The 57,671-nt window shown below is 55.6% G+C and carries 54 protein-coding genes and 1 pseudogene (2 of these 55 only partly in view); 36 read left to right on the top strand and 19 right to left on the bottom strand.

Annotation, left to right across the window (positions count from 1 at the left end; all coding sequences use genetic code 11):
- From sufC to tenA, 6 genes are all read left to right on the top strand, one after another.
- Positions 1-658, top strand: the 3' portion of a protein-coding gene (sufC, locus tag RBB44_RS16025) for a Fe-S cluster assembly ATPase SufC (protein WP_133947193.1). It extends 98 nt beyond the left edge of the window; only the last 658 of its 756 coding nucleotides appear in the window; its start codon lies off the left edge, out of view; the stop codon is at positions 656-658.
- Between the two features lie 13 nt (positions 659-671).
- Positions 672-1,991, top strand: coding sequence for a Fe-S cluster assembly protein SufD (gene sufD / locus RBB44_RS16030; protein WP_306148678.1), 1,320 nt, complete (start codon positions 672-674; stop codon positions 1,989-1,991).
- A 105-nt stretch (positions 1,992-2,096) separates the two neighbouring features.
- Positions 2,097-3,353 (top strand): cysteine desulfurase, encoded by a 1,257-nt coding sequence (locus tag RBB44_RS16035; RefSeq protein ID WP_306148679.1) that lies wholly within the window; start codon positions 2,097-2,099, stop codon positions 3,351-3,353.
- A 12-nt stretch (positions 3,354-3,365) separates the two neighbouring features.
- Positions 3,366-3,761, top strand: coding sequence for an SUF system Fe-S cluster assembly protein (locus RBB44_RS16040; RefSeq protein ID WP_055670174.1), 396 nt, complete (start codon positions 3,366-3,368; stop codon positions 3,759-3,761).
- 72 nt (positions 3,762-3,833) lie between these two features.
- Complete coding sequence (sufA, locus tag RBB44_RS16045; protein ID WP_040450566.1) at positions 3,834-4,214, top strand: Fe-S cluster assembly scaffold SufA; 381 nt, start codon at positions 3,834-3,836, stop codon at positions 4,212-4,214.
- Between the two features lie 31 nt (positions 4,215-4,245).
- Positions 4,246-4,908 (top strand): thiaminase II, encoded by a 663-nt coding sequence (tenA, locus tag RBB44_RS16050; protein ID WP_306148680.1) that lies wholly within the window; start codon positions 4,246-4,248, stop codon positions 4,906-4,908.
- Positions 4,909-4,944: 36 nt separating this feature from the next.
- On the opposite strand, the gene RBB44_RS16055 is transcribed toward tenA, so the two are convergent.
- The 3 genes and pseudogenes from RBB44_RS16055 to parE all read right to left on the bottom strand — a co-directional run bounded on the left by RBB44_RS16055 (position 4,945) and on the right by parE (position 9,978).
- The gene (locus tag RBB44_RS16055; protein WP_306148681.1) at positions 4,945-6,024 is read right to left on the bottom strand and encodes a GGDEF domain-containing protein; all 1,080 of its coding nucleotides are present in this window, start codon (positions 6,022-6,024) and stop codon (positions 4,945-4,947) included.
- A gap of 464 nt (positions 6,025-6,488) precedes the next feature.
- Positions 6,489-7,575: pseudogene (locus RBB44_RS16060) on the bottom strand (DEAD/DEAH box helicase); the annotation flags it as partial.
- 327 nt (positions 7,576-7,902) lie between these two features.
- Complete coding sequence (parE, locus tag RBB44_RS16065; protein WP_306148682.1) at positions 7,903-9,978, bottom strand: DNA topoisomerase IV subunit B; 2,076 nt, start codon at positions 9,976-9,978, stop codon at positions 7,903-7,905.
- A 595-nt stretch (positions 9,979-10,573) separates the two neighbouring features.
- Between parE and RBB44_RS16070 the strand changes: the two genes are divergently transcribed.
- Both RBB44_RS16070 and RBB44_RS16075 read left to right on the top strand, forming a co-directional pair.
- Positions 10,574-11,431 carry a tetratricopeptide repeat protein gene (locus RBB44_RS16070; protein WP_286189940.1) on the top strand — a complete coding sequence of 286 codons (858 nt, stop codon included), beginning with the start codon at positions 10,574-10,576 and terminating at the stop codon, positions 11,429-11,431.
- A 152-nt stretch (positions 11,432-11,583) separates the two neighbouring features.
- On the top strand, positions 11,584-11,727 hold the full coding sequence (locus RBB44_RS16075) for a hypothetical protein (RefSeq protein WP_166672641.1): 144 nt from the start codon (positions 11,584-11,586) through the stop codon (positions 11,725-11,727).
- A 305-nt stretch (positions 11,728-12,032) separates the two neighbouring features.
- Here the strand turns inward: RBB44_RS16075 and xth are convergent, their stop codons facing one another.
- Entirely contained in the window at positions 12,033-12,815 is a 783-nt protein-coding gene (gene xth, locus RBB44_RS16080) for an exodeoxyribonuclease III (protein ID WP_306148683.1), read from the bottom strand.
- Positions 12,816-12,950: 135 nt separating this feature from the next.
- On the bottom strand, positions 12,951-13,292 hold the full coding sequence (locus RBB44_RS16085; RefSeq protein WP_133947213.1) for an iron-sulfur cluster assembly accessory protein: 342 nt from the start codon (positions 13,290-13,292) through the stop codon (positions 12,951-12,953).
- 129 nt (positions 13,293-13,421) lie between these two features.
- On the opposite strand from RBB44_RS16085, the gene RBB44_RS16090 reads away from it, so the two are divergent.
- From RBB44_RS16090 to RBB44_RS16100, 3 genes are all read left to right on the top strand, one after another.
- The gene (locus RBB44_RS16090; RefSeq protein WP_306148684.1) at positions 13,422-14,660 is read left to right on the top strand and encodes a deoxyguanosinetriphosphate triphosphohydrolase; all 1,239 of its coding nucleotides are present in this window, start codon (positions 13,422-13,424) and stop codon (positions 14,658-14,660) included.
- Between the two features lie 99 nt (positions 14,661-14,759).
- Complete coding sequence (argS, locus tag RBB44_RS16095; protein ID WP_306148685.1) at positions 14,760-16,529, top strand: arginine--tRNA ligase; 1,770 nt, start codon at positions 14,760-14,762, stop codon at positions 16,527-16,529.
- Positions 16,530-16,601: 72 nt separating this feature from the next.
- Positions 16,602-19,178 carry an SPOR domain-containing protein gene (locus RBB44_RS16100; RefSeq protein WP_306148686.1) on the top strand — a complete coding sequence of 859 codons (2,577 nt, stop codon included), beginning with the start codon at positions 16,602-16,604 and terminating at the stop codon, positions 19,176-19,178.
- 52 nt (positions 19,179-19,230) lie between these two features.
- Here the strand turns inward: RBB44_RS16100 and RBB44_RS16105 are convergent, their stop codons facing one another.
- Positions 19,231-20,154 carry a LysR family transcriptional regulator gene (locus RBB44_RS16105; RefSeq protein WP_306148687.1) on the bottom strand — a complete coding sequence of 308 codons (924 nt, stop codon included), beginning with the start codon at positions 20,152-20,154 and terminating at the stop codon, positions 19,231-19,233.
- Positions 20,155-20,287: 133 nt separating this feature from the next.
- Between RBB44_RS16105 and RBB44_RS16110 the strand changes: the two genes are divergently transcribed.
- Entirely contained in the window at positions 20,288-21,190 is a 903-nt protein-coding gene (locus RBB44_RS16110) for a DMT family transporter (RefSeq protein ID WP_306148688.1), read from the top strand.
- Positions 21,191-21,194: 4 nt separating this feature from the next.
- Here the strand turns inward: RBB44_RS16110 and RBB44_RS16115 are convergent, their stop codons facing one another.
- Positions 21,195-22,208, bottom strand: a complete 1,014-nt coding sequence (locus tag RBB44_RS16115) for an esterase family protein (RefSeq protein WP_306148689.1) — start codon at positions 22,206-22,208, stop codon at positions 21,195-21,197.
- Between the two features lie 128 nt (positions 22,209-22,336).
- Here RBB44_RS16115 and nagZ point away from each other — a divergent pair, with 128 nt between their 5' ends.
- From nagZ to RBB44_RS16180, 13 genes are all read left to right on the top strand, one after another.
- Positions 22,337-23,356, top strand: coding sequence for a beta-N-acetylhexosaminidase (gene nagZ / locus RBB44_RS16120; RefSeq protein ID WP_306148690.1), 1,020 nt, complete (start codon positions 22,337-22,339; stop codon positions 23,354-23,356).
- 11 nt (positions 23,357-23,367) lie between these two features.
- On the top strand, positions 23,368-24,207 hold the full coding sequence (locus tag RBB44_RS16125) for a ScpA family protein (RefSeq protein ID WP_306148691.1): 840 nt from the start codon (positions 23,368-23,370) through the stop codon (positions 24,205-24,207).
- A complete protein-coding gene (gene scpB / locus RBB44_RS16130; protein WP_209175418.1) occupies positions 24,200-24,910 on the top strand; it encodes an SMC-Scp complex subunit ScpB in 711 nt (236 codons plus the stop codon). The genes RBB44_RS16125 and scpB overlap by 8 nt, the downstream gene beginning before the upstream one ends.
- Positions 24,910-26,025 carry an ABC transporter ATP-binding protein gene (locus tag RBB44_RS16135; RefSeq protein ID WP_306148692.1) on the top strand — a complete coding sequence of 372 codons (1,116 nt, stop codon included), beginning with the start codon at positions 24,910-24,912 and terminating at the stop codon, positions 26,023-26,025. Before scpB ends, RBB44_RS16135 begins: the two co-directional genes overlap by 1 nt.
- A 144-nt stretch (positions 26,026-26,169) precedes the next feature.
- Positions 26,170-26,394: a twin-arginine translocase TatA/TatE family subunit gene (locus RBB44_RS16140; RefSeq protein ID WP_133947229.1), complete on the top strand. Its 225-nt coding sequence runs from the start codon at positions 26,170-26,172 to the stop codon at positions 26,392-26,394.
- Positions 26,395-26,435: 41 nt separating this feature from the next.
- A complete protein-coding gene (gene tatB / locus RBB44_RS16145) occupies positions 26,436-26,852 on the top strand; it encodes a Sec-independent protein translocase protein TatB (RefSeq protein WP_306148693.1) in 417 nt (138 codons plus the stop codon).
- Complete coding sequence (gene tatC, locus RBB44_RS16150) at positions 26,849-27,649, top strand: twin-arginine translocase subunit TatC (RefSeq protein WP_133947233.1); 801 nt, start codon at positions 26,849-26,851, stop codon at positions 27,647-27,649. Before tatB ends, tatC begins: the two co-directional genes overlap by 4 nt.
- A 68-nt stretch (positions 27,650-27,717) precedes the next feature.
- Positions 27,718-28,998: a serine--tRNA ligase gene (serS, locus tag RBB44_RS16155; RefSeq protein WP_306148694.1), complete on the top strand. Its 1,281-nt coding sequence runs from the start codon at positions 27,718-27,720 to the stop codon at positions 28,996-28,998.
- 48 nt (positions 28,999-29,046) lie between these two features.
- Entirely contained in the window at positions 29,047-29,805 is a 759-nt protein-coding gene (gene surE, locus RBB44_RS16160) for a 5'/3'-nucleotidase SurE (RefSeq protein ID WP_306148695.1), read from the top strand.
- A 228-nt stretch (positions 29,806-30,033) separates the two neighbouring features.
- On the top strand, positions 30,034-30,726 hold the full coding sequence (locus tag RBB44_RS16165) for a protein-L-isoaspartate(D-aspartate) O-methyltransferase (protein WP_306148696.1): 693 nt from the start codon (positions 30,034-30,036) through the stop codon (positions 30,724-30,726).
- Between the two features lie 59 nt (positions 30,727-30,785).
- A complete protein-coding gene (locus RBB44_RS16170) occupies positions 30,786-31,217 on the top strand; it encodes a hypothetical protein (RefSeq protein WP_306148697.1) in 432 nt (143 codons plus the stop codon).
- Between the two features lie 76 nt (positions 31,218-31,293).
- Positions 31,294-31,776: a hypothetical protein gene (locus tag RBB44_RS16175; RefSeq protein WP_306156131.1), complete on the top strand. Its 483-nt coding sequence runs from the start codon at positions 31,294-31,296 to the stop codon at positions 31,774-31,776.
- Between the two features lie 283 nt (positions 31,777-32,059).
- The gene (locus RBB44_RS16180) at positions 32,060-33,481 is read left to right on the top strand and encodes a M23 family metallopeptidase (RefSeq protein ID WP_306148699.1); all 1,422 of its coding nucleotides are present in this window, start codon (positions 32,060-32,062) and stop codon (positions 33,479-33,481) included.
- Between the two features lie 156 nt (positions 33,482-33,637).
- Here RBB44_RS16180 and RBB44_RS16185 read toward each other — a convergent pair whose 3' ends face one another.
- From RBB44_RS16185 to motA, 7 genes are all read right to left on the bottom strand, one after another.
- On the bottom strand, positions 33,638-34,084 hold the full coding sequence (locus tag RBB44_RS16185; RefSeq protein ID WP_306148700.1) for a hypothetical protein: 447 nt from the start codon (positions 34,082-34,084) through the stop codon (positions 33,638-33,640).
- A gap of 24 nt (positions 34,085-34,108) precedes the next feature.
- Complete coding sequence (gene flhB / locus RBB44_RS16190; protein WP_133947250.1) at positions 34,109-35,185, bottom strand: flagellar biosynthesis protein FlhB; 1,077 nt, start codon at positions 35,183-35,185, stop codon at positions 34,109-34,111.
- Between the two features lie 55 nt (positions 35,186-35,240).
- On the bottom strand, positions 35,241-36,302 hold the full coding sequence (locus tag RBB44_RS16195; protein ID WP_050775945.1) for a flagellar motor switch protein FliG: 1,062 nt from the start codon (positions 36,300-36,302) through the stop codon (positions 35,241-35,243).
- A 70-nt stretch (positions 36,303-36,372) separates the two neighbouring features.
- Positions 36,373-36,648 carry a flagellar motor switch protein FliN gene (gene fliN, locus RBB44_RS16200; protein WP_208981091.1) on the bottom strand — a complete coding sequence of 92 codons (276 nt, stop codon included), beginning with the start codon at positions 36,646-36,648 and terminating at the stop codon, positions 36,373-36,375.
- A 116-nt stretch (positions 36,649-36,764) separates the two neighbouring features.
- Positions 36,765-37,328 (bottom strand): hypothetical protein, encoded by a 564-nt coding sequence (locus tag RBB44_RS16205; RefSeq protein ID WP_306148701.1) that lies wholly within the window; start codon positions 37,326-37,328, stop codon positions 36,765-36,767.
- Positions 37,309-38,268 carry a flagellar motor switch protein FliM gene (locus RBB44_RS16210; protein ID WP_306148702.1) on the bottom strand — a complete coding sequence of 320 codons (960 nt, stop codon included), beginning with the start codon at positions 38,266-38,268 and terminating at the stop codon, positions 37,309-37,311. The genes RBB44_RS16205 and RBB44_RS16210 overlap by 20 nt, the downstream gene beginning before the upstream one ends.
- Positions 38,269-38,271: 3 nt before the next feature.
- On the bottom strand, positions 38,272-39,165 hold the full coding sequence (gene motA, locus RBB44_RS16215) for a flagellar motor stator protein MotA (protein ID WP_133947256.1): 894 nt from the start codon (positions 39,163-39,165) through the stop codon (positions 38,272-38,274).
- A gap of 169 nt (positions 39,166-39,334) precedes the next feature.
- Between motA and RBB44_RS16220 the strand changes: the two genes are divergently transcribed.
- The 7 genes from RBB44_RS16220 to RBB44_RS16250 all read left to right on the top strand — a co-directional run bounded on the left by RBB44_RS16220 (position 39,335) and on the right by RBB44_RS16250 (position 48,487).
- Positions 39,335-40,126: a DUF1217 domain-containing protein gene (locus tag RBB44_RS16220; protein ID WP_306148703.1), complete on the top strand. Its 792-nt coding sequence runs from the start codon at positions 39,335-39,337 to the stop codon at positions 40,124-40,126.
- 3 nt (positions 40,127-40,129) lie between these two features.
- Positions 40,130-40,861 carry a flagellar basal-body rod protein FlgF gene (flgF, locus tag RBB44_RS16225; protein ID WP_306148704.1) on the top strand — a complete coding sequence of 244 codons (732 nt, stop codon included), beginning with the start codon at positions 40,130-40,132 and terminating at the stop codon, positions 40,859-40,861.
- Positions 40,858-41,625: a hypothetical protein gene (locus RBB44_RS16230; RefSeq protein WP_306148705.1), complete on the top strand. Its 768-nt coding sequence runs from the start codon at positions 40,858-40,860 to the stop codon at positions 41,623-41,625. The genes flgF and RBB44_RS16230 overlap by 4 nt, the downstream gene beginning before the upstream one ends.
- Positions 41,603-42,949 carry a FliI/YscN family ATPase gene (locus RBB44_RS16235; RefSeq protein WP_306148706.1) on the top strand — a complete coding sequence of 449 codons (1,347 nt, stop codon included), beginning with the start codon at positions 41,603-41,605 and terminating at the stop codon, positions 42,947-42,949. The genes RBB44_RS16230 and RBB44_RS16235 overlap by 23 nt, the downstream gene beginning before the upstream one ends.
- Before the next feature lie 291 nt (positions 42,950-43,240).
- A complete protein-coding gene (locus tag RBB44_RS16240; RefSeq protein ID WP_306148707.1) occupies positions 43,241-44,026 on the top strand; it encodes a response regulator transcription factor in 786 nt (261 codons plus the stop codon).
- A 614-nt stretch (positions 44,027-44,640) separates the two neighbouring features.
- Complete coding sequence (locus RBB44_RS16245) at positions 44,641-46,242, top strand: HAMP domain-containing sensor histidine kinase (protein ID WP_209175460.1); 1,602 nt, start codon at positions 44,641-44,643, stop codon at positions 46,240-46,242.
- A 1-nt stretch (position 46,243) separates the two neighbouring features.
- Positions 46,244-48,487 (top strand): EAL domain-containing protein, encoded by a 2,244-nt coding sequence (locus tag RBB44_RS16250; RefSeq protein WP_306148708.1) that lies wholly within the window; start codon positions 46,244-46,246, stop codon positions 48,485-48,487.
- Positions 48,488-48,534: 47 nt separating this feature from the next.
- On the opposite strand, the gene glp is transcribed toward RBB44_RS16250, so the two are convergent.
- Genes glp through RBB44_RS16275 form a run of 5 tightly spaced genes read right to left on the bottom strand, consistent with a single transcriptional unit; the run spans position 48,535 to position 54,000 of the window.
- The gene (gene glp, locus RBB44_RS16255) at positions 48,535-49,740 is read right to left on the bottom strand and encodes a gephyrin-like molybdotransferase Glp (RefSeq protein ID WP_306148709.1); all 1,206 of its coding nucleotides are present in this window, start codon (positions 49,738-49,740) and stop codon (positions 48,535-48,537) included.
- Positions 49,740-50,246, bottom strand: coding sequence for a cyclic pyranopterin monophosphate synthase MoaC (gene moaC / locus RBB44_RS16260; RefSeq protein WP_008196247.1), 507 nt, complete (start codon positions 50,244-50,246; stop codon positions 49,740-49,742). Before moaC ends, glp begins: the two co-directional genes overlap by 1 nt.
- A 3-nt stretch (positions 50,247-50,249) precedes the next feature.
- Positions 50,250-51,062: an indole-3-glycerol phosphate synthase TrpC gene (gene trpC, locus RBB44_RS16265; RefSeq protein WP_306148710.1), complete on the bottom strand. Its 813-nt coding sequence runs from the start codon at positions 51,060-51,062 to the stop codon at positions 50,250-50,252.
- 3 nt (positions 51,063-51,065) lie between these two features.
- Positions 51,066-52,079: an anthranilate phosphoribosyltransferase gene (gene trpD, locus RBB44_RS16270; protein WP_306148711.1), complete on the bottom strand. Its 1,014-nt coding sequence runs from the start codon at positions 52,077-52,079 to the stop codon at positions 51,066-51,068.
- 1 nt (position 52,080) lies between these two features.
- On the bottom strand, positions 52,081-54,000 hold the full coding sequence (locus RBB44_RS16275) for a SurA N-terminal domain-containing protein (RefSeq protein ID WP_306148712.1): 1,920 nt from the start codon (positions 53,998-54,000) through the stop codon (positions 52,081-52,083).
- A 205-nt stretch (positions 54,001-54,205) separates the two neighbouring features.
- Between RBB44_RS16275 and tpiA the strand changes: the two genes are divergently transcribed.
- From tpiA to RBB44_RS16295, 4 genes are all read left to right on the top strand, one after another.
- A complete protein-coding gene (gene tpiA / locus RBB44_RS16280; RefSeq protein ID WP_306148713.1) occupies positions 54,206-54,964 on the top strand; it encodes a triose-phosphate isomerase in 759 nt (252 codons plus the stop codon).
- A gap of 110 nt (positions 54,965-55,074) precedes the next feature.
- Positions 55,075-55,464 carry a preprotein translocase subunit SecG gene (secG, locus tag RBB44_RS16285; protein ID WP_306148714.1) on the top strand — a complete coding sequence of 130 codons (390 nt, stop codon included), beginning with the start codon at positions 55,075-55,077 and terminating at the stop codon, positions 55,462-55,464.
- 132 nt (positions 55,465-55,596) lie between these two features.
- Positions 55,597-57,225: a CTP synthase gene (locus RBB44_RS16290; protein ID WP_209175481.1), complete on the top strand. Its 1,629-nt coding sequence runs from the start codon at positions 55,597-55,599 to the stop codon at positions 57,223-57,225.
- Between the two features lie 30 nt (positions 57,226-57,255).
- Positions 57,256-57,671: the 5' portion of a VOC family protein gene (locus tag RBB44_RS16295; protein ID WP_306148715.1), read on the top strand. 409 nt of this gene lie beyond the right edge of the window; the window shows 416 of its 825 coding nt (coding positions 1-416); the start codon lies at positions 57,256-57,258; its stop codon lies off the right edge, out of view.

Below are 57,671 nucleotides of genomic sequence, written 5' to 3' on the forward strand. Positions count from 1 at the left end.
CATCATGGGCCCGAACGGCTCTGGCAAGTCCACGCTGTCCTACATCCTGGCAGGCAAGGACGACTATGAAGTGACCGAGGGCGAGATCCTGTTCAACGGTGAAAACATGCTCGACATGGAGCCGGACGAGCGGGCGGCAGCCGGCATGTTCCTGGCGTTTCAGTACCCGATCGAAATTCCGGGTGTTGCGACCATGGAATTCCTGAAGACAGCGATGAATGCACAGCGCAAGGCGCGCGGTGAAGACACCCTGTCAATTCCGGACTTCATGAAGCGCGTCAAGGAAGCCGCGGCTCACCTGAACGTCTCCATGGACATGCTGAAGCGTCCGCTGAACGTTGGTTTTTCCGGCGGTGAGAAGAAGCGCGCCGAAATCCTTCAGATGTCTCTTCTGGAGCCGAAGCTTTGCGTGCTGGACGAGACCGATTCCGGCCTCGACATCGACGCTCTGCGCATCGTCTCCGAAGGCGTCAACAAGTTGCGCGGTCCGGATCGGGCCATGGTTGTGATCACACACTATCAGCGTCTGCTCGACCACATTGTCCCCGATGTTGTCCACGTGTTGTCCAAAGGCAAGATCGTGAAGACAGGCGACAAGGACCTGGCGCTTGAACTGGAGAAAAACGGTTACGCTGACATCATCAACGCAGCCGCTTGATAGGAGCCGCGACATGAACGCAAATGCACCCATCAGGAACACCCAGGCCGAAAGCGACCTGATCGACCGGTACGACGCGGCCAAGAGCGCACTCGCGGGCTCCGTTGCAGTCTCAGCCTTGCGCGATAGCGCGCTTGGCCAGATCAAGGACAAGGGCCTGCCGCACCGCCGCGTTGAGGAGTACAAATACTCCGATCTGCGCGCCTTCATGAAATCTGCCGCACCACTGGCAACCGCTGCCGACAGTTCCGCTGTCAAAGGCGTTCTGGAGGCCTCCGAGACATTTGGCGATCTGGCTCGTTTCAAGATTGTTGTCGCCAATGGCAGTTTTGTTGCAGAGCTGTCGGATGTTGACGCGCTCGCTGCAGAAGGTGTCACAGTCTCCAATCTCACGGATGCACTATCCAGTGACGAAGGCGCACAGCTTCTGAAGTCGCCCAAGACCGGACCGAATGACGGTTTGGTTGCGCTGAACACGGCTTTTGTTCAAGGCGGTGTGGTTGTCGCCGTGAAGGACGGCGCGGAAGTCTCCAAGCCGCTTGAGCTGGTTCAGCTGGCAACCGCAACCGGGGCACAGGTGGTCCGCAACAAGATCACGGTCGGCAAGGGCGCCAAGCTGCGTGTTCTGGAAAGCTTTTCAGGCGACACCGGTGCCGGTGAGATCAACACCGTGTTTGACTACGACGTTGCAGATAATGCATCCGTTGCAGCAACGCGGCTGATTGTCGGCAAGACCGATGCAGCGCGTCTTCTGACGACGATCGCAACGCTTGGAGCCGACGCCGAGTTCAAATCGCTTGGCTTCATCGCCGGGCCGCAATTCGTCCGGAACCAGCAGTTCATCAACTTCACCGGCGAAAACTCCGAGGCCAAGATCTATGGTGTTTCAATGGCCGGCGGGTCCGATCTTGCCGATCAGACACTGATCGTCGATCACGCTGTACCGCATTGTAACAGCCGGGAATTCTTCAAGACCGTGCTCGATGGTGAAGCCCGCGGTGTTTATCAGGGCCGGATCAATGTTGCTCCGCATGCCCAGAAGACTGACGGCGAAATGATGACCCAGGCGCTGCTGTTGTCCGAAACAGCGGAAATGGCGAACAAGCCGGAGCTGGAAATCTTCGCTGACGACGTTCTGTGTGCCCATGGTGCGACCAGCGGTCAGATCGATGAAGATCTTCTGTTCTATCTCCTTGCCCGCGGCATCCCGGAAGATGAGGCCAAGACGCTTCTCGTGCTGGCCTTCCTCTCCGAAGCCATTGAAGAGTATGGCGAAGATGACGTGACCGAAGGCCTGGAACAGCGGGTCCGCGACTGGCTGGCCGGTCACTGATGACGTGGTTGCGCGGATTGGGCAAATCCGCGCACACTCTTGTTTTCCGCCGGGTGATGAAGCATCTCTGCGGAAAAGGATTTTTGGAATAAGGAGCAGCGCCGCATGACGGTCGCAATCGCACAAGAGACCACGATATCGACGGCATACGATGTTGAGGCGATCCGCAAGGATTTCCCGATCCTTGCGCGCGAGGTCTATGGAAAGCCGCTAGTTTATCTCGACAATGGCGCCTCGGCGCAAAAACCTCAGGCGGTGATCGATGCGGTGACCAAGGCGTATAGCCATGAATACGCCAACGTCCACCGGGGCCTGCATTACCTGTCCAATACGGCGACTGACAACTTCGAAGAGGCGCGGGAAAAGGTTCGCCGTTTTTTAAACGCTGGTTCCGTCGACAATATCGTCTTCACCAAATCGACGACCGAAGCGATCAATCTTGTCGCCTACGGGCTTGGCGGGAAGTTCTTCGCAGAAGGCGATGAGATCGTTCTGTCGATCATGGAGCACCATTCCAACATCGTGCCTTGGCACTTCCACCGGGAGCGGCACGGGGCAAAGTTGAAGTGGGTCTATGTCCGTGAGGATGGCTCGTTTGATCTGGACGCGTTCAAGGACGCGTTGACCGACCGGACCAAGCTCGTCGCGATCACGCATATGTCCAACGTTCTTGGAACTGTTGTTCCGGTCAAGGAGATCTGCGAAATCGCGCATGAGCGCGGAATTCAGGTCCTCGTGGACGGCAGTCAGGCCGCCGTGCATATGCCAGTCGATGTTCAGGACATTGGCTGCGATTATTACGTCTTCACAGGTCATAAGGTGTACGGCCCGTCAGGCATTGGCGTGCTTTACGGCAAGCCGGAACGCCTGGAGGCGCTGCGTCCGTTTCAGGGCGGCGGCGAAATGATCCTTGATGTGACCGAGGACAACGTGACCTACAACGCACCGCCACACCGGTTCGAAGCCGGTACTCCGCCGATCGTTCAGGCGATTGGTCTTGGTGCTGCGCTGGACTACATGGATTCCATTGGTCGCGAGAACATTGCGCGCCATGAGGAAGATCTGAAAATCTACGCGCATGAAAAACTGCGCCAGATCAACTCGCTCCGGATTTTCGGCGACGCACCGGGGAAGGGGGGCATCATCTCATTTGAGATAGAGGGGGCCCACGCTCATGATGTCTCGACGATCATTGACCGGTCCGGCGTAGCGGTTCGTGCGGGCACACATTGCGCTCAGCCCCTCTTGGCAAAATATGGTGTAACCTCTACATGCCGGGCTAGCTTTGGAATGTACAATACGCGCGATGAAGTCGACGCGCTTTACGAAGCGCTCGTAAAGGCGCAGAGCTTCTTCGGGTAAGGACCGACGGACATGGATAACGCGACCACGATCGACACGAACGCAGCTGGTGAAGAGCTCCAGGCTGAGGTCAGCGCCCAAAGCGCGATCTCTCCGGCGGAACTCGACCGCCTGACGACGGACATCATCGGTGCTCTGAAAACCGTCTACGATCCGGAAATTCCGTGTGACATCTACGAGCTCGGCCTGATCTACAAGGTCGATATCGAAGATGACCGCTCGATCAACATCGATATGACCCTCACGGCGCCGGGGTGTCCCGTTGCCGGTGAAATGCCGGGTTGGGTTGAGAACGCTGTTGCCTCTGTTGCTGGTGTTGGCCCGGTGACTGTCGACATGGTCTTTGACCCGCCCTGGACGCCGGACCGCATGTCCGATGAGGCCAAGGTCGCGCTCAACTGGTATTGAGTTCTTCCCTTTGTATCCTTAAGCTGAGTTCCTATATCAGGTTAAACTCCTGAGACTGCTTGAGAGGACGTGATGGCTTCTGCCTCAAAATTCCAGGTCATGACATTGACCGATGCTGCCGCAGAACGGGTCTGCGAACTTGTCGATAACGCGGACAAGCCGGCATTGGGTTTGCGCGTCGGCATCAAAAAAGGCGGCTGCGCTGGTATGGAATACGCCATGGATCTCGTCGAAGAGGCGAGCCCCGGCGATGATGTGATTGAAGACAAGGGTGCAAAGATCTTTGTCGACCCGTCCGCCGTGCTTTTCCTTCTCGGAACGGAAATGGACTTTGAAGTGACCAAGTTCCGGTCGGGCTTCGTTTTCAAGAACCCGAACGAAGTGTCTGCCTGTGGCTGTGGCGAATCTGTGTCTCTTCAGGCAGCGGACCTCAGCGCCCATGCGCGGAACTGATTGACCAAACTCCAATTTTTCAGGTGATAGCGTGAAACTGTTTGAGCGGCTAAAGGCCGATGCGGCCCCGCAGTGGGCGTCTTATGTTGACCACGAGTTCGTTCGCAAGCTTGGCAGAGGGGATCTCCCGCTCAGCGCTTTCAAACATTATCTGGTTCAGGACTATCTTTTTCTGATTCAGTTTGCGCGGGCCTATGCGCTCGGCATTTATAAGAGCCCGACTGTTGGCGACATGCGTCAGTCACTTGAGGGCGTTAAGGCCATTCTGGATGTCGAGCTGGACCTACATCTGGAGCTTTGCGGCTCCTGGGGCATGACTCGCGAAAACATTGAAAGTGCCCCAGAAGATACGCCTACAATGGCATACACGCGCTTTGTTCTGGATGCAGGTATGTCTGGCGATCTCCTGGACCTGCAAGCAGCACTGGCACCGTGTGTAATCGGTTATGCGGAAATCGGCGCGACTCTAATCAAAGCAGGTACGGCCACCGACAGCAATCCCTACAGCCGCTGGATCCAGGAATATGGCAGCGATGCCTATCAGGACCTGGCCAAGGGGTTCGCTGAATGGATTGACGCCACCGGTGATGTCTACCTGACGGACGCGCGGTATCCGAGGCTTTTGTCCTTGTTCGAAAAGGCAAGCCGATTGGAAGCGGATTTCTGGCAGATGGGATTGGACGCGGCAGAATAAGTCCGGGAGATAGTTTCAGGAGATCGTCTTGAGTTGTTAGGCGACGTTTTCCTGGTTCTCTTTCATTTCAAGATCGTTTTCGGTTTTCACCAGGTTACGTCCAGCGTTTTTCGCCGCATACATTGCTTCATCGGCACGCGAGACAATAGTTTGCTCGTTATCGTCCGGTTTGTAGGCTGCAATACCGGCAGAAATCGTGATACGCCCAAGGTTTTCACCCGTCGAGCGCTTTACAAGTTCCTTGGCCATCACAGCAGCACGGATTTTCTCCGCAACTTCAACCGCTTCGTCCAACCCGGCATGGGGCAGGATGATCGCGAACTCCTCGCCGCCATATCGGCACGCAATGTCTTGGCTTGAAATGTTTTGTTTCACGGACAAGGCAACGAGGCGCAATACCTGATCGCCCGTCTGGTGACCGTAGGTATCGTTGAACTTCTTGAAATGATCGATGTCCGTCATCAACAAAGCAAACCCACGGCCACTCTCTATGGAGTTCCGGATTACCTTCTCGAGTGAGTTGTCGAAGTGCTTGCGATTGTTAAGGGTTGTCAGCTCATCAATCAGAGACTCATAGCGGATCGCTTCAAGCGAGGATTGCAAGTTCTCAATGTGCTTTTTTGATTCCAACAGCTGGCTTTCCAGCTTCCTGTTGGATGCAACCGCATTTTGGGTGGATTTGACCAGATGCGTTACATAAAGCTTCAGTTTGTCCGGATCGGTGATCCCGGAGATCTTAAGGCCGGCCTGCTCGAGAGCGGCACCGTAGTCGGATGTCGCATCAGCGCTTAGCTTCAGTGTTTCGACAATTTCTTCGACTTCGCGGGAAACTTTTGAACCGACATCATCGAGACGATCACCCAGCCGGGTTGGGGACAAGAAACGGCCGTACAGAGACAGCATCTCATCGGTGCTGATTCGGCCGTTTTCTTTTACAGCTTCGTTGATTGCGCGGTTGAGGCCTTGGTTGTATCCAGCAGAATAAGTGTACCAGAGTTCATAAGAGCGCGGATAAGCGGGTAAGTTGTTTTTCCTTATGTACCCGATCGCGGACTCACCGTACCCGATGGTCCTGATATGATCGTCCTTATCCGACATCAGTTTTCTCTCAGTCATGTCTTCTTCGGTGGCCACCCCACACGGCCCGAATTCTTGACATCCAAAATCTGACGTAACGTTTAAGGACGAGTTAAATATTTTGGTCGAGTCCCCGCTAGTTGGGGATTACGACGCTTTTTTAGCCCGCGGTTCGCGAAGCAGGAATGCCGGAATATGAACGCCTTCGCTAAAAGCTGGTGCGTTGTTGTCTTGCTTTTGCGGCTTGCTGCCTGATCTTTGAGAAATCTTTTGAACCCTGTTGCTTGAGCGTGTTTCTTCAACCTGCGTTTCAGCGGCCGGCTCTTCACTTTTTCGGCGTGACTGTCCACGCTTTTTCGGCGCTGGTTTGCTCTGGCTTGCGTCGTTATCGTTGCTTGAATCTGCCTTGGCCGATTTAGGCGAGCGGCGCTTGGCTTTGCGTTCCGCTGCAGCAGCTTCAAAGTCGATCGATTCGCCGATCCATTCGATCGACTGGTTTGTCAGCTCTTCAATCGCGCGCAAATACTTCTGATCGCTTTCCGTTACGAGCGTATACGCTGTACCGCTGCGGCCAGCACGTCCCGTGCGGCCGATCCGGTGAACGTAGTCTTCCGCATTGATCGGAACATCGTAGTTGAAGACGTGGCTCACTTCCGGGATGTCCAGCCCGCGAGCTGCCACATCACTGGCAACGAGAAGTTTGATCGCGCCTTTCCGGAAGTTTTCCAGCATCATCATGCGGGTGCGCTGGTCCATGTCACCATGAAGAGCACCAACGTTGTATTCGTGGCGCTCCAGCGACCGGAACAGCGTCGAGATATCGCGCTTGCGGTTGCAGAAGACAATCGCGTTCTGAAGGTCTTCAGCACCTTCCAGAAGTTCGCGCAAGGCGGCGCGTTTGTCGTAATCCTTGCCGCCAGCAGCCTTCAGCTGCTGTGTTACATTTTCGGACGTTGAAGAGGTTGGAGCCACTTCGATCCTTGCAGGGTTCTGCAGGAATGTTTCGGTCAGGCGCTGAATTTCCGGTGGCATCGTTGCTGAGAAGAACAAGGTCTGCCGCGTAAACGGGATCAGCTTGCAGATCCGCTCAATGTCCGGAATAAAGCCCATGTCGAGCATCCGGTCAGCTTCATCGATCACCAGGATTTCGACGCCCTGGAGCAGCAGCTTGCCGCGCTCGAAATGATCCAGCAGGCGGCCAGGCGTTGCGATCAGCACGTCGGTGCCGCGATCGAGTTTCTTATCCTGCTCGGCAAAGGAAACGCCGCCGATCAAAAGGGCAACGTTCAGCTTGTGGTTCGTACCGTATTTCTCGAAGTTTTCCTGGACCTGAGCGGCCAGTTCCCGGGTTGGCTCCAAAATCAGCGTGCGCGGCATGCGGGCGCGGGCACGTCCTTTTTCAAGAAGGGTCAGCATCGGTAAGGTGAAGCTGGCGGTCTTGCCGGTTCCGGTCTGTGCAATGCCGAGGACATCGCGCCGTTCCAGGACTTGAGGTATGGCACCTGCCTGAATGGCTGTTGGATCTTTATAACCTGCCGCATCAACTGCAGCGAGGACCTTCTCGCTCAGACCGAGAGTATTAAATGACATGGAGCGCTTTGCCCGAATGTTGTGATTTAATGGCAGCAGTTCGTCCTGAACTGCCCTTCGCCGATTTGGCCACACCCTACATTTGTTCGCTGGTGAGTCAATGCATTGGTGAGGTTAAATATCAGAAATGTTCAGTATTTCTCTTGTCGTTTTGCCAACTCAGTTAATGGTTGGTCCGAAATCATGCGCAATAAAACTAGGTATATGAGTGATCATACGCATAAAACTTCTACATCGCATGATTTCGTTGGCATTTAAGTTAAATGCGACTTGAATGCCTATCTTCCTATAACACTTTGAATCAATTGGGGTCTGCCCGCCTGAGCCTTAGATATCAAGGTCGTCGGCAAATTCAGCATTGTCCTGGATGAACCGGAAACGGGCTTCGGGTTTGTTGCCCATGAGCCGTTCAACTGTGTCATTGGTATCTGCAATGGCAAACTCGTCCACGCTGACTTTGAGAAGGGACCGCTTGGATGGATCCATGGTGGTTTCCTTCAGCTGAGCGGGCAGCATCTCGCCAAGACCCTTGAAGCGGCCGATTTCAACCTTCGATTTGCCCTTGAAGGCGCTCGCCAAGAGTTCGTCCTTGTGCATGTCGTCGCGTGCGTAGAGGGTCTTTCCGCCTTGGCTCAAGCGATAGAGTGGTGGCACCGCAAGATAGAGATGACCACCACGGATCAGTTCCGGCATTTCACGATAGAAGAACGTGATCAACAGAGAAGCGATGTGCGCGCCGTCCACGTCCGCATCGGTCATGATGACGATTTTTTCGTAGCGCAAATCCTTCTCAGCATAGCTGGAGCGGGTCCCGCAGCCGAGCGCTTGAATGAGGTCGGCAAGCTGCTGATTGGCGACCAGCTTGTCACGGCCTGCATTGGCGACGTTGAGGATCTTTCCGCGCAGCGGCAAGACGGCCTGGTTGGCGCGGTTTCGAGCTTGTTTTGCAGATCCGCCCGCCGAGTCTCCCTCAACGATGAAGAGTTCCGTTCCTTCCGATTGGCTGGTCGAGCAATCCGCGAGCTTTCCAGGGAGACGAAGCTTGCGCACGGCCGTCTTGCGGGCCACGTCTTTTTCCTGGCGGCGCCGAAGGCGTTCCTCGGCACGGTCGATTACCCATTCCAGAAGCTTGTTGGCTTGATTGGGCGAGGCGGTCAGCCAGTGATCAAAGGCATCGCGAACCGCCGTCTCGGCAACGCGTGTCGCTTCGTTGGTAGCGAGTTTGTCTTTGGTCTGGCCAACAAATTCGGGTTCCCGGATGAAGACCGAGAGCATCCCGCCGGCAGATGTCATGACGTCATCGCCGGTAATGATTGAGGCCTTCTTGTTGTTGACCAGTTCGCCGTAGGCTTTCAGGCCTCGCAGGAGCGCATAACGGAAACCGGCTTCGTGCGTGCCGCCCTCCGGGGTTGGGACGGTGTTACAGTAGGAATTGATGAACCCGTCGCCTGCAAACCAGCTGACGGCCCATTCGACCGATCCATGTTTGCCGGTCTTGTCGGTCCGGCCAGAAAAGACTTCCTCGACCACCCGCCGTTCCTTGCCAAGCCGTTCTTCCAGAAAGTCCCGCAGGCCGCCGGGGAAGTGGAAGACGGCCTCTGCCGGGGTTTCGTCCTTCTCTGAAATCAATTCTGGAGCGCAGTGCCAGCGGATTTCGACGCCGCCAAAGAGATAGGCTTTCGAGCGCGCCATCTTGAGCAAGCGCGCCGGCTGGAATTTCGCACCTTTTCCGAAAATCGTCTCGTCCGGCTTGAAGCGGACCATCGTGCCGCGGCGGTTTTGAGTATCGCCAATATGCTCCAGCGGTCCTTGCGGATGACCGCGACGAAAGATCTGACGATAGAGCTTGCGGCTTCGGGCCACTTCGACAACCAGTTCGTCCGACAGGGCATTAACGACGGACACGCCAACGCCATGCAAACCACCGGACGTTTCATAGACTTTGCTGTCGAATTTACCGCCGGCATGCAGGGTCGTCATGATGACTTCCAGAGCCGACTTGTCCTTGAACTTTGGATGCGGATCGACCGGGATGCCGCGGCCGTTGTCCGTAATGTTCAGGTAGCCATCTGCACCAAGGGAGACATCAATCCAGGTTGCGTGTCCCGCAACGGCTTCGTCCATGGAGTTGTCGATGACTTCAGCAAAAAGGTGGTGGAGGGCCTTTTCGTCCGTGCCGCCAATATACATACCCGGACGCCTGCGAACGGGCTCCAGTCCTTCCAAGACTTCAATATCGGCAGCTGAATAATCGCTGTTTTCGGCAGCAGCTTGTGACTTCTTTCGTGCCTCAGAAAGATCCGCAACAGGCGTCGGTGCAGGCTTGGGTGCTGGTGCCGGTTCCGACCCAACCGGATTGGAAACAGCTGCATTGCCTGCAAAAAGATCGTCTTTTCCGCTCATTGCGTATCGCCTGATGGGTACCTGGTTTTATTAAACTGCGCTGACCGCGCATCTGATCACGCCGGTCCTACACCGAATCATGATTCAGTTTGAAGTACAAACATAGAACAGCCAAGGAAATTGGCCAAAAGCCCCCGTTTTCCCCAGCGTTTAAGCTAATTGGCATCACTCGAGGCCTTTTGAAGATATGGAAACCGATCGTCAACCTGCGTGTGTTTCGATTGGGTCTTAGGAGGGGCGGCAAATTGTGCCTATTCAGCAACACTTGGCGGCAAAGTATTGCGGTGCCTTCATGGAACCGATTGATGCCCATGTTCGGCCATGATTGCAGTACACGAGTGGATCAACACGTAGCGCTCGGCACAAAAACAGATGCCAGGTTGCGCGATGGTTCAATGCGTTACGGCGGTTTTGCTGGGGCAGGGCGCGCAGCCCAACTAAGGCCTGATTGATCGCTCACATTTGGGACATCACGCAATCGTTTCAAGACGCATGGTGAGGTGTCAAACATTCAAGCATCAGCTTGGTGTAACAGATGAATGGGATATGTGCCCGTGACGATGAATATCGCTCGCGGGAGAATAGTGTGAACGGGATGTACAGCAAGAAGACACATCGTCAGCACTTAAGCGTCAGCGGGGCCGTTGTTGGCGCGCTCGCCTTGATGATGGCAACAGTGCCGTCAAAGGCGTTTGACGGCCAGCCGGCCGCGCCCGGACCGATCAATCCGTCGACCATGTCGCCCAATGAAGCTCTGCGCACTGGTGCCCGTCAGTATTACTCTGGTGATAAAACAGCAGCGATCTCGTCTTTGAAATATGCCGCAGAAAACGGGCAGACCATGGCTGCCTGGAAGCTTGGTGACATGTACGCCAAGGGCGACGGTGTGCAGGAAGATGACTACAAGGCGTTTCAATATTATAGCCAGATTGTCCGGGATCACGGCAATGACAGCCCAGATTCCCCGGATGCACCTTTTGTCTCCAGTGCCTTCGTAGCACTTGGCTCTTATTATCTGAGCGGCATCGATGGCGCCGTCATCAAAGATGAAGGACAAGCCCGCAGGATCTTTACTCACGCGGCATCTTATTACGGCGATGCAGCCGCCCAGTTTCATCTTGGGGAAATGTACCGGGAGACCAACAGCCGGATGGCGGTACGCTGGTATAATCTTGCTGCGCTCAAAGGCCATGTCGGTGCTCAGGCCAAACTCGGCGAAACGCTTTATTCTCTTGGATCTTCAGACAAGAAAAAAGCTCGGGGTTTGATGTGGTTGACTGTTGCCCGCAAACAAGCAACCGGCCAGGACACAACCTGGATCAACAACCTGCATGAGCAGTATTTTGCCGTCGCGCCGGAACCGGTTCGTGCAGAAGCACGGTCCCTGGCTGATACATGGATCGAAAACAACCGTCCGGATATGCTGACGGCTCAGCAGGTCCCAACGCAGTAATTTGCGCAACGCGGCTTTGACCGCGTGAAACCCTCCAGACACACAGCAACGACGTAGTGAAGACAACATCGCGCGCTTTCTGCAGGCGGTACCCAATGACGGTCAATCAAAGGATCGGTGTATCCGCCAATTCGTCCGGTGACGCCTGTTGAATGGGCGATACCTCCGGAATCTCGAGGGCTTGCGGGCAGGGGGCGTTGCTCATCTTCCAGGACGTATTGTTCAGAACCATCGAACATGTCGCCATTTTGGGGCTGGAGCCGCTGGACAAGCAGATGGAGTCGCCGATGCTGTAGTCCTCACCCTGATAACGGCACGTGCAAGGCACATTCGGTTTGGCCGTCTCTTGGGCTTGAGCTTCTGTTGAAACGTATTGAGAACCGCTCGACAAGACTGCCACAGTCAACGCGGCAAAGAGGTTTGGGGAGCGCAGCTTGAAGCAGCGCCAGGAGAAAAACCCGCTTTTCGCCGGTGCGGGTAAGTGGCCGTGGTCCGTTATCCCATTAATGAAAACATAGCATGCCGGCGAAGGATCGCAAACGGCATAGACCAGCCAATGTCTTCAATGCAGTGGATATAAAGGCACCGAGGGCATCGGCATTCAGGCGGCGAGCTTAACCCACACGGGAACATGGTCGGACGGTTTTTCCCAGCCGCGAACATGTTTGTCGATCCCGCAGCCGAGCATTTTGTCGTTCGCCTGCGGCGACATCAAAATGTGATCAATGCGGATGCCGTTGTTTTTCTGCCAGGCTCCGGCCTGATAGTCCCAAAAGGTGAACGTTTCCGGAGTTTCGGTGCACGCGCGGACGGCTTCTGTCATGCCAAGATGCGTAAGGGCGCGGAATTTCTGGCGGCTTTCGGGTTGAAACAGAGCATCGTCCGTCCAGTTTTCCGGATTTTTCGCATCGATCGGATCCGGGATGACATTGTAGTCGCCCAGGAGAATGAAGGGCACTTCTTCCGCAAGCCGCTTTTCCGTATGGATCAACAACCGGTCCATCCAGCCAAGTTTGTAGGGAAACTTTTCGGTCCCAAGCGGGTTGCCGTTGGGCAGATAGAGGCAACCGAATCGGACAACGCCCTCCCCGTTGGTCACTGTTGCTTCGATATAGCGTGCCTGTTCGTCGTCGTCGTTTCCTGGAAGCCGCCGTTCAACGTCTTCCAGAGGCGTTTTTGAGAGGATGGCGACTCCGTTGAAGCCTTTTTGCCCATGAGTTTCGACGTTGTAGCCGAGATCTTCAAACGGCTGGCGCGGAAAGTTTTCGTCGACCGACTTGATCTCCTGCAAACATGCAACATCGGGCGAGGCTTCTTTCAGCCATTCCTGCACTGTTTCCAGCCGTGCCTTCACGCCGTTGATGTTCCAGGTGGCAATTTTCATAACAAGTCTCCGCCGCTCTCTGCGCCGCATCATATGCGAAGGAGATCGTTTGTCGCCCACGTTCTGAACATATGCCCAGCCATTAACATCCGACCGGTTCGGTCTCCGAGCGAACAGCTTGGTTCAGCCAGGCTTTTAGATCGTGAAGCTCGTGCCGCAGCCGCAACCGGCAACTGCATGCGGATTGTTGATCTGGAAGGCCTGACCGATCAGATCGTCCACGAAGTCGATCTCTGAACCGCCCATATACTGCAAAGATATGGAATCGATCAGCACCGTCGCGCCGAGTTTCTCGATCACCAGATCATCATCCTCTTGTGCGCCGACCACATCGTATTTGTATTGCAGGCCCGAGCACCCGCCACCTTCCACGCTGACGCGCAGCATGCTGCCGGCAGCCTCTCCCGACAAAATCTTGGCAATGCGCTTGGCAGCGCGATCACTGACTGTTACTCGATTTTCAAGCGTTTCGGTCATCTTCTACTGACTCGCTGTGTCTGCGCCAATGTTAGCGCGACAAAATTGACTTAACCCGATAGTTAAGATCTCGAAGCACAAGCGTCAATAACTGGGCCAGTACCGGTGCGTTATTCAAGGGGGCGGGCAGTGAACGACAATTGGAAGAAAATCCAGGCAGACATCGGGTACGGGGCACAATCCCTTGCAGTCTATGCTCAAAACCCGTTCAAGAGCCGGGGGCGCCACTTTCCGGAGCCTGAAAGCCCGACCCGGACACCTTTCCAGCGCGATCGGGACCGGATCATCCATTCCTCGGCCTTTCGGCGTCTCAAGCACAAGACACAGGTCTTTGTGTATCACGAGGGAGATCACTTCCGAACCCGTTTGACGCACACGATTGAGGTCTCCCAGATCGCCCGGTCGCTCGCCCGGGCGCTGCGGCTGGATGAGGATCTCGCAGAGTGTCTTGCACTTGCACATGACCTTGGACACACACCTTTCGGCCATGAGGGCGAGGATGTCATGCATGAATGCATGGCGCCTTTTGGTGGCTTTGACCACAACGCCCAGTCCTTGCGTGTCGTAACGCATCTGGAGCACCGCTATGCGGAGTTCGATGGGTTGAACCTTGCGTGGGAAACTCTGGAAGGCCTGGTGAAGCACAACGGTCCCTTGGTGGATGAAACAGGTGCGCCGCTGGGTAAGTTCAAGGATGGCGAATTGCCCTTTGCGATCCGGGAGTATCAGAAACAGCAGGATCTGATGTTTGGAACCTGGCCGAGTGCTGAGGCACAAGCTGCGGCGATTGCAGATGACATCGCTTACGACGCGCATGATCTTGACGATGGACTTCGGGCTGGCCTGTTCGCGATCGACGACATGCGGGAGGTTCCGTTTCTGGCAGATATTCTTGCGGAAGTGGACCACAAGTATCCAGGCCTTGAAGAAACGCGGCGGATCCACGAGATCGTCCGCCGCAGCATTACCCGGATGGTGGAAGACGTTATTCAGGAGGGCGTGCGCAATATCAGCGAGTTAGATCCGCAAAGCGTTGAGGATGTGCGTTCGGCTGGAAAGTGTCTGGTCGGGTTTTCGCCAGCGATGACAGCGGCCGAAAAGGAAGTGAAACGGTTCTTGTTCGCACGGGTCTACCGCCATGAGGATGTTTTGTCGGTCCGCCGTCTTGTTGCCCGAGTCGTCAGGGATCTATTTGCTCGTCTTCTTGCCGAGCCGGACCTGATGCCGGCCCCTTGGGACAAGGGCTTGGAGAGCCTTGACGAGACCAGCAGAGCCCGGCGCGTGTGTGATTATATCGCTGGCATGACTGATCGTTATGCGATCGAAGAACATCGCAGACTGTTTGACGACACACCGGATTTGGGGTAGGCGCAGGGTCAAAAATCGGATCCCCGCCGCGCCAGAGGGCTTCTCGCTGGCGCGTGCGGGGCCGTTGTGTTTTAAGTTTCAACCCTGACCGGTGCCTGAATGAACATCTTTGCCGTGTTCACGCAACGCGTGAAAAAATGCCTCGAAGCGCTTGAGTTAAAAGGACCGGATGGCAATGCGCCAGATCTGTCCCGCGTTGTCGTCGAGGCACCTCGGGATCCGGCTCATGGGGACTTTGCGACCAACGCGGCAATGGTTCTTGCAAAGCCGCTCGGCATGAAGCCGCGTGATCTGGCGGAGCGTTTGGTTGCCGAGCTCTCAAAAGATCCGGAAATTACCGAAACCACGGTCGCTGGACCTGGATTTATCAATCTGCGGGTCGACCAGAGTGTCTGGCAGAAGATACTTGGGAGCATTCTTGCGGAAGGCCTTGGTTATGGCGGCACGAAGACCGCTGATCCTTCCAAGGTCAATGTCGAATATGTCTCTGCGAACCCGACCGGCCCGATGCATGTCGGACATATTCGTGGTGCAGTGGTTGGCGATGCGCTCGCCAATTTGCTGGCCTTTGCCGGCAATGAAGTGGTCAAAGAATACTACATCAACGACGCCGGTTCTCAGATCGACACGCTCGCCCGCAGTGCTTTTCTTCGCTACCGCGAGGCACTTGGCGAAGATATCGGCGAGATCCCGGCAGGCCTTTATCCCGGAGATTACCTCATCTCGGTTGGCGTGGCGCTGAAGGACGAATTCGGCAGTGATTTGCTCGATCAGGACGAAGCCGATTGGCTCCCGAAGGTCAAGCAACGGGCGATTGCTGCGATGCTGGATTTGATCCGCTCGGATCTCGCAGCGCTCGGTGTTGAGCACGAGGTCTTTTTCTCCGAACGATCCTTGCATGAACGTAGTGGCGGCAACGAATCAAAGATTGATCACATGCTCGATGGACTGCGGGCCAAGGGCCTTGTGTATGAAGGTACACTTCCACCGCCCAAGGGCCAGGTCCCGGACGACTGGGAAGATCGGGAACAGACACTTTTCCGGGCAAGCGATTTCGGGGACGATACCGATCGGGCGCTGAAAAAGTCAGATGGTTCCTATACATATTTTGCTGCCGACGTTGCGTATTTCGAGGACAAGTTCCAGCGCGGTTTCAAGGAAGCGATCTACGTTCTTGGTGCGGACCACGGCGGCTACGCCAAACGTTTGCAAGCGGTCGGCAAGGCTGTTTCCGGTGGCGATACCGACGTCATCGTCCGTTTCTGCCAGCTTGTGAAACTCATGCGCGACGGGGCGCCGGTGAAGATGTCAAAGCGGTCCGGTGATTTCATTACCCTGCGCGAAGTTGTCGATGAAGTTGGATCGGATCCTGTCCGGTTCATGATGTTGTTCCGGAAGAACGATGCGCCACTCGACTTTGACTTCAAAAAGGTAACGGAGCAGTCCAAGGACAATCCGGTCTTTTACGTTCAGTATGGCCATGCGCGCTGCTGCTCTGTCTTGCGGCAGGCCGCAGAAGAACTGTCCGGGCAAGACTTGAGTGATTCTGTACTCGCGGGTGCCGACTATTCCCTGCTTGATGACATCGGTGAGCTCGAATTGATCGGTAAAATGGCTGAGTGGCCAAAAGTTGTCGAGGCAGCTGCCGACACTCATGAGCCGCATAGAATTGCGTTTTACCTGCATGAACTTGCAAGTTCACTGCACGGTCACTGGAATAGAGGCAAGGAATTGCCTCATTTACGTTTTATTGATTCTAGTAACACGAAATTAACCGTAGCGCGTGTTGCTTTGGTTCGTGCAGTATCCTTGGTACTTTCGTCAGGCTTGGCGATTCTCGGTGTACAAGCTCCTGAGGAAATGCGCTGATATGCCTTGTGAGAAGTGATCAGGGTATATTGATAAAACGTAGCGTAACGAAACCGGTTCTTTAGAGCGCTCATGTCAGACGAATACGACAAAAAGCGGCCAGATACGGCAGAGACCCCGGCACCGTCCGGGGGAAACCGGCCGTCTGGTGAAGATCCGCTGATTGAATTGGCGCGCATTGTCCATAATAACAAGCAATTGGGGGCGCCGGTGAGCAGCGGCCGGGTTGGAAGCACTGATTATTTCGCAGACTTGGATGATTTCGCGAGTGAGCCGAAACCCGCTGCAGATCCCATTCCACCGCGCCAGGAACCCGTATTCGGCGCCGGGCAATCACCAGAAATTCCGCGCTCCGACGCCCCACTTTCCAGCGAGTCGCCGCGCTTCGATGCTCCGCAGCAAGCCACCGCCCCCGGTTCTATTGTCACCCAGGGTGTGGTGCAGTCTTCAGAAAGCTCTGCAGCTGGCTATCAAGCCCAGTCCGAGCCAAGAAATGATGTGCCTGGCTGGCCGCAGGTGCCGCAGCTGGACACGATTGAAGCCAAAGCTGCAAGCGCGATGAACCGACCGGCACCATCTGCGCCCACACCGTCAGTCTCAGCGCCAGCGCAACCAGGCTTCCAACCATCGTCTCCGCCTCAACCGCGCGGACCTGCTGTCGATTTCGGGCGTGATTTTGGAACAGGCTTGGCAGCCTCTGTAGCGAATGATCTTGAACAGAATCTGACCGCTGAACTTGAAGATGAGCTGAAGGGCGCCCTGCGTCAGACCATCGATCAGCCCGGAGAGCAGGATTACGGTCAGAATACCGCCTCCACGCCGGCAGCTCCACAACCAGAAGCTCCGCCGCAAACTCAGCAGCCGGCATCAAACTACTATTCTGGTGGGTACCAAGCGCACACGGCAAGCTACAGTCAAGCACCGGCTCCGGTGCGCTCCGAAAACTATTCCGACACAGTAACTCCGGATAATACCGTAAGCCGCGCCGGCGACCCGCGTCCGGCATTCGGTTTGGAAACTCCACCATCTACGCAGGCTTTTGAACGTCCGGCGCAGGACATTCAGCCTGAAGTCTCTTCGCCGTCCGCCCCGGCACCGCAACGACCGGCAATCAACGAAGATGATCTGTTTGCTGCGCTAACCACGCCACAGGGTGGCGCGGCTTCCGAAAGTGGACCTCAGGCCTCCGAGAACAGTCAGAAATCAATCGCCGGGATCGATACGCTTCTTGCAGATCTTGATTTTCCGGAGCGGGACGACCGGGCTCGTCAACAAAGCGCGGCAGAGAATTCATCTGAGCCTGCCGCGGCACAAGCTTCGGCAGAAACGAAGGCCACTGCGGCAGGTTATGCTGCCGAGGCTCCGGGTCGGCAGTCAGCTGATGACATCGACGATATGGTCTGGCCGGCAGCTGCAGACGCTGTTCGTGAACTTAGCGATGATGACACGCCGCCGCCGCCAGAAGGTTATGATCTCGACGCTGTCGCACGGGCGATGCAGGAGAGTGATCCGACACTGAAGGGCAGTGGGGTTTTGCCGCCGCACTCGCGCGCAGAGCAAGCTGCGGTTCCACACGCAGAAGAACGTTCGCGTCGTGGCATCTTTGTTGCTGCTGGTGTCTTGGGCGTTGCTGCACTTGGCGCTGTTGGGTTCTTCTTCCTGGATACCGACACAATCGCAGTCCCGGATGGCCCGCCGCCTGTGATTAGCGGACTGCAAGAGCCACTCAAAATTTTCCCGGAAGAGCAGGATCCGTCTGCCGGCAACAATCAGTCTGCCAAGCTGATCTACGATCGCGTTGATGGTCGCAACGAAAATGCGCCGACACAACTCGCGCGTCCGGAAACACCTGAACCTGCCTCCTTGCCGCCAGCACCTGCCGGTGTTCAATCCGGTGCGGAACTCGTTCCAGGGGCAACCAAGCGGGTCCGGACAGTTGTAGTTCGTCCGGACGGAACCATAGTGTCGGGCGAGGATGCGGCCCCAGCAGTGACTGGCACCGCGCAACCGGCAGCCCCTGCGCCGGCTGAGCCCCGTGTTGTTGCAACTCAGCCGATTACGGCAACACCTTCGCCGGAACCGGCAGCGGCTCCGACACCGGCTGAACCGGCTGCCGGAACGCCTCAGCCCGCTACACCGGCACCGACAACGCCTGCAATCGTTGCTGCAGCAGAACCTGCTGTGCCGGTTGAAGAGCCTGCCGGACCTGTCCCGACTGTCCTGCCGCGTAAGAAACCCGCTGCCCCTGTGCAAGTTGCGCAAGCACCCGCAGCTGCAATAAATCCTGCACCGGCAACGCAGAACAATGGTCCACTGAACTTGTCTCAACCGGCGTCGGCTCCAGCGCCCGCCACAACCGCGGCACCTGCCGCAACAACTGTCGGCACCGGTTCGATACCGGCCGGAACGTATATCGTTCAGGTGACGTCTCAGCGCTCAGCTTCAGCTGCGAGCGATGCCTATTCGTCACTACAACGTCGCTACCCGTCGATTATCGGGAACGTGAACGCCGTGATTGTGGCGGCGGACCTCGGCGATCGGGGGGTTTTTTACCGGGCCCGGATCCCGACGGGATCGCGTGACGAAGCCATCAGGTTGTGTGAACAGCTGCAAGGCGCCGGCGGCGACTGCTTCGTCCGCAGGCAATAGACCAGGGCGCATCAATACAACAATTAAGATGGCCGGGTTTTCCGGCCATTTTTTATTCGGCTGCTGTCATCTTGACTTGGCTCTGCAAACCGAGAAGGTGCGGGGTCATGTGCCGGTAAACATCCGAAATAGCGTCGATCGCCAGACGGACGGCAGGTTCACGCCGGACATCGCGGTGAACGATGATATGCTCTGGATTTGTGAGTTCCGGCAAGGGGTCCATGACCCGTACGAGGTCTGGATGCCGGTCACCCATGAAGACTGGAAGCAATCCAAGGCCGGATCCGCTCGCAATCATGTTCATCATTGTGGTCATGGTGTTGGTGCGCAGTCGGGGTGGCGCGGGCAGGCGTTCTGCGAGCCAGCGATTATGCGCCGGATACCAGAGGTCGTCCGGCGTAAATCCAAGCCAACTGCACGCTGAGTACCGCGCTTCTTCAAAAACAGATGGGTGGGCCGCCGCGTAGGATTTGCTCGCATAAACGCTATAAGCGAGATCGCCGATTTTCCGGGCAATCAGCGTATCGGTCTCTGGTAGGCAGTTTCTGATCTGCAATTCGATGCTGCGGCTTTGATGATCGACATGGCTGTGGCTGGAGATCAGCTCAAGCTCAATGTCTTTGAGCCGTTCATCCAGAAGAGGATACATGTCTGTCAGGACACGGGCGCGCACCTCATCGACGGCAACGCGAACGACCCTGAGCGAAGCACCGGCCAGATCTGGCATGATGCGCGCCGCTGCATCCGCACGTTGACGCATATCTGCGGCGAGTGGAATAAGCCTTTGCCCCGCTTCGGTGGGTTTGAGACCTGAAGGTGTTCGGTCAAACAGCCGCGCTCCGACGCGGTCTTCGAATGCTTTCAAGCGCCGGCTGAGCTGCGGTTGACTGATATCCAATGCCTTGGCTGCGCCGGATAAAGACCGCGCGCGAGCCGCAGCGTCCACGAGTTTTAGATCATCCCAATTCATGAACATAGTATACGTATTCGCTTAAGTAAGGGCAATGGTATGCGTTTTCGCATGGGGTGCATGAGGAACTGGCATCTGTTTCGACGAACCTTTGAGTGCTAGTTCCCAATCATCACATTCAAGATCTGGAGCCGTCGCCGTGACACCATCTGCCGCCATCGGCCAGCGCGAAAACATCCCCGCGGCACTGTTTCTGGCGCTCCTGGGGATGTCAGCTTTCACGCCGATTTTTGCGGCCGGGAAACTGGCAGGCGGTGTGTTGCCAATCGTTGCACTCGTCTGGCTTCGGTTTGCCGGTGGGGCCGCAACCATCTTGTGTGTTGCCAGCGTGAAAAAAGTTCCGCTCCACAAGCAGTTAAGTCCTTTATGGATACTTCACTTGATGCGAGCAGTGTGCGGTGTGGGAGGCTTGGCCTGTGCGGTCTATGCAGCGTCCGTGATGCCGCTTGCGGATGCGACCGCAATTGGATTGACGAAAGGCATCTTTGCGATTGCCTTGGCCGGGTTGATCCTGAAAGAGCTGGTGACCGGCAAGCATTGGATCGCCGGAGCGATGAGTATGCTCGGCGCCTATCTCGTCGTTCAATCGGCCGACAGTGTGGCCCAGAATTCGGAAATGGCGCTCGTTGGGGCCATTGCGGCGATTGCAAGTGCGCTCTTCATGGCTGCGGAAAGCTTGATCATGCGCTACATCGCCCAGCGCGAAGATACAGTAACGATCCTGGCCTATGTAAACGTGTTTGCAGCGTTGTTTTTGGCGGTTCCGGTGATTTGGCTGATCGCCAGAGACGGCATTGCGGTGAGCGATCTGCTTGCGTTCGCCTGGCTTGGTCCGCTCGCAATTGTCGGCCAGTCTTTCAACATTTCGGCCTACCGACGTGCTGGCGCAGCAACACTTGCCCCTGCTTTTTACGCCACCGTGGTCCTCTCGGCCATGTTTGGTTATGCCGTTTGGGGCGAAGTGCCGGGACCTGAAGCCCTTGTTGGTGCGCTGCTGATCCTGGCCGGGGGCGCAGTCTTGACCCTGCGCTTGGGCCGGTAGATCCCTACTTCAAAAGAGCATTTGCAAGGAACGGCAGGCTTTCGTCCATCCGGTAGTCAATCGACGAGTGGGTGTCGTTGAACTCCTCATAGACGTGATCAACACCGGCGGCCTCGAGCTTCCGTTTCAAACGGCGCGCACCATAGACCAGATTGTATTGGTCGATGTACCCGCAATCGATCCAGAGCCCCTTCATGGATTTCAAGGCATCGGTATGCGCTTCGACCATTTGCACAGGATCCCAGGACAGCCAGGCATTCCAGCGGTCTTCAATGATTTCGCAGGTCTCAAGGTCAACCGGTAAGCGAATCCCGCAGAAGGTGTCCGGCGACGGATCTGGATCGTAGGTGGCTGCCATTGCGAAGGTCATCAGATCATGCAACGCGCCTCCGGGATACTTCGGTCCGGCTTCAAACCAGCGCACAAAGGCCTCAATTGACCCATGTTTCTGGATTGCCCGCAGCGCACTTGGCATTTCCGGCAAGTAACAGAGTTCAAACGCCATATCTCCTGAGTGACAAGCCGCTGCCGACCAGACGTCAGCGTGTTTCATGGCGTGAACAATGGCGCCATAACCGCCGGATGACTTGCCGAATAATCCGCGTTTACCGTCCCCGCCACAGCCGAATTGGCCTTCGACAGCTTGGAGCATTTCCGTGGTGAGCCACGTTGCCCAAGGTCCCATGGCTGTGCTGTCGATATACTGGTTGCCGCCAAGACGCGTGAAACAGTCCGGGAAGGCGACAACAACCGGGGGGAGTGCGCCATCATGGATCAGCCGATCCAAGCGCTCCGGAACGTTTTCGCCAAAATTCTTCCAGTTCGCATGCGCCGGGCCGCCGGACGTATAGCCAACGATATCCACCAGAAGCGGCAGCCCTGTGCCGTTATGTCCATGTGGGACATAAACGACCACTTCGCGCGTTGCCGGGTCGCCAAGCCGGTTTTGGGTCAAGATTTCAGATGTGACGGAAATCCGGTGCAAGGTGCCGGCCGGAATGTCATGGCGCGCGCGCATGGAAAGCAACTCCACTTGAAAAAGGATTGGTAGATTTAGATCGCAAGTTCGCATCCGAAGCGCAAGTGCGCTTACCGGGGAACCGGACCTTTCTTGACGGGCAGGGGTGGTGCCGGTAAGCGATGATCATGATCAAAGCCTTTATTTCCGGCTGCGCCGGCACAAGTCTCTCCGCTGCTGAACAAGCGTTTTTCAAAGAGCATAATCCCTGGGGACTGATCCTGTTTGCCCGGAATGTCGACAGTCCGGATCAGGTTCGAGAATTGACCCGGACTTTTCGGGATGCTGTCGGCCGGGCAGATGCGCCGGTGCTCGTCGATCAGGAGGGCGGCCGGGTGCAGAGGCTACGGCCTCCGCATTGGCGCAAATATCCAGCATCCAAGCTTTTCGGAGATCTCTACAAGACGGATGAGGCCGCTGGAAAACGGGCGGCGTTCCTGGGCGCGCAGCTGATTGCCGCAGATCTGTCCGAGGTCGGAATTACAATCGACTGTTTGCCGTGCCTTGATGTGCGGTTTCCGGACACCGTCGATGCGATCGGAGATCGCGCGCTTTCAGATGATCCGGAAACTGTTGCCATCCTCGGACGTGAGATGATCAACGGCGCGATCGCCGGGGGCGTTCTACCTGTCATCAAGCATATTCCGGGGCATGGCCGCGCCAAGGTGGACAGTCATCTGGAACTGCCACGGGTCACGGTTGACAAAAACGCATTGGAAGCTGTGGATTTCCTGCCATTCAAGGCGCTTGCAGACATCTCTTTGGGTATGACCGCGCACTTGCTTTATGAGAGCATAGACCCCGAAAATCCGGGGACGCAGAGCAGTGCGGTCATAAATGGGATTATCCGCGATGAAATCGGCTTCGATGGCTGTCTGATGAGTGATGATATCTCGATGAAAGCGCTTGGCGGTGATGTGTCGAGCCGGTCCAAAAAAATCTGGGATGCCGGATGCGATGTCGTGCTTCACTGCAATGGCGATATGATGGAAATGCAGGCCGTTGCGGATGCCGCGCCGGACCTTGCTGGGCGTTCGCTGGAGCGCTGCAACTTGGCTTTGGCTGGGTATAAACCGTTGGAGAAAGGCTTTGATGCAGACAAGGCCTGGGCAGAGTTTAAATCCCTGACAGGCTGGGCGGGAGTGTAACGGGACACCAAATGGCGGAGCAGGACACACAACCCGCATCCGCGCCAGACAAGTCATTTGACCTTCTGAGCGCGGTGCACACAAGCGAGGAACGGGCGACTTCCGATCCGCAGCTGGTTGTGGACGTCGACGGTTTTGAGGGGCCGCTAGATCTGCTTCTCGGTCTTGCGCGCACGCAAAAGGTGGATCTCGCAAAAATCTCGATCCTGGCCTTGGTTGAGCAGTATCTGGAGTTTGTGACCGAAGCCCGGCGGATGCGTCTTGAACTCGCCGCGGACTATCTGGTGATGGCCGCGTGGCTGGCCTATTTAAAATCCCGCCTTTTGCTTCCCGAACAAAAGGACGAAGACGAGCCCACAGGTGAGGAATTGGCCGCAGCGCTTGCTTTTCGTTTGCGCCGACTTGAGGCCATGCGGGAGGTTTCTGAAAAACTGTTGGCTCGCAGCCGGGCAGGGCGCGATGTGTTTTTCCGGGGTGAACCTGAGACCATGTCGGTCGTCCACAAAAGCATCTGGGATGCCTCTGTCTACGACCTCCTGTCGGCCTACGCCACGCAGCGCCAGCGTCAGTCTGTTACATCTGTCCGGGTTTTGCGCAGAACAGTTTGGTCACTCCAGGAGGCGCGGGAGCTGCTGACCAAGCTCGTCGGCCGGGTCAGTGAATGGACCCCTTTGAATGCCTACCTTCGCGATTACCTTTATGACAACAAGGATTGGGCGACGGTCGTGGCAAGCAGCTTTTCCGCAAGCCTTGAAATGGTTAGAGAGGGACAGGTCGAAATTCGCCAGGGAGAGCCGTTTTCACCGGTCTACATTCGCGCCCTAGAACAGGAATCGGACCAAGATGTCTGAGCTGGAACAGCTTCACTTGGAGGGCGGTGCGGATTTGGGCGCGGCACCCCAAAAAGCCTCTGAGGATCTTAGTGGCCTCCGGATGGTCGAAGCACTTCTGTTTGCCTCGTCCGAACCATTGTCGCTTGAAGAGCTGACACTCCGTTTGCCGGAGGGAACCGATGTTCTCGGGTTGCTGGAAGCGCTACAGGAAATGTATGCGCCGCGCGGTGTCAATGTGGTTCGGCTTGCGGGCAAGTGGTGTTTCCGGACAGCCGAAGATCTCAGTTACTTGATGCACCGGAACGTTGAAGAACAACGCAAACTGTCGCGCGCAGCGCTTGAGACCCTGGCCATCATCGCGTATCACCAACCTGTGACGCGGGCCGAAATTGAAGAAATTCGCGGCGTATCGACATCAAAAGGAACGCTGGATGTCCTTTTGGAAACAACCTGGATCCGGATGCGCGGCCGCAGGCGAACCCCGGGACGTCCGGTCACTTACGGAACAACCGAGCAGTTTCTGATCCATTTCGGTCTGGAAAACGTCAAGGATCTGCCGGGTCTTGAAGAGTTGAAAGGGGCAGGGTTGCTTGATAGCGCGATCCCTGCGTCCTTCCTGGTGCCAACGCCAAGTGACGATGCTGCCTTGACCGAAGACGAAGATCCTTTAGAGGACGGCACATTGTTCGATGAAGAAACGGATGAGACTGCCGGTAGCTGATGTTCAAATCCAACGAATCCAATTGGAATGGCGGTCCGAAAACGTGGGGTGCGCGCGGGTCAGCAAGTGCCACGATAGCCGCAGGCCTGGTCTTCGAGAATATTTCTCATGACTATGAGGGTGTGCCGTCCGTCCGGAACCTGAGCCTCTCGATTGCGCCGGGTGAAATCTTATGCCTGCTCGGCCATTCTGGCTGTGGCAAGACGACGTTGATGCGGATTGCTGCCGGGATTGAACGGCAAAGCGCGGGCCGGGTTTTGATCAACGGCAAGGAGATCGCCGGACCGCAGACATTTGTCCCGCCCGAACGGCGCGGTATCGGTCTGATGTTTCAGGACTATGCTCTTTTTCCGCATATGACGATCCTGGACAACGTGGTGTTCGGTATCAAGAAGCTGGGTAAAGAAGCCGCAAGTGCAGCCGCTTTGACGGCCTTGCGCCGGGTGGGCCTGGCAGACTATGCCGACGATTATCCGCATGCCCTTTCCGGGGGCGAACAGCAGCGCGTTGCGCTTGCCAGGGCCCTGGTGCCGCGACCGGGCATCCTTTTGATGGATGAACCGTTTTCAGGTCTCGATAAACGCCTGCGCGACAGCGTGCGTGATGAAACGCTGGCGGTGATCCGCGAGACGCGCGCCACCTGCATCATCGTGACCCACGACCCGGAAGAGGCCATGCGTATGGGCGACCAGATCGCGTTGATGCGGCGCGGGGAGCTCGTTCAGCACGGGACCGCGGCCGAGCTCTATAATAATCCGGCCGACTTGTTCGCCGCCCGGTTCTTTTCCGAACTCAATCAAATCGAAGGCAGGGTGACGTCTTCCGGTGTTGAGACGCCGCTCGGTATTGTTGCCTCGACCGGGATGAACCAGGGATCTGCCGATGTCTGCATTCGTCCGCAGGGCATTCTTCTTGGCAAGGCCGGCTTGTGCGGCGTGAGGGGGCGAATCCAGTCCAAACGATTCGTCGGAGAAGTCGATTTGCTGACAATTATCGTTGAAGGTCTCGACCAACCTTTGCAGGCCCGCGTGCGGGCCGGGTGCGAATGGGAACAGGGCATGGACGTTGGCGTGACCACTGATCCCAAGGATGTCCTTGTCTTTCCGCGGTCGTGACCCCAAATCAGGTAAGAATAATTCTCCGGCTTATCCTTCTGTCTAGGAGTACAGAAACAATCTGGCATGTATTGTTGCAGGCAAGGAGCCAGTTTTGTACAAGGGCTCCAAGGGCGAGGAAGCCGGTTATCAGGAGTTTGGCGTATGGGTATAAGTATCTGGCAGATTTTGATCATCGCAGTCGTGGTGGTTTTGCTGTTCGGACGTGGCAAGATTTCCGAGTTGATGGGCGATGTCGCCAAGGGAATCAAAAGCTTCAAAAAGGGAATGGCTGAAGACGATACCGCCGATGCTCCCAAGACCATCGATCATGAGAGCGGTGAGACCGTGAAGTCCACCAAAGCGGAAGATCAGACCAAAGCGAGCTGATCTTTATCTGCGTCGCGTCTCCTTAAGGGGCGAAAGTACCTATGTTCGATATTGGTTGGACGGAGCTCTTGGTGATCGCCTGTATCGCGATCATCGTCGTAGGGCCGAAAGACTTGCCGCGTATGTTGCGTACTCTTGGCCAGACAATGGGCAAGATGCGCCGGATGTCGCGTGAATTTCAGTCGACGTTCAATGAAGCCCTGCGCGAAGCAGAACAGCAGGCCGATATCGCCGACATGAAGAAACAGGTCGAGGAAGCCGCAAACTTCAATCCGCTTGGCGACTTGAAGAAGTCGATCGAAGAGGATGCGGCCAAGAAGACCCCTCCGGCAAAACCAGCGGCAAAAGCGGACACAGACCCGAAGCCTGAGAGCAAACCGGCTGAAACGCCGGTAGCTTCGGCGGCGAAACCCGCTGCGCCGGAGGAAGCGCCGGTGACGGAAGAAGCCAAGGCATGAGCCAGGAAGATATCGACGCCTCAAAGGCGCCCTTGATCGAGCATTTGATCGAACTGCGGCAGCGGTTGATGTGGTCCATCGCGGCCATCCTGGCGATGTTCGTGATCTGCTTCTATTTCGCCACCGACATCTACAACATCCTGACTGTGCCGTACCTGCGTGCCGCGCCGGACCCGGAGCACGTGAAGATGATCTTCACGGCCCCGCAGGAATGGTTCTTCACGCAACTGAAACTTGCGCTTTTCGGCGCCTTGTTTCTGGCGTTCCCGGTGATTGCCAGCCAGGTCTACATGTTTGTGGCACCGGGTCTTTACAAGCATGAGCGTGGCGCTTTCCTGCCGTTCCTGGTTGCTACACCCATCCTGTTCCTGATCGGGGCCTGTCTGGTTTATTTCCTCGTCATGCCGATGGCGATGGGCTTCTTCCTATCGATGGAGCAAACCGGCGGGTCAGGCCAAGTGGCGATCGAACACCTTGCAAAGGTGAGCGAATATCTCGGTCTGATCATGATCCTGATTTTCGCTTTCGGTCTCGTGTTCCAGTTGCCGGTGATCCTGACGCTTTTGGGCCGCGCAGGCATGGTGACGGCTGAAGGTCTCAAGCAGAAACGCAAATACGCGATCGTTGGTGCCTTTGCGGCTGCGGCTATTTTGACACCACCGGACCCGATCTCGCAGATCGGTCTTGCACTGCCAACGTTGCTTCTCTACGAAGTCTCCATTCTGTCCGTCCGGATGGTGGAGAAAAAGCGCGCGGAACGTGAGGCCGAGCGTGAAGCTGAGGATGCTGCGGCATAATTCTAAAGCTTAATCTTCCTCCCGCGGCGGCCAGTCCTTAGACAAAGACCGCCGTTCGGGAAGCGAAGATGTTTGATATCAAATGGATCCGGGAAAACGCAGATGCCTTCGACAAGGCTTTGGCAAAGCGGGGCTACGAGCCTTCTGCTGCCAAATTGATTGCCTTGGACGATTCCCGTCGCTCCCACATCACCAAGCTGCAGGAAGCCCAGGAACGGCGCAACGCGGCCTCCAAAGAAATCGGAAAGGCCAAAGGCTCCGGAGATGATGCCCGGGCTCAAGAGCTGATCGACGAAGTCGCTCAGATTAAGGCCTTCATCCAGTCTGGTGAGGAAGAAGAACGCAAGCTGATCGCAGCTCTGGAAGAGGCGATGGCCGTCATTCCGAACCTTCCGCATGATGATGTGCCGGAAGGCGCGGATGAAGCGGACAATGTGCTTTATCGGACCCATGGCGACAAACCGGCGTTCACCTTCAATGAAGCGCCGAAGGAGCATTACGAACTTGGTGAAGAGCTTGGTGGGATGGACTTCTCCACCGCTGCCAAGTTGTCCGGCTCGCGTTTTGTCATTCTGAAAGGCCAGATAGCGCGGCTGGAGCGGGCGCTCGGTCAGTTCATGATCGATATGCACACGCAGGAAAACGGCTACACGGAAGTCTCGCCACCGCTGCTGGTTCACAGCGATCCGCTCTATGGCACCGGCCAGTTGCCGAAATTTGAAGAAGATCTCTTCAAGACCACAACTGATCATTACCTGATCCCGACCGCTGAAGTCCCGCTGACCAATCTGGTGGCCGGAGAGATCATGTCCGAGGATCAACTGCCGCTGCGTGTTACCGCCTTGACCTATTGTTTCCGGTCTGAAGCTGGTTCTGCGGGCCGGGATACCCGGGGCATGTTGCGTCAGCACCAGTTCCAGAAATGCGAGCTGGTGTCTGTCACGACACCGGCGGAGTCGCTCAATGAATTGGAGCGGATGCTTGGTTGCGCCGAGATGATCCTGCAGAAACTCGGCCTTCATTACCGGGTCATGACGTTGTGTACTGGCGATATGGGCTTTGGAGCCCGCAAGACCTATGACATCGAAGTCTGGTTGCCGGGGCAGGACACGTTCCGTGAAATTTCGTCTTGTTCCGTCTGTGGTGATTTTCAGGCCCGGCGCATGAATGCGCGCTTCCGTCCTGCCGATTCCAAGCAGCCTGTGCATGTCCACACGCTGAATGGATCCGGGATCGCGGTCGGGCGTGCGCTGATCGCAGTTCTTGAAAATTATCAAAACGCGGACGGGTCCATTACTGTGCCGGACGTCCTGCGGCCCTATATGGGCGGTTTGGAAAAGATCGGTTAAGGGCATCAGGCCCTTAACCCCTACCTTTTGGCCAAGAACGGATTTTTCATGCGCATTTTGATCACCAATGACGACGGCATTCATTCTTCAGGGCTCTACGCCCTCGAACGGATCGCAAAGATGCTCTCCGACGATGTGTGGGTGATTGCACCGGAGACCGATCAAAGTGGCGTTGCGCATTCGCTGACCCTTGGAGATCCGCTTCGCCTGCGCCAGATCGACGACCGGCATTTCGCAGTGAAAGGCACTCCGACCGATTGCGTGATCATGGGCTGCCGTAAGGTGCTTCCGGGTCTGCCGGACCTGGTGCTCTCTGGGATAAACCGCGGGCAGAACCTTGCAGAAGACGTCACCTATTCAGGGACAGTGGCAGGGGCGATAGAAGCTGCAATCCTCGGCATCCGCTCGATCGCGGTTTCCCAGGCCTACAGCTGGAACCCGAAATCAGAGCCGGATTACGGTGTTGCGGAGGCGCATGCTCCGGAGCTCTTCAAGAAACTGATGACCTTCGACCTGCCGCCTTACTCCCTCTTGAATGTCAATTTCCCGGTTGGGCCCGCCGATGCGGTTAAGGGCGTGAAGGTCACGGTGCAGGGGCATCATGAACAAAGCGGCCTGTCCATTGATGAGCGGACTGATGGCCGCGGCAACCCTTACTACTGGCTGAAATTCCAGGACCGCGGAAAATCAGTTTTGGATAATTCTGACCTTCACGCCGTTGCCGATGGGTATGTCTCCGTAACCCCGCTGCGGATCGATCTGACGGCGCATGATCTCGTCGGTCGGTTGGCGGACAGCTTGGGCTGATTTCCTTCTCTTGCTGAGACGACATCTTTCAAGATGAGTGCCCAGGAGGTTCTTTAACCGGGAAAACAGGGCGCCACACCGGAACGGCCATTGTGTCTTTGTGCTCGGGTCGGTCAGTATGAGGACAGGGTGACGGTGAGAATCTCTCATGGTTGACCCATCTGCAGGCTGCCAGGGATGTCCGGCGGCAAACGGGTCTCCCGGGGGCGGGTAATGGAGAACGCGTGAATGGCCGCTTTCGTTCCCGGTGATGACGACCGGGCAACGCAATCGAACTTGCCGGATGAAGCGGAGGCGCGTGCGGCCCTGGTGCTTGGCTTGCGTCAGCGCGGCATAGCCTCCGTGAACATTCTGTCTGCCATTGAACGTCTGCCACGACGGCTTTTTCTTGCGGCCCGCTATCACAATCTGGCTTACGAAGACACCGCACTTCCAATGGAGTGCGGGCAGACCATGACCGCGCCAAGCGAGGTTGCGTTTGCGCTCCAGCTTCTCGACTTGCAGTCAGATCAAACGGTTTTGGAGGTCGGCACGGGGTCCGGGTACCAGACTGCAATCCTCTCACAGCTTGTCCGGCATGTTTACAGTCTTGACCGATATCAGACCCTTCTCAAGCTGGCGGATCAACGCCTGGCGGCCTTGAAACAGACAAACGTATCGCTGGAACACAGGGATGGGCTCTCGGGTCTTGAGAAGAAAGCCCCCTTTGACCGGATTGTTCTGAACGGCGCAGTCTCGGAAATACCCGATACTTTGATCGCGCAGCTTAGACCGGATGGCATTTTGATCGCTCCATTGGGCCCGCCGGCAAAAGCCCAATCGCTCGTAAGGATCACCAAAGCCGAGAGCATCGGCGCAAGCAAGACAGTTGCGGAAGTCCGCTGGGTTTCCCTTATGCCGGGTGTTGCTCAACATCTGTAGAACCCTGTTATGACGCATGTTGTTGCTGCCGTAGCGTCATGATACGAATGAAACCGTATTTGGGGGACGGTATGGCGTGTCAGCGTTTTTCTATTTTGATTACATGTTTTCTGGGCCTTGTAAGTCCTTCTCTTGCAGAAGACTGGGTCGAAAAACAATTGCCCTCATATGCAGCAGGTGTTGAATTCATCGCCATTGGTGGTGACGGTCTGTTGTATTCAATTCAATCCAATCCCAATGGTTATGTCCTGACGTCCCTGATCGATAAGTACCGGTTCGAGTTCACGGGCGGAGACGGCTTTACTGGAAATATTCTGGCGGCAAAGGAAATCGTTTATCTCGGATCGAGTTGCGACGCGGTCGCCGGATCAATTTCTGGACGGTGGGTCAATGACAACACCGGGCTCAATGTTGTGGTGGAAGGAAACAGCGGTCAACGATTGGATTTTCGTTTTCTTGATACGGGACTGGAGCCAGCCCATTCCTGCTGAGGCGAAATAGGAGGAACACAAGATGCTGTTGCAGTTGAAAAGACGCTTGGTCCTTGTTTCTGCCTTGGTTTGTGGAATGGGGTCGCCGTTGGCGGATGAATTGCCGCTCGAAGGCTATTTCATGAGTTTTCCGAATTGCTATGGGCGAACTTACAGTCTGCAGCACCAAAAAGATCATCCTGCGCAAAACACTGTCGACATAGCAATCAGCCACTTTCCGTCGAAGCAAGAGCTTTTGGGGATGGACAGCCCGTTCCAACCCTATCCGGATACGCCAAGGTTGGTCGTGAAGCTGGATGTCTGGATGAAAGGGCAAAACGAGGGGTGGCAAACGGATGCGATCTGCGATCCGAATGGCAACCGGCTGCTTTGCCAAATCGAGTGTGACGGCGGGCGTTTCTTCCTGGAGGGCCGGTCCGATGACAAACTCGTACTGACAGGCGGGACCGATCTCGATTTCAATCAGTGCGACGCCGGGGATCGCGTTCTTCAAAGAGAGCCCGACGATGGGACGTTTCATCTCACACCGATTCCGTTGTCCCACTGCAGGGCGGAGTGATCTCGACGATTGGCGAATGCGAGGGAACTGAGTCGGACGATCCAGCCGGTTGCCCGGAGGATGCTGGCGGGTAGGTCCGATATGCGTTTACCTTATGCAATTGCCCTGAGTTGAATTGAAAATCGGCAGAATTGCGGGTGTTGCAGGCCATTAGCGGCGTGCAGGTTTTTCAGATTGACTGGAATTCGAAGCCTCTTCTTTAGTCTTTATAAACCTTACTGCTTTCTAATCTTAACCACAGCAGCCATGTAAAGCAGTTTGGGTTGAGTCGATGAAAAAGCGGATGCGTTTCCTCCGCCAGGATTTACTGGGTAAAGTCGCAACGGTTACTCTTGGAGCAGCAGCTCTTGCAGGGTGTTCCTCGGCCACCGAGCGGTTCGGACCCAACGACATTTACACCGCCAGCACCGCCAATCAGAAAGAGATCCTGACCGGATCTTCCCCCGTGCAACCGTCCTATCAGGACATTATCAACGGCACCGGTGGAACGACGGCTGGCTTGCCACAAAACACGTCTGCTCCTATCTCGACCGGTTCGATCCCGCGTCGGCCCGCACCTGTAACTTCTCCAGCTGTCGTCAGTGCTCCCATTGCACCGTCCATTTCCTCGGCTCAAGTCCCATCGGTACCTGCGCCGGAGACACTTGCTGCTGGCAAGGACTGGAAAGGCTGGACCGGAGCTGGCGGCACCCAGATCAAAGCACGGCAGGGCGATACGCTCGCGTCGATCTCCCGCCGCTATGGCGTGCCCATTCAGGCTGTCGCATCTGTCAACGGTCTTCAGAGCCGGTCCAGTGTGCAGGCGGGGCAGTCTCTGATCATCCCGACTTATGTTTATTCAGACCGCAATGGTTCTACGAGCACCACCGACGGTGAGACGAGAGCCGTGCAACTGCCAACTGTTTCGCGGAACGAAAATGTCGTTACCGGCTCAATACCAAATGTGTCGCAAGCGGCCCCGCGCCCGGACCGAAAGCCGTATGCGCAACCGACTTTCGCGCAGGTGACCCAATCAACACCTGCCATTGTCGCAGCTCCGGTTGTCCCGGTCAGTGCATTGCCGAAGAGCAAGCCTCAAGCGGTGAGCGCACCGATCGTCACCGCATCTGTCCCGCAGACCGTGGCAGGTGGTGGCTCAAGTGTTCCATCTCCCAAGCGTCAACCGGACCGGATTGTCTCAACAAACCGTTCTGACGATTCAATTCAGGTTGAAACAACCCCAATTGCAGCTCCAGATTCTGCGGCAGATGCACCGGTCAAGACGGAGGCTGCACCTGAAAAACCAATCGAGGTTGCGAGCATTCAGCCGCAAGCCGATGAACCTGTTGCCAAGTTCCGTTGGCCAGTTCGGGGCCGTATCATTTCCGATTTCGGCGCAAAACCGGGTGGTGGCCGCAATGAAGGCGTGAATTTGGCGGTTCCTGAGGGAACGCCGGTCAAAGCGGCCGGCGATGGGACGGTTATCTATGCCGGGAATGAGCTGAAAGGGTATGGCAATCTTGTGCTCGTCCGCCACGACGAAGGTTGGGTTTCCGCCTATGCTCACAACAGCGTCTTGAATGTCAAACGCGGTGATACGGTGCGACGCGGAGATCCTGTCGCGCTCGCCGGCGCCACCGGCTCGGTCAATCAGCCGCAAGTGCATTTTGAATTGCGCCAAGGCAACAAGCCGGTCGATCCGCTGAAATACCTGCCACGGCGCTAAGCTGGGACTGCCCGCAGATTAGGGCAAATTCGCAGTCTTTCCCAAAGCTGTCTGGAAAATGAATTGGTCGCTCTGTATTGAGCGGCCATTTCCTGTTTTTGAGGTAGGATTCCTTGACATAGGATACACAAGGACCACTCACCAAGACACGCAAACCTATTTGAGCCGGGCATCTTTCAATGCTTCGAGCATCAGTTCGGCTTCCTTGTCCGGATCGCCGCCAGAGTCGGGGATTTCCACGTAAGACACTGTTACCGAATTGTCGGGCGAGGCCAGGATAACTGTGAAATAGATCCAGACACCTTTGTTCAGAAATTCCAGGTCCAGCTTTATTCGTGGCAGGCTATCCCAATCCAGCTCAGCCTGTCCGCCCATGGAATACCGCAGCGTATCTTCCTTGAAGAACAGTTCGGCAGAGGTCTTCACAAGGTCGGCGATGTTGGCGTGCTGTTCGAGCCGGATGTAAGCGGCAAAATCCAGAACGTCGACGAGCTTCAAGTCTTGAATGAAACCGGTCAAGGCCTCGGCAATTGCCGCCTGGCGCTTGCGGGTTTTATCATCCGCTTCAGGTTCCATTGCGGCAGCCTCACGCAGCTTACTCATCCAAACCCTCCATTATTCATTGTTTTATACAGCGGTCTTGGATTTGCGTGAATAAACGAAACAGATAATTTCAGCAACAGCGCGATAGAATTCAGGCGGTATCATCCGCTCCACTTCTGTCGCTGCGTAAAGTGAGCGCGCCAGCTGCCGGTCCTCGATCACCGGGATGTCGTTGGTCTCGGCAATTTCCCTGATTTTTAAAGCAATCAGATCCTGTCCCTTCGCCACAACGACCGGCGCCGGGTTTTTCTCACCGTCATACCGCAAAGCGACCGCAAAGTGAGTCGGGTTCGCGACTACAAGGGTTGCCTGGGGAACCGCCGACATCATGCGGTTCCGGGCGCGGTCGCGAGCAAGCGATCTCTGCCGCGCCTTGACGATGGGGTCGCCCTCCATCTGTTTGTGCTCGTCTTTGACTTCCTGCTTGGTCATCCGCAGGTTCTTACGCCAGTGAGAACGCGACCAGAGGATATCGACGGTCACGAGAAGGATTGTGACGATGCAGACACCGGAGATCAGCCGCAGAGATATCTGCAGTATCATTTCGGGGAGGGCACTTGGATCGGTGAACATGGCGTTGATCAGATCCGCTTCATGAGTGCGGAACTGAGCATACACGATTGCGCTGACCGTGCTGAATTTGAAAACAGCCTTGAGAAATTCGACAAAGCCCTGGGCGCCAAAAATCCGCGACCAGCCCTTTTTGAGTGATAGCTTGCTGAGTTCTGGTTTGATCCGGTTTGGAACAATGCTTGGTTTGTTCTGAAGGAAAGCGGATGCAAGGCCGGACGCCGACAAAATTGCGATGATCGGCGCAAGGAACAGCCCAACCTTGATGGACAGGCTGTGGGACAGCATGAGTGCGTCTGCGCTGTTACCAAGGTCCAATCCTCCCGATACGTCCAGGAGGTGCGCCATGTCTGAAACAAGCTGGCGCACCCCAGATGTTATTGCGAAACCGCCGATCAACAAGGCACCGATCAACATTGCAAGAACAGGAGCTTCCTTGGAGACCGGCGTATTGCCCTTCTCAATTGCGTCCTGGATCTTTTTCTCGGTCGGTTCCTCTGTTTTTGAGTCCTTATCCGCTTCTTCCGACATCGCCCTGCAGTCTCCTTAGAAACGCAGACCGCCGTACGGCCGGAACAAGTGGTCCTTATGCAAAGTAAGCCCCTTCATCCTGTTTCGGATTAAGCTCGATTTCGCCGCGTCCTGCCATTTCCAGTGCAAGGTTGGTGATCGAGCTGCGGGCTTCCAGAACGTCTCGTTGCGCTGCCGGCTCGCCAGCTGCCAGTTCGTGTTCGGCAATCCTGCGGGCACGGGATGTCATGGACGAGAGGACCACTTCGCGGAATTCAGCTGATGTTCCCTTCAATGCCAGGACAATCCGGTCTGCCGGGATCTGATCGAAGATCGCCATCCGAGTACGTGCATTGAGGTTGCTGATGTCGTCGAAGGTGAACAGGAGACCCTTCAGGAGTTCTGCCGTTTTCGGCCTGATCTCGTTCAAGTTTTCCAGCGCATCTTCCATGTGATCCCGCTCCATCTTGTTCAAGATGTCAGCCATGCGCGCATGGGAGTCCGCTTCCAGTGTTCCGGACAGGTTGAGCATGAAGTCCTCATGCATCGTTTTTTCCACGTCGCGCATGATTTCCGGGACCACCGCCTTGATCGACAACATCCGCCGCACCAGCTGATTGCGCATGTCGGCCCGGATGTGGCCGAGAACCTTTGCGGCTGCGCTTGGCTTGATTTTCGTCAGGATCAAGGCCGCCGTTTGCGGGTGCTCTTTCAGCAGGTAATTGGCAAACACGGTTTCCGAAACAGTCGTTAGCCGGTCCCAGATTGAGCGGTTTGAATTGCCATGGACATCCGACATGATGTCCGCCAGTTGTTCGTCCGGCAGAACGCCTTCCAGCATCTTTTCCACTTCATTGGCAGAGCCGAACAAGGTGGTGCCGTTGGAAAACTGATCGATGAACTCTTCGGCAAGCTTGTCCAGTTCCGCAGAAGCGACCGTTCCCAGCTGGGCCGCGCTAACTGTGATCATTCTGATCTCTTCCTGATCAAAATGGCGCAGCAGTTTTTGGGAGCTGGTCCGTCCAAGCGATAGAAGCAGGGCGGCGACACGCTGCACCCCATTCAAACGCCGGATCGGTGGAGCCGGTGGCTTGGGGACGGCGGCAGGAGCCGGGGCAGCTTTGGCTTGGCTTGTCATTCTCGCGTGTTCCTCAAAAGGAGCATGGGCAATCAAAGGGTTCGGGAAATCTGGCGTCCGGCTGGGTGGTTTAGATTTCCAGCGGGCTTGTTTGTGAACTGATGATCTCTGTCAGGGACACACCGAAACGGGAGTTGTCGTCTTCCACAACAACCACTTCACCGCGGGCGATGACACGGCCATTCACGACAATGTCGATCGGTTCACCAACACGATGGTTGAGAGGAATGACAGCGCCGCGGCCCAGCTTCAAAAGATTAGAGACCAGCATGGTTGCAGAGCCCAGAACAACCTGAATATTGACAGGAATGCCGAGGATCGTATCGAGGTTGCGATCATCGCCCATGGTCTCGCCGGCATTTTTCTTATCTGGTGCTTCAACCCTGGCGAAATTCGCCGCATCGGCCGTTTTGATGGTTGCACCGGTTTCTACATCAACGTTTTCAACGATCGTGTCGGACATTAGAACGTATCCTTTTGGTTCATAGAGACTGAGCGGAAGGGGCTTCCGAGCGTGTTATCGATTTTGTGCACACGGGTCGGAGCCTTGGGACCGCTGGTTCCACGGTGAATAACCGGTCCATCTTGTGGGGAGCTTGCCACGGCCGAAACAGGGGTTGGCTGCGCCGCAGTTTCATCATTGAACAGATCAAGGTCTTCACGGACAGGCGTAAAGCGGTTTGCCTTCTGCATGAGAGCATGAGAGCTCGAGAGTTCCTTGAGTTCTGCTTTCAGAACCGACTGCTGACGTTTTGCCTCGCGGGTGAGGGCGTCGATCTCAGCAATCAGCTCCCGGGCATCATCCATGCGATTGCCCAGCGCATTGAGGATCTGAGCGCCTTTGACGTTGATCTCCTGAATGGAGACTTCAATCCCGTCTAGCGCGAGCGCAGTCTGGTCGAAAATGCGCTGGTAATCTTCGTGATAGGACCCCAAACGGCGCAGATCCTTTTGCATTTGCACCATTCGGATGGTGGTTACGACCAATGCCAGAAGCAGCACGCCGTCAACGATTGCGGAGATCATCGAAAAGATCCTTTTCTTCCTCGTGGATGAGTTCTTCAATCTGCAGGGTGTAGGATCCGTCCAGCTGTCCAAGCTGGCAGGTGAATATCGGTTGGTCGTTGCAGGCGAGCGTCACGGGCGAGCGCGCAGTTGCCTGAAGCTCAATCACTTGGCCGACCTTCAGGTTCGACAACTCGCCAAGGTGCATCTCGCGTTCTTCCAGGATCGCTTCCAGCTTGACTTCCGTCCGCTGGATTTCGTTGTGGAAGTGCTGCGTCCATTGTTTGTCGCGACCGGACATTTCGCCAGACAAGACCTGGGACAGGGCCTGACGCAGCGGATTGAGTGTCGCATGCGGCAGTACGACGAAGACTTCACCACCGCGGCCGATGGCCTGCTGGAGCAGGCGTCCAACGACCGCCGGATTATTCCGTCGGCCGACGACCGCAAAGTCCATGCGGCTTTCGATCCGCTCAATTTTCAAAGTCGTCTCTGCGATCGGCGCAAAAGACTCTGCAAGAGACTTTGCAGCAACTTCAAAAATCGTCCGGGCAATGCGCGTTTCGATGTTTGAAAAGGGCCGTTCCTCATCAATTGGAGGCTCGGTTCCGTCGGCGCCAAACAGCACATCCACCAGAGTGAAGATGAAATCCCGGTCGAAGCCGACCAGCACGCGGGCATCCCATTCCGGAGAGTAGAGAACGGCGACAAGCGCATTGGATTCAAACTCATCCAAAACATCGCCAATCCGGTTGTTCTCCACATAACTGACCGAGATGTAGGAAGGTGACGGTGATTTTTGGCGCATCACATCTGCCATCACCCGTGCCATGCGGTCGAAAACCACTGGCAGCATCGGCAGGCGGTCTACGGAGATACCCGCGGCGTCCAGCAGGCGGTCCGTGATCATCGCCCGTTCTGAGTTGGAGGCAGATTGCGTGTCTGTTCCTGCATCGAGCATGGTTTATGCGGCTCCCTGGAGATCGGCCGTGCTGGTTTCTGCGCCGCCGGCTCTCATGGTTTCGTTCTCGACTTCGTCGATGGTTGGCCGGTCATATCCGGAGATGGTCTTACGGCCATGCTCCAGCGCGATTTGCGGGTCAGCACCATTCATGAAGGCCAGCAGGGTTTGCTTGACCACGATGTAGTTGCGCAGCCGCGTTTCCCGGACCGATTTGATCTTTGCTGCCAAGGGGCCAAACAAGGAGTAGGAGAACAGGATCCCGATGAACGTTCCCACAAGGGCGGCTCCGATCAGGCTGCCGAGCAACTGCGGCGACTGGTCGATTGCGCCCATTGCCTTGATCACACCAAGGACCGCAGCAATGATCCCGATCGCCGGCAGAGCATCGGCCACGCTGCTCATTGCATGATACGGCTTCATCTGATCGCGGTGGATGGTCTGGATTTCCTCATCGACCAGAGCTTCGATTTCATGAGCTCGTGCATTGCCGACAATGATCAGGCGGAAATAGTCACAGATGAACGTTGTCATGTTGGCATCGCGCAGGACCGACGGATACTTCTGGAAAATCGGTGATGTGCTTGGGTCTTCGATATGCGGTTCGACGGCATTGCGGCCCTTCGCGCGCAACTCGCGCATCAGGCCATAAAGAAGTGCCAGCACATCCAGGTAATCACGTTTGGACGGGACCGCATTGCGCAATGCGTCGGAAACGGCAACGGTTGTCCCGAGTATGACTTTCATGGGATTTGCAACGATGAAAGCGCCAATTGCAACGCCGAGAATGATCACCAGTTCCCAAGGTTGCCAAAGAACGAGGACCTTTCCGCCCATGGCGGCGAAACCGCCAATCAGGGATGCCGCGCCGATTATCAGGCCGATAATAATAGTCACCAAACAGCTCCTATCGGGTGAGGTTTTACTGTGCTGGTGAAAAGCTAGGGGACGAGACTTGTCCGAAGCTGACCGAACGGCCGTTTGCACCGGTGCCATCCAGTCAGCTTGGCGTAAGCTCGGGGCGCGAAAGTGTTTTCAAGACACTTACCGCTTAAAGGGCGCGGACATGATCAATACGATTACGCAGGTACAGCTGGTTCGGAACAATATGGACCGCTCAATCCAAACCGTCGCATCAGATCCAATGGTGGAACGCCAGACCGAGTACTATCGCGAGAACATCAGCGACATAAAGTCGATTGATGAGTTCCTATCGAATGACAGGATCTACCGCTACGCTATGACGGCCATGGGACTGGAAGACATGATCTACGCAAAAGCGTTCATGCGGAAGGTTCTGGAAGAGGGCATTTCGAAAAGCGATTCATTTGCCAATCAGCTGACGGACCAGAGATACCAGAAGTTTGCTGAAACATTTAACTTCGCAAGCCACGGTGAGGCGACGACCGCCTTCAGACGAACCCAAGAGGGCATCGTCGACAAGTTTCACCGGCAAACACTTGAAATCCGGCAAGGCGAACAGAACAACGGGGTCCGTCTGGCTCTCTATTTCGAGAGGCAAGCATCCACGATCCAAAATGCCTACAACATTCTTGCCGACCGTGCGCTCGCAGAAACAGTCTACACCGCATTGGGGCTGCCAGATTCTTTTGCAATGACGGACATCGACAAGCAGGCGGCCTATTTCGACAAGCATCTAGACTACGAGAAACTGAGTAGCGATCCAGAACATCTGGCCGAATTCCTCGATCGTTTTTCGGCACTCTATGACGTCAAGAATGGTCCCCAGGCGGTTTCATCGCCGACACTGGCGGTTTTTGGTGCCGGTCCTGGAGTTGTGCCTTTCGGGGAAGGGCTTTTGTCCAGCATCCAGAATTTTAAACTTGGAGGCAGCTGAGCCATGCAGTCAGCTCTATATGTCGCGTTGTCCGCCCAAGTCGCTCTTTCCAACCGGCTGGAAACAGTCTCCCGGAACGTTGCGAATATGAACACTGCGGGCTACCGCGCTGATGAGATCAATTTCGCTGAAATGGTATCAAAAGCAGGCCCCGATAAAGTCAGCTTTTCAAGTGGTGGCGAGAACTACATCTCTCGTCAGAACGGCAGCCTGAACAAAACGGACAATCCTCTGGATCTTGCGATTGAAGGAGAGGCCTGGTTCGCCATTCGTGATGCAAATGGCGGACTCTCCTATACACGAGATGGCCGGCTCAACATCGCTGATGACGGAACCTTGAGGACTGTGACCGGGCAGGTGATCGTTGGTGCCGGCGGGCAACCGATCCAGCTTAATCCGGACGGAGGAACGCCGCTCATCACGCAAAACGGTGACGTCATTCAAGGCGATGAAGACATCGTCGGCCAGATTGGTCTCTTTCTGATCCCGAATGATGCCAAACTAACCCGAAGGGAGAATTCTGCAGTTGTGCCGGACCGGGCAGTCATTCCGGTGCAGGTATTCGACCAGCATGGGATCCGGCAGGGCTATGTGGAAGGGGCGAATATTAACCCCGTCCGCGAGATGACCAAGATGATCATGATCTCCCGCGCGTTCGAAAGCGCCACCAAAATGATCGACATGGGCAGTGAAAGCCAAAAGACGGCCATTCGCGAATTGGGCAAAACATCATGAGTGCGGTGGTTGGCATTAGCTCTCCTTCTGAAGATCCATCCCCACGGCATGTGTTACTGAAGACTGTCGAGGCATCACAAAAAGCAACGGACGCCAAAGCACCGGCAAAGGCGGGTTTCGGGTTTTCTGATTTTGTTGATGTGATCAATCCGCTGCAGCACATCCCAGGTGTTTCTAACGTTTACCGTGCTGTGACGAACGATCAGATATCCAAAGACGCGCGTCACGCCGGCCGCACACTTTATGGAGCCGCATTGGGTGGTCCGGTCGGCATCGGTCTCATGATGGCCTATGATGCGATGACAACACCTGGAACAAGCAGCACTGCACAGGACACCTTGGATCCTGAAGTTGCGTCGGTTGAGACACCGCGGACAATCACCGCACCCGAAACACCTAATGGGGATGGGTTTGATAGCGAAGGCGCACCGATGATATCCGCGTCGTCCCCAATCCTCGGAGAAACAGTTGCAAGTGCCGGTGAGCGAACACCTGGAACGCCGTTTAATCTGCTGCAATTCGGTGAGTTATCAGAGGACGCAGTTCCTGCGCCAAAGCCGAGCAATAACGATTCCACAGAACGCGTACCCGAGCCTGGCAGGATATCAACAGGTGACGCACCGGGAGCCGATCAGTCCGATACCAAGACGGTTGTACCAAGTAGCGACGATTTGGGCAGGCTCGCAGAGCACGAATCCAACCACCTTTCCCTGGATGTCTTGAAAGCCCTACAGGAGCGTCATGCCAAGCTCTCAGCATCTTAACAGCCTGGATCAAATCACGGCCTCCTTGGCTGCTCTAGATACAGAAATTGGCCGCGTCAAACTGAGCGGTCAGGTTACGCAGGTCTCCGCTGAAGCGATCCGGGTGTCCGGATTGTCACGCGTGGTTTGTTTGGGTGATCTGATTCAATTTGAAGGCCGGTCCGGTGTTCGTCAGGGCGAGATTATCCGGCTTGAACAAAAGGATGTTGTTGTCAAACCTCTTGAACGGGTATCGGACGTTGGAATTGGCAGCGTTGCCTCGCTGATGGGAGGTTTGGCAATTCATCCGGACCTTAGCTGGCGCGGGCGCATCATCAATGCCCTTGGAGAGCCGATCGACGGGCAGGGGCAATTGCGTCACGGCGTCGAGGCTTTTCTTCTAGACAGGGCGCCACCTCCGGCAATGAACCGAGAAAAGATCACGGAAGGCGTGCGGACAGGTGTTCGTGTCATTGATCTCTTTACGCCGTTATGTGTCGGGCAGAGGATCGGTGTCTTCGCTGGTTCAGGCGTAGGGAAATCCACGTTGCTCGGGATGCTCGCCGGGTTTGGAGAGTTCGACACCGTCGTGGTCGGTCTTGTCGGTGAGCGCGGCCGTGAAGTCCGGGAGTTTATTGACGACATTCTTGGTGAAACGATTGCCAATTCCGTCGTTGTTGCCTCCACCGGTGATGAAAGCGCAATGCAGCGTCGCCTCGCTCCGAAAACAGCCATGAGTGTTGCCGAATACTTCAGGGCTCAAGGGCATAAAGTGCTGCTGATTTTGGATTCTGCGACACGTTTTGCTCATGCAGCCCGCGATGTCGCCCTTGCCGCTGGTGAGCCTCCTGTCGCCCGCGGGTATCCGCCAAGTGTTTTTGCAGATCTTGCCCGGCTGATTGAACGCGCTGGACCAGGTGCGACCGGCGAAGGGTCAATAACTGGCATTTTTTCAGTCCTTGTAGACGGGGACGACCACAATGATCCTGTGTCCGACGCCATCCGGGGTTTGCTTGACGGCCATATTGTTCTGGATCGAAAAACCGCGGAAGCAGGAAGATATCCGCCGGTGGAGATTCTGAAATCAACATCGCGTCTTGCGTCTCGGGCATGGACAGAAGATCAGCAAGAATTGATCCACCGGATCAAAGGGCTAATTTCTCATTATGAAGATACAAAAGATCTTCGGATGATGGGTGGGTTTCAAATCACTGGTGATGAGCATTTGGAGAAAGCGTGCCGCCTCGTCCCCAAGATCTACGAAGCGATGCGGCAGGGTGCCAAGCAACCGGTGCCGGGAGATCCTTTTGCCGAGTTGGCTCAAGCCTTGGCTGCGGACGCGTAAACCATTTTCGATGAAATCATGTAAAAGTTACGAGGCGTCGCTTTATTTAGCGGCGTTTTTTATATATATCTTCGATTAATTCATCTGCAATAATTTGTAGAAACGCATTTTAATAAAATTACTTATTATTTTTATATCAATATCTCTGCCGTTTTATTTAGTTTTGCATCTGTCAATAAGTTATGGCGTTACCAAAAACCTCCAAATACAACTCTTGCGATGGAAGAATTGTTGACGTCGCGATGTGGTAATTTTACCCATACTACATCGAAAAAATTTGGGGGCTAAATCATGTTTATCATCGTTGACGACAGAGAGATCGTCACGAGCGGCTATGCCGCTTCCTTTGAGAGAGAGGGGTATGCTTCCCTCGAATTGTTGCCGAGTGAATTGCCTGATTGGCTGGAAACAGGGTGCTCACAAGATCTGGCTTCTGTTGATGCAATCTTGATCGGCGAATGCACTGAGAGGGCTGGTTTTATAACGCAGATCAGAAGTCGTTGCCCGGAAGCGCAAATCGTTGCCCTTGAAGACACGGCAAGCTTGCAAGGGACCCTTGATCTTTTCTCAGCCGGATTCGACGAGGTGTTGAAAAAACCAGTTCATGTTCGCGAAATCATCGCCCGGTTCGGTGTGTTCCGCCGTCGCGCCATGGCACGTGACACGTCCTCGGAGGCTGGTGCAATTGAGGTATTTTTTGATGGTCGTGACCCGACTGTTGGCGGGCAGGTCATGGAATTGCCACGCCGTGAGCGCCGCATCCTTGAGTATCTTGTCAAAAACAAAGGCCGCAGGGTCACCAAAACGCAGATCTTTAATGCGGTTTATGGTGTCATGAACGAAGGCGTGGATGAGTGTGTGGTCGAGAGCCATATCTCCAAGCTGCGCAAAAAACTGAAACGCCAGCTTGGTTTTGATGCCATCGAATCCACCCGTTATATCGGTTACATGTTGAAGGATACAGCGTCTCCGAAACGTCTTGTCAGCGAAACACCTTTGCCGAAATCTGCTCGTCAGCCGGTTCGGGCAACGGTTAACAAGCGGGAATTGGTTCTTGCGGTCGAGAATGTTGGGTAGAGTGCTGACTTAGTCAGAATGTCCTGGCCTATCCCCCGGGCCTTCAGGACCTTTGTATGCAGCCGGAGTCTTTCATGACTCCGGCATTCGCAATAATACCTGCTAAAACAACTGTATTGAATCCGCTTTTTTGAGCTGTAGCCCATCATTTTCGGGCTTTTGCCGATACGCCTTGTTTCTTTTGAATGCAGCTTAATCTTTTGCGTTTCTGCAAACTTGTTTTAATGAGCAAAGTTAAGCTTTTAGCCTAGGCGGATAGCTCGTCTGTTGGCGCTCCTGAATAGCTGTTTTAACGGGAATGCTGATCGCCACGCAAAAAGCGCGTGAAAAAACTCGTCTTATTTGCGGATATAGGCGTTAGTTACAATTGTCTTTTAAGAAAAATTTAGAAAACTAGACCAATCTCTTCAAACGAGTTGGGCTTTGAGACTTGTTAAATCTTTTTCCAATGGTCGGTCTGACGTTGTTGGAGTTAGAATGATCTGGAGCAATTGTTTGTCGAGTGGGTATCGATTTCCTAAAGGTGACAGTCCGCGCAGTGGTCAAGGGCTGATCGGTGCCTTGGTGTTGGTTGGTAATTCGGCTTTTGAAGCTCCGGTCAAGGGGGCAGTGATTTGAGTTCGAGTGCCAGTACGTCTTTGCCGTTTGCGGCATCAGAGATGGGCCGGAACAGCCTGTCGCGAACCTTTATTGTTTATACACTTGGATTGTTTGCAGTCCTCGGCATCATTTTCATCGGTATTCTGACAAAGATTACATGGGACGCATCACACGCTCGCGCCATTCGGGTAACGGAAGCTTTCTTCCAGGCGACAAAGCGACCTTTTGAGCGCGCAATTTGGACAGTCAATGCGGACGCAACATTGCAGTTGATCCGTGGTCTTGAGAGCCTTGAAGTTGTCGAAAAGGTTTGGGTCGAGACCCCGGATACAGGCAATTTTGGAGATCCTCCCGCAGATGATCGTCGTCAGTCGGCCCTCAGTTATACGCTGAATTCACCAAGCACGATCCTGCACAAGGATATGATCGGTCAGGTCTTTATTATGATCGACCGAAATTCGATATCATACGAAATCATTTCGACTGTCGGGCTCATCGTGACGGCGATTATCGCCTATTTGCTCGTGTTGGCGTTTGTGATCCGGAGTATTTTTCACAGGCTGATCGGGTTGCCTCTGTCCGAGATCGTTGCATATCTCTCAACGCCGCGTTTGATCGAAGACCCGCCCACCGAGGCCTTGATGCCGGGTCGGGCGGATGAAATCGGTATTCTTGCATCCAGCCTTCAGTCGATGGTGCAGCGGCGCCACTTGGATCTGCAGAAAATCCAAGAGTACCAAACCAATCTTGAAGAGCTGGTAACACACCGCACGGAGCAGCTGAAATTGGTTCAAGAAGAGCTTATTCAGGCTGACAATCTGGCTGCACTCGGGTCTCTCGTTGCCGGTGTGTCACATGAACTCAACACTCCGTTGGGCAATGCCTTGATGGCAGCCACAACCATCAAGGATTCGGCGACACTTCTGGATGACGAACTCGAGCGCCAAACTTTGAGCAAAGAAGCGCTGGAAAATGAGGTCGCTCGGATATCTGAAACCGCAAGCATCATCGAGAAGACCTTGGCGCGTGCCCGCGAGCTGGTCGGGAACTTCCGGCAAGTTGCCGTTGACCGGCAAAGTGAAAAGAAGCGGGCCTTCAATTTTGATCACATTATCCGTGAGACAATCGCGACCTTGCAGCCAACACTTCAGAAGACTCCTTTCAAGCTCGAGCTCGATCTTGATGGTGATCAGGTCATAGACAGCTATCCAGGGGCTGTCAGCCAACTCGTCTCTAACTTTGTCGAGAATGCGGTGAAGCACGCATATGAGGGTAGAGAGCACGGGACCATCCGGCTGTCGTCAAGCATTGAAAATCGAAGCAAGGGAGCTGGCGCTGCTGGTCGCACGATCGTGTTTAAGTGCCGCGACGATGGCGTTGGGATACCCGACAAGAATTTGAAGAAAGTCTTTGAACCGTTTTTTACAACGAAATTCGGTAAAGGGGGATCCGGGCTCGGCATGGCCATTTGTTATCAGCTTGCAACCGAAGCATTGAATGGCACAATCTCCGTGTCATCAAAGGTTGGACATGGTACTGAGTTTACTGTTGAGATCCCGGTGACGGAACCGCAGAAGAAAAAGGCACACATAACAACAACGACGAAGGTGCATTGACATGGTGATGGATTTTCTGGCGCCTTCTGAGCCTAAGACCGGCGAGGAGCTTGAAAAGCCCTGGAAGGTTCTGATCGTCGACGACGATCCGGACGTGCATGAGGTCACACGTATCGCAGTCTCGGGATGCCGGTTCGAGAACCGTCCGTTCCAGTTGTTGCACGCTTTGTCTGCGCATGAAGCCAAGCAAATCCTTCAAGAAAACGATGACATCCCGGTGGCGCTCGTCGACGTTGTGATGGAAAGCGACACCGCCGGTCTCGGTCTGGTTAGCTGGATCCGCAAGGATCTTGGGAATCGCTTCACAAGGCTGATTCTGAGGACCGGTCAGCCCGGCTATGCCCCTCAGGCCGATGTCATCATGAAATTCGATATCGACGGATATGCAGAAAAAGCAGAGTTGTCGCGCACAAAGCTGATCACCGCGATCGTAACAGCATTGCGCGGTTACAAGCTGGTGATGTCAATTGAAACCAACCGCAAGAAGCTGAAGGAATTGAACGCGCACTTTGCGGAAATCGTCCAGCAGAACGCGCTCAGTGAGTTTGCATCTGCCGTGCTTGAGCAGTTTACCGCTTTGATCGGTAAACCGATCGATTGTCTCTTGTGCGGTTACGAGACCCTGCCTGAGTACGCAGGTTCGGATAAGGTTGGTGTTCGGGTACTGTCCGCCCGAGGCATCCATGAAGACAAGGTTGATTTGCCGCTCGATGTGATCAGCAGCAGCGATATTCGCCAGGCAGTTGCTCAATGTATCGAGACACAAGAAATGTGCGCGAACGCAGACGGCGTTGCACTGCCTTTGGTCACCCGCAACGGTATGTCCGGCGCTCTTTATCTCGGAACCACCTACGAGGAACTTGAAGAACTTGTCGGTTCCGAAGTGGTACAGCTCTTTGTGTCGAATGCTGCCCTTGGTTATGAGAAAACCGGGTTGTTGGAGCACATCCGAAATCTCGCTTATGTGGACCGGATGACGGGTCTGTCGACCTTTTCCGGATTTTTGGAAGCTTTTTACAGGAACACGCTCACAGCTTCCAAATTGCTGGTCGTGCACGCAGATATCCAGCGGTTCCGGGTCATTGTTGACGGCATCGGTGACGAAAAGGCCTCTGGTGTCCTGAGAAAAACCGGCCACCGTTTGTCGCGGACCTTCCCGGACGCCTTGTCGATTGCACGCAAGGAACGGGATGAGTTTTTGATCCTCCTGAAGGGCAACAGCGATGACGATGTACAGGATGTCGTTGCCCGCGTAGAAGAGGCGTTTCAGGAACCCATCCGTTTGGACGACACACAACTGACACTGCGTCCACGTCTTGGTTTCGCGATGTCGTCTGATCCGTCCAATGCAGCTGAGGACATTGCACGTCAGGCTTCTATTGCGCTCAACGACGTGCGGCAGAATGCCAACAGCAGCTACGCTGTGTTCAATCCTTTGATGCAGGAAGCGGCATTTGAACGGCTTCGTCTTGCGTCCTTGCTGACAGGTGGTCAGGAGCAGACGGAGTTTTCCGCTCACTACCAGCCGATCATGTCTGCCAAGGATGAGAGCATCGCCTCCTTTGAGGCCCTGATGCGGTTCCGCACACCAGGTGGTGCCTTCCTGAACACCGCAAGCATGATTGAAGCGGCGGAAACCAGTGGGTTGATTACCGAGATCGGTGCCTGGATGTTCCGGACGTCTTTCTCTGAGTTCAGCAACTTTCAGGGTATTTCTGATCAGGTTCGGTTGAATGTAAACCTGTCACCCCGTCAAGTGCACGCCAGCCGGATCTACAAAGATATCGAGGACGCTGCGACCAACGCCGAGCTGTCTTTGAACCGGCTGGTGTTTGAGGTCACGGAAGGTTTGTTCCTCAGCAATGACCAGGTCACCCTTGATCTTTTGACGTGGCTTCGCAAACGCGGGGCAACTGTTGTGATCGATGACTTTGGAACCGGGTACTCGTCCCTGAGCTACCTGCGTAAGCTTCCTGTCGATGGCATTAAGATTGACCGCAGCTTTATCATGCACATGGATCAAGATCCCGATGCGCTTGCTGTTGTGAAGTCGCTTCTGGCTGTTGCAAAGGCGCTTGATCTGAGCGTGACCGCTGAGGGTGTTGAGACCGTTGCGCAACGGAAAATCATGCAAGATCTCAACTGCAGTTACCTGCAGGGCTATCTCTACTCCAAGCCCCTAAGCGCGGGGGACCTGACGGACTTTATCAACAAAGCCGTGGAGCCTGGCGTCGCTTTTGGTTGATTTTGTTAGCGAAACCGACGCTGCTTCCGCTCGTTTATACTGATCCGTCAGAGAACCAATACGGGAACAGCCGCGCCTGCGGGCTCAGCCGGTGCAAACGGCGGGCGTACGATCAATCCGCCCGATTTTGCCAGGAGGGCCAGCATTGAGCTGTCCTGCTTCGGGAACGGAGCTGCAATCAGTCGGCCATCAGTGTCTTCACGGAGCATTGCACGCACATAGTCCTGCCGCCGGTCGTTTTCCCCGATTGCCTCGGCCAAGATTGCTTCTTTTAGAGTTGCCGAACCATTCGGAGCGCCTAGCATTTTTGCGATGAGCGGCTTTAGGAACAAAAGACCGCACACGAGACTGGAGACTGGGTTTCCAGGAAGCCCGAGAACCTTTGTTTTCCCAAGGCGGCCCGCCATCAGAGGCTTTCCGGGGCGCATAGCGATCCGCCAGAACGACAGGTCCATCCCCTCATTGCCAAGAACATCCTGTACAAGATCGTGATCGCCGACGGACGCGCCGCCAAGGGTTACAAGAATGTCGGCCTCTTCGGTTATGGCCCGCTTAACGCAAGCCGCAAGTGCCTTTGGTTCATCGGGTGAAATGCCAAGGTCGAGCGGGTCCCCGCCGCAGTCCAACACCATTGCTGCAATGCCGGCATGATTGGACGCAATGATTTGGTCAGGGCCAGGTTTGCCGCCTGGCCGAACAAGTTCGTCGCCTGTCGCGAGGATGGCAACCTTGGGCCGCTTCACGACGGGTAAGACCGCATGGTTCATCGCAGCGGCAAGAGCCAAATGTCGATAGTCGAGTTTCAACGGTGGATTCAGGAGGATGTCGCCTTCTGAAAAATCCAGACCGGCCGCGCGAACGAACGCGCCCTTTGCGGGGTTTTCCAGAACCTTGATCCGATCATCGCAACGTTCGGCGTTTTCCTGGATCAAGATGGTGTCGGCACCTTCGGGAACCGGGGCGCCAGTGAAGATCCGAACCGCTTGTCCCGGACCAACCTGTCCGAAATATCCATGACCTGCCGGAGCTTCGCCGATGACGTCGAGTTCTGTTAGCTCGGATGTCAAATCGGAGTGCCGGATCGCATAGCCATCCATCGCGGATGCCGCAAATGGCGGCTGTGTTCGCGTTGAGGCGAGGGGCCGTGCGAGAAACCGGCCATTGGTAGCCTCCAGCGGTACAGCCTCCGCCTCCAGAGGAGCAACGCCTTGCAAGAGCTTATCAAGGGCCTCCGAAACAGGCATCAGGCTCATCAGGTGCCGCCCTCGCTGCCGTCCTTTTCCAATGTCCAGTGCCCGGATTTTCCGCCAGCCTTCTCAACAAGCCGAATATCTCCGATGACCATTCCGCGATCGACAGCCTTGGCCATGTCATAGATGGTAAGGCAAGTCAGCGAACACGCTGTCAGCGCTTCCATTTCCACCCCGGTTTGGCCGCTCACTTTTGTGGTCGCCGTAACAACAAGGCCCGGGAGACTGTCATCCGGCTCAATGTCGACGTTTACCTTCGACAGCATCAGCGGGTGACAGAGCGGGATAAGCTCGTGGGTTTTTTTGGCAGCCAAGATGCCCGCAATCCGGGCAGTTCCAATCACATCGCCTTTTTTGGCGTTCCCGGAACGGATGAGTTCCAGGGTTTCAGCGCGCATGGTGATGTGTCCGCGCGCAACGGCGATCCGGTGTGTTGTTTCCTTTTCGGACACATCGACCATGTTGGCCGCACCGGCCGCATCCAAATGTGTGAGGGTCGGTTCAGCCACGTGTCAGCCTGCCTTTGACAGTGTTTCTTTGGCAAGAAGAGACTTCGTGGCTGAGGCGACGTCCTGCTGGCGCATCAGGCTTTCCCCGATGAGGAAGGTGGAAATGCCTGCCTTGTTCATCCGCGCAAGATCAGCTGGCGTGAACAGTCCAGATTCGCCGACGATGATCCGGTCATCAGGGATCATCGGTGCCAGTTCTTCGCTGGTTTCCAGTTTGGTCTCGAATGTCTTCAGGTTTCGATTGTTGATGCCCATCAAAGGAGACGACAGCTTGAGCGCGCGTTCCAGTTCTTCCGCGTTGTGAACTTCCAGAAGGACGTCCATGCCGAGCTCAAACGCCGTGTCTTCGAGCGCCTTCGCCGTGTCGTCTTCGATCGCAGCGAGAATGATCAGGATACAGTCCCCGCCCCAGGCTCTCGCTTCGTAGACCTGATAGGTGTCGTAGAGAAAATCCTTGCGCAGGGCAGGGAGGCTGACGGCATCACGTGCCGCGGTCAAAAACTCTGGCTTGCCCTGGAATGAAGGCGTGTCGGTCAGAACAGACAGGCATGCAGCGCCGCCGGCTTCATATGCTTTTGCAAGCAGCGGCGGATCGAAATCCTCGCGAATAAGCCCCTTGGAAGGGCTCGCCTTTTTGATCTCGGCAATCAGAGCGTAGTCGGCAGCAGCATGTTTGGCTTCAATGGATTTTTGAAAACCACGCGGTGCACTCACATCCTGAATACGTGCCTTCAGATCGTCGAGAGAGACTGCTGCCTTGGCAGCTGCGATCTCATCGCGCTTATAGGCTTCGATTTTTTGAAGTATGTCGGCCATGTCTTATCCGTTCGAGACTGCGACGAGTTCGTTCAATGTGCTTGCAGCAGAGCCTGAATCAATAGACTGGGCGGCCATTGCAACGCCTTCCTTAAGGTCGGTGACCTTGTCCGCAACGATCAAAGATGCAGCTGCGTTGAAGAGCACGACATCCCGATATGCGTTTTTTGCACCAGCGAGGACTTCGCGCAGGGCCTTCGCGTTTTGCGCTGGCGTACCGCCTTTCAGATCCGCAAGTTTTGCCTCTGGCAAACCGGCGTCCGCAGGCGTGATTTCGAACGAGCGGATCTCCCCGCCGGACAATTCGCTGACGAATGTCGGACCGGTGGTGGTGATCTCATCCATGCCGTCGGATCCATGAACGATCCAGGCTTTTTCTGTTCCAAGTTCCTTCAAGGCCTGGGCGACTGGCTCGACCCATTTGCGGTCGAAGACGCCGGTCATCTGGCGTTTCACGCCAGCCGGGCAGGACAGGGGTCCTAAAAGATTGAAAATCGTCCGCGTACCCAGTTCCATCCGCGTCGGGCCAACATTTTTCATGGCGGCGTGATGAAGCGGGGCAAACATGAAGCCGATGCCTGCCTTGGAAATACAGTCCGAGATAACCTCAGGGGTGACATCAATATCCACACCGAGCTCGACCAGTGCTTCTGACGCGCCCGACTTGGATGACAGCGAGCGGTTGCCATGTTTCGCGACCGGAACCCCGCAACCGGCAACAACCAGCGCCGTGCAGGTCGAGATGTTGTAGCTGCCGGAATTGTCACCACCGGTGCCAACAATATCGATCGCATCTGCCGGTGCATCGACGGGCAGCATCTTCTCGCGCATTGTCGCAACGGCGCCGGTCACTTCAGCAACGGTTTCACCGCGCACCCGCAAGGCCATCAGGAAGCCTCCAAGCTGCGACGGCGTCGCCGAACCGCTCAGGATAATGTCGAACGCGCTCCGGGCCTCTTCAAAGGACAGGGAATGCCCATCCGCGACCTTGGCAATGTAGTCCTTAAAGCTCTGCATTTCACATTCCGCTGCCGCTGTGAGCCGTTCCATCCGGATTCAAGCCCATGACCTGGGCTACAGCAGCGCTGTTGATGTCAACACCTGCCCGGGTTTCCTGTTCTGCAACAAACAGATCCAGCAAAGAATTTTGAACCTGTTGGGAGAGCTGTCCTTCCAGCGCTGTGACCTCGGACGTCTCAGGGTTAAACTCTGGGATCTCAGAACCGGTGACTTTCAGAACAACCCGGCCGTTGCCGTCGGCCGTTTCGGCTGTCGCAACAGAGCCAGCAGGCCCTTCGAAGATCGCGGTCAGCGCATCGCGGCCAAGATCGCCGGTCGGAACACTGCGTGTCACACCTTCTGCGGTTTGAACTGTTACGCCTTCAGCAGCGGCAAGGTCGCCCAAGCTGGTGCCGCTCTCGGCTTTCGCCAAAAGATCTGTTGCCTTTTGGCTGAGTCGTTCGTTCAGCTGATCCGATTTCCAGGCAGCAATAACTTGATCCCGAACTTCTTCGAGGTCACGATCCCGTTCTGGAGTGACGCTGGTCACGTCGTACCAGAGGTATCCGCGATTGCCGATTTGAAGGACGTCGTTTTCAATGCCGATGTCGCTGTCGAACGCACCCGCGATCAAGCCTTCTGCATCCGGCAGAATGGCGTCGGTCTCAATTGTGGTCTTGCCTTCGCGGTCGAAAGAGCCGGTGCTTTTGACTGCCAAGGAGAAGCGCTCACCGATCTCGTCAAGTAGGGCGCCGCCCGCGCGGGCGTCTTCGATTTCATCAAGGAGATCGAGAATTTCACGTTCCGCTTGCTCTAGAGCGAGCTCCTCAACAATCTCGTCCCGCACATCTGCGAAGGGGGTCGTGTTTGCCGGAATGATTTCTTCAACATTTACGATGACGTTGGAGAAACGCCCATCAACGACATCGCTGGTTTCGCCCGCGGAAAGCCCGAAGGCTGCGTCCCCGATCGCATCGTCAAGGAAGTCCGCACGGGACATGACGCCGAGCGTGACATCATTGTTGGTGAGATTCCGGTCTGCCATCAGGTCCGCGAATTTTTTGCCGGCTGTCAGGGCCTCAGATGCATCTTGCGCATCTTCATCGGAGTTGAACGACAACTGGCGCACACGGCGGCGCTCTGGTTCAGCGAAGTCGGAAATCCGGCGATCATATTCTGACCGGGCATCCGCGTCCGTGATGTCTTCAGGACGCGCAAGGGCCGACGGGACGAGTTCGACATACTTGATTTCGCGGTATTCGGGAGCCCGGAAATCAGCCTTCTTGCCATCATAGTAGGTGACAAGGGCATCTTCTGCCGGGTCTTCTATGTCGCCAATTTGCTCCGCCGCAATGGCAATATACTCCACGGAGCGTGTCTCATTCTGGAAGGCGTCGAAAGCTGCAAGATAGGCTTGCGGCGCGCTCATGCCACCGATGAGGCCTTCGATCACCTGGCTGCGCTCTGCTTCCTGACGGCGCAGGATCACATATTCATCTTCCCGGTAGTCATTGGCGTTCAGTACCTGTTGAAGGCGGCTGCGGTCATACCGCCCGGAAGCACCCTGGAACGCCGGATCCGACTGGATAATAGCGCCCAGGCGATCGTCGGAGATTCCAACTTTCAGCTCCTGCGCGGCATTGCTCATTGCCGCCTGGCCAATCAGGCGGGCCAGCGCTTGCTGCGGAATACCGAGCGATGCACCTTCCTGCGGCGTCAATGGACGTCCGAATTGTTGCCCAAGCCGGTTCAGGTCCTGGCGGTACATACGGTCAAATTCCAAAAGGGAGACTTCCTTTTCGCCGACCTTGGCGACCGTGTTTTGGCCGTAGCCCTGGAGGAAATCTGTCACACCCCAGATCGCGAAGCTGAAGATCAGCAGGGCGATGAACAGTTTTGCAATCCAGGTACCTGCGCCCTTGCGCAATGAGTCAAGCATGACGTCTCCCGTTTCTTTCGTCTCATGCGGGCGCCTGTCGGGCGCCGTGGTCCGGCTCGTTAGCGGAGCGGGCGGATCATAATGAGGCCTTCATAAACGAGCAAGGCGGCAAGAACAAACATCTTCATGACATTTCGCTGACCCATTGCATGGCGGCTTTGCATCTGGTCTATAGGCGCAAAATGCGGATCTGCAGGAGAGATGAATGAGCACACCGATCAAGCCGATGGTGGCCGGAAACTGGAAAATGAACGGTCTGAAGGCCGGCCAGGCAGAGCTTCATAAGATGCTGGCTGGAATTTCGGAAGATTTGGCTGATCGCGTGGATGTGATGATTTGTCCTCCGGCAACCTTGATCGCATCGTTTTCCGAAAAAGTGACCGGCAACGTTATGGCGATTGGTGCACAAGACTGTCATGCGGCGGCATCTGGTGCGCATACCGGGGACCTATCTGCCGGAATGATCGCCGATGCAGGTGCAAAGGCCGTTATCGTCGGACACTCTGAGCGTCGCACCGATCACGGAGAGACGGATGCAGATGTCAATGCAAAGGCTCAAGCGGCCTGGTCAGCTGGTCTTGTTGCCATCATTTGCGTAGGAGAAACCGAGGCGGAACGGAAAGCCGGCGACGCAGTTGCAGTCGTTGAGCGCCAGTTGGCGGGCTCTGTGCCGGATGGCGCGACTGCGCAAAACACAGTCATTGCATACGAGCCTGTGTGGGCAATCGGAACCGGTTTGACGCCGACTGCCGATGATGTTGCAGAAATGCATGAAGCCATGCGGGTCGATCTTGCCAAGCGGTTTGGCGCCGAGGGAAGCGCCATGCGTCTGCTTTATGGTGGGTCGGTGAAACCGGGAAATGCCGCAGAGCTGATGGCTGTGGACAACGTTGATGGGGCGCTTGTAGGTGGTGCCAGCCTCAAGGCCGATGATTTCCTCGGTATCCTTGCTGCCTATCAATAAGTCACCGAACCTTGACGCTTTGAACAAGAAGCATCAATTCATGGGTGGTAAGCGGCCTGCTTGTGGTGTAGAAGGCCGCCAATCTTGTATTTTGAACTGAACGGAAGCCGATGGAAACCGTAGTCATCGTGATCCACCTTATGGTCGTTCTGGCCCTGGTGCTTGTTGTCCTCCTGCAGCGTTCTGAAGGCGGTGCGCTTGGCATGGGCGGCGGCGGTGGAGGCGGCGGATTGATGTCCAGCCGCGGAACAGCCAACGTGTTAACACGGGCGACGGCCATTCTTGCTGTTGCGTTCTTCGCAACGTCGCTGACGCTCAGCCTGATCGCAACTAACGAAGACAGCCCGGCATCAATCCTTGATGCTGCACCAGCTGCAACCAGCGGTGCGCCTGCTGCGCCAGGTGCTGATACCGACACCGGTGCTGGTGGCGGCGGAATTCTCGATTCGCTCAGACAACAGAGCCAACCCTCCGGGCCACAGGTTCCAGCTGCTCAGTAACAGAGCGGCGCCGGAACCCGGCCTATTCGCCTAACATATGCCCTGCGGCTTAAATCGCAGGGCATTTTTATGTGTTAAGAACGTAACTCCCGAATGGTCAAATGGCCTTTCGAAAGGATATGGTATTGCTCCATGGCGCGATACATTTTCATCACCGGCGGCGTGGTCTCCTCGCTAGGAAAAGGTCTTGCTTCGGCTGCACTGGGCTCTCTGCTCCAGTCCCGGGGCTACAAGGTTCGGCTTCGTAAGCTCGATCCGTATTTGAACGTGGATCCGGGCACGATGAGCCCGTATCAGCATGGCGAATGCTATGTCACCGACGACGGGGCCGAGACGGACCTTGATCTCGGCCACTATGAGCGGTTCACCGGACGTCCTGCCAACCAGCAGGACAACATCACAACCGGACGCATCTATCAGGACATCATCGCCAAGGAACGGCGTGGTGATTATCTCGGCGGGACGGTGCAGGTGATTCCGCATGTCACCGATGCGATCAAGAATTTCGTCCTCAGTGGAAACGAAGACTACGACTTCGTGCTCGTGGAAATCGGCGGTACGGTCGGCGACATCGAAGGCTTGCCGTTCTTTGAAGCAATCCGTCAGCTCGGCAATGATCTGCCGCGGGGCGATGCGGTCTATGTTCACCTGACCCTGATGCCGTACATTCCGGCAGCTGGCGAGATGAAGACCAAGCCGACACAGCACTCTGTAAAAGAGTTGCGCTCAATCGGTATTCAGCCGGACATTCTCATGGTCCGTTGTGACCGTCCAATTCCGGAAAACGAGCGCCGCAAGCTGTCCCTGTTCTGTAATGTCCGTGAGACTGCGGTCATTCCGGCTTATGACGTCAAATCCATTTATGACGTGCCGATTGCCTATCACAAGGAAGGCCTCGACGACGAAGTCCTTGCGGCATTTGGCATCAAAGGGGCCCCGGCGCCGGTGCTCGACCGTTGGAAGGGTATTTCCGAGGCCGTTGCCAATCCTGAGGGCGAGGTCAAAATCGCCATCGTCGGCAAATACACCGTTCTGAAGGACGCCTATAAATCCATGATCGAGGCCCTGGTCCATGGCGGCATTGCCAACCGGGTGAAGGTCAATCTGGAGTGGATCGAATCGGAGACCTTTGAGAAGGAAGATCCGAGCCCATACCTGGAGGGCGTCCACGGTATTCTGGTTCCCGGCGGTTTTGGCGAGCGTGGCGCGGAAGGCAAAATAGCAGCTGCACATTATGCGCGGACCCGGGACATTCCGTATTTCGGGATTTGCTTCGGCATGCAGATGGCGGTCGTTGAAGCGGCCCGAAATCTTGCCGGTATCAAGGAGGCAAGCTCCACCGAGTTCGGCCCAACCACCGAACCTGTTGTTGGTCTGATGACGGAATGGACCAAAGGCAACGCCAAGGAAATGCGCGTTGAGGATGGCGATCTCGGCGGCACGATGCGTCTTGGTGCCTATCCTGCGGCCTTGAAGCCGGGCTCGAAAATTGCCGAGGTCTATGGCTCCACGTCGATTTCCGAGCGTCACCGTCACCGCTATGAAGTGAACATCGATTACCGGGATCGCCTTGAAAACTGCGGTCTGATCTTTGCCGGGACATCGCCGGACGGCGTTCTCCCTGAAACGGTGGAGATTGAGGACCATCCTTGGTTTATCGGCGTTCAGTACCACCCGGAACTGAAATCACGTCCGTTTGAACCACATCCGCTCTTTGCATCCTTTGTCGGTGCAGCCCTGCGTCAAAGCCGTCTGGTTTAAGGTCGCATTTCAGGAAATGGAGTTGAAATAATGGTGCGCGGCCTGGATCATGTCGTAATGCCTGTTCATGACCTTGCGGCCGCCGCTGCGGCTTTCGAGCGGCTCGGGTTTACGACATCACCGGAAAACCGCCATTCCTGGGGAACGGCCAACCGGCTCATTCAGCTGGATGGGTTTTTCCTGGAAATTCTCTCCATCGCTGACGACGGCCTGATTACGGAAACTCAGGGCTCAACGTTCTCATTCGGTGGATTTAATCGGGACTTCCTGAAAAATCGGGAAGGGGCCAGCATGCTGGTCCTCGACAGCGCGGACCCCAAGATAGATCGGTCCGACTTCGAACGGGCCGGTTTGCAGCTGTATGACCCGTTCTCGTTTGAACGGGTTGCCAACCGCCCGGATGGAACGACGGCGCGAGTGGGGTTCGATCTGACAATCGTTGGAGA

The organism is Roseibium sp. MMSF_3247 (assembly GCF_030733765.1).
GTDB lineage: Bacteria > Pseudomonadota > Alphaproteobacteria > Rhizobiales > Stappiaceae > Roseibium.

Coding starts and splice junctions, on each gene's coding strand:
- sufD (WP_306148678.1), top strand. CDS start 672: ATGAACGCAAATGCACCCATCAGGAACACCCAGGCCGAAAGCGACCTG.
- RBB44_RS16035 (WP_306148679.1), top strand. CDS start 2,097: ATGACGGTCGCAATCGCACAAGAGACCACGATATCGACGGCATACGAT.
- RBB44_RS16040 (WP_055670174.1), top strand. CDS start 3,366: ATGGATAACGCGACCACGATCGACACGAACGCAGCTGGTGAAGAGCTC.
- sufA (WP_040450566.1), top strand. CDS start 3,834: ATGGCTTCTGCCTCAAAATTCCAGGTCATGACATTGACCGATGCTGCC.
- RBB44_RS16055 (WP_306148681.1), bottom strand. CDS start 6,024: ATGACTGAGAGAAAACTGATGTCGGATAAGGACGATCATATCAGGACC.
- parE (WP_306148682.1), bottom strand. CDS start 9,978: ATGAGCGGAAAAGACGATCTTTTTGCAGGCAATGCAGCTGTTTCCAAT.
- RBB44_RS16070 (WP_286189940.1), top strand. CDS start 10,574: ATGTACAGCAAGAAGACACATCGTCAGCACTTAAGCGTCAGCGGGGCC.
- RBB44_RS16075 (WP_166672641.1), top strand. CDS start 11,584: ATGGGCGATACCTCCGGAATCTCGAGGGCTTGCGGGCAGGGGGCGTTG.
- xth (WP_306148683.1), bottom strand. CDS start 12,815: ATGAAAATTGCCACCTGGAACATCAACGGCGTGAAGGCACGGCTGGAA.
- RBB44_RS16085 (WP_133947213.1), bottom strand. CDS start 13,292: ATGACCGAAACGCTTGAAAATCGAGTAACAGTCAGTGATCGCGCTGCC.
- argS (WP_306148685.1), top strand. CDS start 14,760: ATGAACATCTTTGCCGTGTTCACGCAACGCGTGAAAAAATGCCTCGAA.
- RBB44_RS16100 (WP_306148686.1), top strand. CDS start 16,602: ATGTCAGACGAATACGACAAAAAGCGGCCAGATACGGCAGAGACCCCG.
- RBB44_RS16105 (WP_306148687.1), bottom strand. CDS start 20,154: ATGTTCATGAATTGGGATGATCTAAAACTCGTGGACGCTGCGGCTCGC.
- RBB44_RS16115 (WP_306148689.1), bottom strand. CDS start 22,208: ATGCGCGCGCGCCATGACATTCCGGCCGGCACCTTGCACCGGATTTCC.
- nagZ (WP_306148690.1), top strand. CDS start 22,337: ATGATCAAAGCCTTTATTTCCGGCTGCGCCGGCACAAGTCTCTCCGCT.
- RBB44_RS16125 (WP_306148691.1), top strand. CDS start 23,368: ATGGCGGAGCAGGACACACAACCCGCATCCGCGCCAGACAAGTCATTT.
- scpB (WP_209175418.1), top strand. CDS start 24,200: ATGTCTGAGCTGGAACAGCTTCACTTGGAGGGCGGTGCGGATTTGGGC.
- RBB44_RS16135 (WP_306148692.1), top strand. CDS start 24,910: ATGTTCAAATCCAACGAATCCAATTGGAATGGCGGTCCGAAAACGTGG.
- RBB44_RS16140 (WP_133947229.1), top strand. CDS start 26,170: ATGGGTATAAGTATCTGGCAGATTTTGATCATCGCAGTCGTGGTGGTT.
- tatB (WP_306148693.1), top strand. CDS start 26,436: ATGTTCGATATTGGTTGGACGGAGCTCTTGGTGATCGCCTGTATCGCG.
- tatC (WP_133947233.1), top strand. CDS start 26,849: ATGAGCCAGGAAGATATCGACGCCTCAAAGGCGCCCTTGATCGAGCAT.
- serS (WP_306148694.1), top strand. CDS start 27,718: ATGTTTGATATCAAATGGATCCGGGAAAACGCAGATGCCTTCGACAAG.
- surE (WP_306148695.1), top strand. CDS start 29,047: ATGCGCATTTTGATCACCAATGACGACGGCATTCATTCTTCAGGGCTC.
- RBB44_RS16165 (WP_306148696.1), top strand. CDS start 30,034: ATGGCCGCTTTCGTTCCCGGTGATGACGACCGGGCAACGCAATCGAAC.
- RBB44_RS16175 (WP_306156131.1), top strand. CDS start 31,294: ATGGGGTCGCCGTTGGCGGATGAATTGCCGCTCGAAGGCTATTTCATG.
- RBB44_RS16180 (WP_306148699.1), top strand. CDS start 32,060: ATGCGTTTCCTCCGCCAGGATTTACTGGGTAAAGTCGCAACGGTTACT.
- RBB44_RS16185 (WP_306148700.1), bottom strand. CDS start 34,084: ATGAGTAAGCTGCGTGAGGCTGCCGCAATGGAACCTGAAGCGGATGAT.
- flhB (WP_133947250.1), bottom strand. CDS start 35,185: ATGTCGGAAGAAGCGGATAAGGACTCAAAAACAGAGGAACCGACCGAG.
- RBB44_RS16195 (WP_050775945.1), bottom strand. CDS start 36,302: ATGACAAGCCAAGCCAAAGCTGCCCCGGCTCCTGCCGCCGTCCCCAAG.
- fliN (WP_208981091.1), bottom strand. CDS start 36,648: ATGGGCGATGATCGCAACCTCGATACGATCCTCGGCATTCCTGTCAAT.
- RBB44_RS16205 (WP_306148701.1), bottom strand. CDS start 37,328: ATGATCTCCGCAATCGTTGACGGCGTGCTGCTTCTGGCATTGGTCGTA.
- RBB44_RS16210 (WP_306148702.1), bottom strand. CDS start 38,268: ATGCTCGATGCAGGAACAGACACGCAATCTGCCTCCAACTCAGAACGG.
- RBB44_RS16220 (WP_306148703.1), top strand. CDS start 39,335: ATGATCAATACGATTACGCAGGTACAGCTGGTTCGGAACAATATGGAC.
- flgF (WP_306148704.1), top strand. CDS start 40,130: ATGCAGTCAGCTCTATATGTCGCGTTGTCCGCCCAAGTCGCTCTTTCC.
- RBB44_RS16230 (WP_306148705.1), top strand. CDS start 40,858: ATGAGTGCGGTGGTTGGCATTAGCTCTCCTTCTGAAGATCCATCCCCA.
- RBB44_RS16235 (WP_306148706.1), top strand. CDS start 41,603: ATGCCAAGCTCTCAGCATCTTAACAGCCTGGATCAAATCACGGCCTCC.
- RBB44_RS16240 (WP_306148707.1), top strand. CDS start 43,241: ATGTTTATCATCGTTGACGACAGAGAGATCGTCACGAGCGGCTATGCC.
- RBB44_RS16250 (WP_306148708.1), top strand. CDS start 46,244: ATGGTGATGGATTTTCTGGCGCCTTCTGAGCCTAAGACCGGCGAGGAG.
- glp (WP_306148709.1), bottom strand. CDS start 49,740: ATGAGCCTGATGCCTGTTTCGGAGGCCCTTGATAAGCTCTTGCAAGGC.
- trpC (WP_306148710.1), bottom strand. CDS start 51,062: ATGGCCGACATACTTCAAAAAATCGAAGCCTATAAGCGCGATGAGATC.
- trpD (WP_306148711.1), bottom strand. CDS start 52,079: ATGCAGAGCTTTAAGGACTACATTGCCAAGGTCGCGGATGGGCATTCC.
- RBB44_RS16275 (WP_306148712.1), bottom strand. CDS start 54,000: ATGCTTGACTCATTGCGCAAGGGCGCAGGTACCTGGATTGCAAAACTG.
- tpiA (WP_306148713.1), top strand. CDS start 54,206: ATGAGCACACCGATCAAGCCGATGGTGGCCGGAAACTGGAAAATGAAC.
- secG (WP_306148714.1), top strand. CDS start 55,075: ATGGAAACCGTAGTCATCGTGATCCACCTTATGGTCGTTCTGGCCCTG.
- RBB44_RS16290 (WP_209175481.1), top strand. CDS start 55,597: ATGGCGCGATACATTTTCATCACCGGCGGCGTGGTCTCCTCGCTAGGA.